This is a genomic window from Umezawaea sp. (genome assembly GCF_036375055.1).
Lineage (GTDB): Bacteria > Actinomycetota > Actinomycetes > Mycobacteriales > Pseudonocardiaceae > Umezawaea.
The window spans coordinates 1-44,930 of the sequence record NZ_DASUSQ010000170.1 but is presented as its reverse complement, the minus strand read 5'-3'; the positions used below and the strand labels follow the sequence as shown (position 1 = coordinate 44,930).

At 73.9% G+C, this 44,930-nt stretch carries 28 protein-coding genes and 1 pseudogene; 26 read left to right on the top strand and 3 right to left on the bottom strand.

Features of this window, described 5'->3' with window-relative positions:
- Positions 1-207, bottom strand: a 207-nt coding sequence (locus VFZ92_RS40075) for a hypothetical protein (protein WP_330882977.1), incomplete at its 3' end; no start/stop codon positions are given.
- Between the two features lie 62 nt (positions 208-269).
- Here VFZ92_RS40075 and VFZ92_RS40070 point away from each other — a divergent pair.
- The 13 genes and pseudogenes from VFZ92_RS40070 to VFZ92_RS40015 all read left to right on the top strand — a co-directional run bounded on the left by VFZ92_RS40070 (position 270) and on the right by VFZ92_RS40015 (position 19,587).
- A complete protein-coding gene (locus tag VFZ92_RS40070) occupies positions 270-908 on the top strand; it encodes a TNT domain-containing protein (protein WP_330882975.1) in 639 nt (212 codons plus the stop codon).
- A complete protein-coding gene (locus VFZ92_RS40065; RefSeq protein WP_330882973.1) occupies positions 905-1,159 on the top strand; it encodes a hypothetical protein in 255 nt (84 codons plus the stop codon). Before VFZ92_RS40070 ends, VFZ92_RS40065 begins: the two co-directional genes overlap by 4 nt.
- 64 nt (positions 1,160-1,223) lie before the next feature.
- The gene (locus VFZ92_RS42555) at positions 1,224-1,889 is read left to right on the top strand and encodes a leucine zipper domain-containing protein (RefSeq protein WP_414720116.1); all 666 of its coding nucleotides are present in this window, start codon (positions 1,224-1,226) and stop codon (positions 1,887-1,889) included.
- Between the two features lie 129 nt (positions 1,890-2,018).
- Positions 2,019-2,099: pseudogene (locus tag VFZ92_RS40060) on the top strand (integrase core domain-containing protein); the annotation flags it as partial.
- Positions 2,100-2,244: 145 nt separating this feature from the next.
- Positions 2,245-2,586, top strand: coding sequence for a transposase (locus tag VFZ92_RS40055; protein ID WP_414720115.1), 342 nt, complete (start codon positions 2,245-2,247; stop codon positions 2,584-2,586).
- Positions 2,587-2,656: 70 nt separating this feature from the next.
- Positions 2,657-3,058 (top strand): nuclear transport factor 2 family protein, encoded by a 402-nt coding sequence (locus VFZ92_RS40050; protein ID WP_330882971.1) that lies wholly within the window; start codon positions 2,657-2,659, stop codon positions 3,056-3,058.
- 1,312 nt (positions 3,059-4,370) lie between these two features.
- A complete protein-coding gene (locus tag VFZ92_RS40045) occupies positions 4,371-10,865 on the top strand; it encodes an SDR family NAD(P)-dependent oxidoreductase (RefSeq protein WP_330882969.1) in 6,495 nt (2,164 codons plus the stop codon).
- Positions 10,862-14,719 (top strand): beta-ketoacyl synthase N-terminal-like domain-containing protein, encoded by a 3,858-nt coding sequence (locus VFZ92_RS40040; protein ID WP_330882967.1) that lies wholly within the window; start codon positions 10,862-10,864, stop codon positions 14,717-14,719. Before VFZ92_RS40045 ends, VFZ92_RS40040 begins: the two co-directional genes overlap by 4 nt.
- A complete protein-coding gene (locus VFZ92_RS40035) occupies positions 14,712-15,002 on the top strand; it encodes an acyl carrier protein (protein ID WP_330882965.1) in 291 nt (96 codons plus the stop codon). Before VFZ92_RS40040 ends, VFZ92_RS40035 begins: the two co-directional genes overlap by 8 nt.
- Positions 14,995-15,771 (top strand): alpha/beta hydrolase, encoded by a 777-nt coding sequence (locus VFZ92_RS40030; RefSeq protein ID WP_330882963.1) that lies wholly within the window; start codon positions 14,995-14,997, stop codon positions 15,769-15,771. Before VFZ92_RS40035 ends, VFZ92_RS40030 begins: the two co-directional genes overlap by 8 nt.
- Positions 15,768-16,928 carry a glycosyltransferase gene (locus tag VFZ92_RS40025; RefSeq protein WP_330882961.1) on the top strand — a complete coding sequence of 387 codons (1,161 nt, stop codon included), beginning with the start codon at positions 15,768-15,770 and terminating at the stop codon, positions 16,926-16,928. The genes VFZ92_RS40030 and VFZ92_RS40025 overlap by 4 nt, the downstream gene beginning before the upstream one ends.
- A complete protein-coding gene (locus VFZ92_RS40020; protein ID WP_330882959.1) occupies positions 16,925-18,706 on the top strand; it encodes a class I SAM-dependent methyltransferase in 1,782 nt (593 codons plus the stop codon). Before VFZ92_RS40025 ends, VFZ92_RS40020 begins: the two co-directional genes overlap by 4 nt.
- On the top strand, positions 18,703-19,587 hold the full coding sequence (locus VFZ92_RS40015) for a hypothetical protein (RefSeq protein ID WP_330882957.1): 885 nt from the start codon (positions 18,703-18,705) through the stop codon (positions 19,585-19,587). Before VFZ92_RS40020 ends, VFZ92_RS40015 begins: the two co-directional genes overlap by 4 nt.
- Here VFZ92_RS40015 and VFZ92_RS40010 read toward each other — a convergent pair.
- Entirely contained in the window at positions 19,572-20,501 is a 930-nt protein-coding gene (locus VFZ92_RS40010) for a LysR family transcriptional regulator (RefSeq protein ID WP_330882955.1), read from the bottom strand. The two genes, VFZ92_RS40015 and VFZ92_RS40010, sit on opposite strands and share 16 nt — an antisense overlap.
- Positions 20,502-20,863: 362 nt before the next feature.
- Here VFZ92_RS40010 and VFZ92_RS40005 point away from each other — a divergent pair, with 362 nt between their 5' ends.
- From VFZ92_RS40005 to VFZ92_RS39945, 13 genes are all read left to right on the top strand, one after another.
- Complete coding sequence (locus VFZ92_RS40005) at positions 20,864-21,664, top strand: alpha/beta hydrolase (RefSeq protein ID WP_330882953.1); 801 nt, start codon at positions 20,864-20,866, stop codon at positions 21,662-21,664.
- A 162-nt stretch (positions 21,665-21,826) separates the two neighbouring features.
- Positions 21,827-24,235: a S8 family serine peptidase gene (locus tag VFZ92_RS40000; protein ID WP_330882951.1), complete on the top strand. Its 2,409-nt coding sequence runs from the start codon at positions 21,827-21,829 to the stop codon at positions 24,233-24,235.
- Positions 24,232-28,806 (top strand): DUF6603 domain-containing protein, encoded by a 4,575-nt coding sequence (locus VFZ92_RS39995; protein WP_330882949.1) that lies wholly within the window; start codon positions 24,232-24,234, stop codon positions 28,804-28,806. The genes VFZ92_RS40000 and VFZ92_RS39995 overlap by 4 nt, the downstream gene beginning before the upstream one ends.
- 22 nt (positions 28,807-28,828) lie before the next feature.
- Positions 28,829-29,971 carry a kelch repeat-containing protein gene (locus VFZ92_RS39990; protein WP_330882947.1) on the top strand — a complete coding sequence of 381 codons (1,143 nt, stop codon included), beginning with the start codon at positions 28,829-28,831 and terminating at the stop codon, positions 29,969-29,971.
- Positions 29,968-32,994 carry a hypothetical protein gene (locus VFZ92_RS39985; RefSeq protein ID WP_330882946.1) on the top strand — a complete coding sequence of 1,009 codons (3,027 nt, stop codon included), beginning with the start codon at positions 29,968-29,970 and terminating at the stop codon, positions 32,992-32,994. Before VFZ92_RS39990 ends, VFZ92_RS39985 begins: the two co-directional genes overlap by 4 nt.
- The gene (locus tag VFZ92_RS39980) at positions 32,975-37,741 is read left to right on the top strand and encodes a hypothetical protein (protein WP_330882944.1); all 4,767 of its coding nucleotides are present in this window, start codon (positions 32,975-32,977) and stop codon (positions 37,739-37,741) included. The genes VFZ92_RS39985 and VFZ92_RS39980 overlap by 20 nt, the downstream gene beginning before the upstream one ends.
- A complete protein-coding gene (locus VFZ92_RS39975) occupies positions 37,738-39,531 on the top strand; it encodes a hypothetical protein (RefSeq protein ID WP_330882943.1) in 1,794 nt (597 codons plus the stop codon). The genes VFZ92_RS39980 and VFZ92_RS39975 overlap by 4 nt, the downstream gene beginning before the upstream one ends.
- Before the next feature lie 815 nt (positions 39,532-40,346).
- Positions 40,347-40,613 (top strand): GlsB/YeaQ/YmgE family stress response membrane protein, encoded by a 267-nt coding sequence (locus VFZ92_RS39970; RefSeq protein WP_330882979.1) that lies wholly within the window; start codon positions 40,347-40,349, stop codon positions 40,611-40,613.
- 282 nt (positions 40,614-40,895) lie between these two features.
- A complete protein-coding gene (locus VFZ92_RS39965; protein ID WP_330882941.1) occupies positions 40,896-41,312 on the top strand; it encodes a hypothetical protein in 417 nt (138 codons plus the stop codon).
- A 3-nt stretch (positions 41,313-41,315) separates the two neighbouring features.
- Positions 41,316-41,990 (top strand): cation transporter, encoded by a 675-nt coding sequence (locus tag VFZ92_RS39960; RefSeq protein WP_330882939.1) that lies wholly within the window; start codon positions 41,316-41,318, stop codon positions 41,988-41,990.
- Entirely contained in the window at positions 41,987-42,274 is a 288-nt protein-coding gene (locus VFZ92_RS39955) for a hypothetical protein (RefSeq protein WP_330882937.1), read from the top strand. Before VFZ92_RS39960 ends, VFZ92_RS39955 begins: the two co-directional genes overlap by 4 nt.
- 422 nt (positions 42,275-42,696) lie before the next feature.
- The gene (locus tag VFZ92_RS39950; protein WP_330882935.1) at positions 42,697-43,626 is read left to right on the top strand and encodes an alpha/beta hydrolase; all 930 of its coding nucleotides are present in this window, start codon (positions 42,697-42,699) and stop codon (positions 43,624-43,626) included.
- 45 nt (positions 43,627-43,671) lie between these two features.
- Positions 43,672-43,809, top strand: a complete 138-nt coding sequence (locus tag VFZ92_RS39945) for a hypothetical protein (protein WP_330882933.1) — start codon at positions 43,672-43,674, stop codon at positions 43,807-43,809.
- 339 nt (positions 43,810-44,148) lie between these two features.
- Here VFZ92_RS39945 and VFZ92_RS39940 read toward each other — a convergent pair whose 3' ends face one another.
- On the bottom strand, positions 44,149-44,541 hold the full coding sequence (locus VFZ92_RS39940; RefSeq protein WP_330882931.1) for an ester cyclase: 393 nt from the start codon (positions 44,539-44,541) through the stop codon (positions 44,149-44,151).
- Positions 44,542-44,930: the final 389 nt, after the last annotated feature.

The following is a 44,930-nucleotide window of genomic DNA, read 5'->3' as shown; positions in this document are numbered from 1 at the left end:
GTCGCGCCACGACTGGATGTCGCGCCACGACTGGATGTCGCGCCACGACTGGATGTCGCGCCACCACTGGGTGCCGCGCCACCACTGGGTGCCGCGCCACCACCGGATGTCGCGCCACCACTGGGTGCCGCGCCACCACTGGGTGCCGCGCCACAACTGGATGTCGCACCACCACTGGATGTCGCACCACGCCGGGTGCCGCACCACCGGGCGATGTCGTGCACACGACGTGATTCGTTGCCAAAACCACTGTCCGCGAGGGGAAGCGCATGGCTTCGCACAACCGCGTGATCTCGTTCCTCGTCATGCTGGCCACGGCACTCGGCCTGGTCGCCGCCCCGGCCGCGCACGCCACACCGCGGGCGCCAATCGCGCAGGTGACGTGTGAGAAGCCGTTCTCCCTGGGCGACGAACGACTCGGACCGAGGGACCTGCCGCCGCCGTCCCACGTGGTCGGCCAGTTGCTGATCGGGTACAAGCGGTTCGGCGACGAGCCGAACCACCAGAAGTTCCTCAAGACGTACTGGAGCGGCGAGGGCTGGAAGTACCCGGAGAACGACGGTTTCGCCGGCGAGCCGACGGCCGTGCTGCTCAAGCCTGGCGAGTTCGTGGACCGCTTCGGCGGGCAGTCCGGCAGGTTCCTGGCGCCGACGGGAACGCCGTTCGCGCAGCGTTCCATACCGCCCCAGAGCCTCAACACCTGCGAGTACGAGGCGGGCGTCCGGATGCCGTTCGGCTACTACCGCTACCAGGTGGAGAAGGAGTTCGAGGTGCTCGGCGGGCCCGCGGCGAAGTGGTTCGGACAGTCAGGTGGGGGGACGCAGTACAAGGTCGTGTCGCCGAACCCGCCGGAGCGCCGCAACGTCGCCTGGCTGGTCCAGAACAGCTACCTCAGCGTCGTCGGGTGACCGAGGCCGCCGTGGACCGGGTCGCGCTGGCCGAGGCACTGGACCGCGCGGGCGTTCCGCGCGCGATGTACGAGATCGAGGGGGTGCGCGAATTCGGCGCAGTGCCGCCCACGGACTTCTACTTCCTGCGCGAGCGCGCCGGTCGGTGGCAGGTAGGCGTGTACGAACGCGGCGAGTACGACCCGTTCGAGGACTACGACACCGAAAGCGAGGCAACCGAAGCCTTCCACCATCGACTGATCGCGACCTAGCCGTTGTGACCGATGAGGTTGCGGACGGCGTGTCGAGTGGAACGAGCGAGGACCTCTGGGTGAAGTGGATGTGCCTGACGCACCCGATCCGCACAGAGGTCCTCGCCCGCACGGTATCGCCCGCACCACCGTCCACGCCCGCGGACTCGTCGTCACCCGCCACGCGGCAGGCTGGGCTTCCGCCCGCATCGCCGAACAACTCGGCATCTCCCGCATCGCCGAACAACTCGGCATCTCCCGCACCACCGTGCACAAATGGCTCACCCGCCACCGCCACGAAGGCGACGCCGGACTGCTCGACCGCACCTCACGTCCGCACCACAGCCCCCGACACACCACACCCGAGGTCGAGCAGCGCATCCCGACCACCCGCCGGCCGATACGTGGAGGCCCACCACACCTGGCCGGTCTGCTCGGCCTGCCCGCCTCCAGCCTCGGTCGGGCCCTACGCCGCCACGCCGTGCCCGCCCTGGCCGTCACGGACCCGATCACCGGCACACCGCTACGCCGCCGCCACACCGACATCCGCTGTGAACGCCCCCACCCGGCGACCTGCTGCACATCGACGTCAGGAAAGTGGGCCGGATACCCGCCGGCGGCGGCTGGCGCGTGCACAGCCGCAGGGAAGCGGTGCGTGGCCGGGGCCTCGGCTACGACCACCCGCACGTCGCGGTGGACGACCGGCCCCGCCTGGCCTACGTCGATGCCCTGCCCGACGAACAGAACGTGACCCGCGCGGGTTTCCCCTCCCGCGCTGTGCGGTGGTCTCACGACCGGCACGTGCGGGTGCCGCGGATTCCTGACCGACAACGCCGAGGTCTACCGCGTCGGCACGAACTGACGGGCGGTCCGCGTCGCGTTGGGCATCCGCCGCCGGTTCACCAAACCCGGCTGCCCGTGGACCAACGGCAAGGCCGAACGGTTCAACCGCACCCTGCACACCGCGTTCGCCGCACACCGCGTTCGCCCACACCCGTGCCCGGGCCGGCAACACCGACCTCCTGCCCGCCCTGCCCGCCTGGAGCCACGACCACAACACCCGACGAGCCCACAGCGCCCTCGGTGGCCGACCACCGATCAGCCGCATGGTCGCCTCTCAACTGGCACGTGTCGAGCCGCTGCTCCCGGTCGTCCACCACGACCCTCGTCACCCCGGTCGTCCTCGTCCGGACGACCGCACAGCGTTGCGCGGCATCCTGTTCGTGCCGCGACACGGCCATTCAGCGGGCATTCCTGCCCAGGAGCGGGGCTTCGGTTCCGGCATGACCTGTTGGCGACGGCCGCGGGACTGGAACGACGCCGGGGTGTGGCAACGCCTGCACGAACACCTGCTCGCCGCACTGAACGCCGCACATCACCCGCCTCCCGCGAGCGGCCACCGCCGCCGCGGGAGGTGCTTGGGACACAGGCCCACATCCGAGACGTGAGCCTGGCTTTAGACTGGCGGTGCGCAGGCATGTGCGAGCCCATCCCCAGACCTGACGGCAAAGGGAAAACATGACGATCGACCAGAACAAGACTTCCGTCAAAAAACTGGTCGAAGGCCTAGGAACGAACGGCAGTCCGGACGCCTTTGACCTTCTTCACGAGGACGCGGTGTGGACCGTCATGACTGACGCCGCCACTTTCCCGGTATCCGGTGACATGTCAAAGTCCGCGTTCATCGAGCACATGAAGAGGTTCCACGACTCGCTTCCCAGCGGTATCGGCATGTCGGTGACCAGTGTGATCGCAGATGAAGCCAACGCGTCGGTGGAGGCGACGTCGAGCGCGCTCCTCGCCAACGGGAAGAGCCTCAACCAGGTGTATCATTTCGCATTCGAATTGGTGGACGGCAAGATTGTCGCGGCACGCGAGTACATCGATACGGCCCGTGCCCTCTCCGCGTTTTCCGGGTGAGCGATCTGTTCGCGAGCCGGCGACCGCGACGGCCCCGCACCGAGGGGACGGCCTGGATCAGAGCCAATGACTGGGTGACGTCGTTGCGGTAGCCGCCGGTCGGCGACACCACCAGCGGAATGCCGTGCGCCTCGGTGATCAGGTGGTGCTTCGAGCCGGATCGGGCGCGGTCGACCTGGCTCGGTCCGGTTGTGGGCCGACCTCCATGGCCCGCAGGTGCGAGCCGTCGATCACCGCCCTCGACCAGTTCAGTGCGCTGGCGCCGTTCAACTCGGCGAGCAGGCGTTGTCACACCCCGGCCTCGTTCCAGTTCGGTAGCCGTCGCCAACAGGTCATGCCGGAACCGAAGCCCCGCTCCTGGGGCGGGAACTCCCGCTGAATGGCCGTGTCGCGGCACGAACAGGATGCCGCACACCGCGGTGCGGTCATCCGGACGAGGACCTGCCGGTCGATCGTCGGTGGCCGTCCACCCGTGGAGCCCTGGCGGATTCAACTGGTTGTCGCAACACCTCGATGACGGAGGTGTTGGATGGGATGGCCGAGGAAGCAGGTGCCGCAGGCGCCGAACGGGGCTCGACGTCAGCGGGCTGCGGATCGGGCGGTGCGGGCGCCGATGCGCTCACCCGGGCGGCCTTGTCGTCGGAGTAGCCGTGGAGGCGCTCCTTGGTGACGCCCGCGCGCGTCGCGATGCGCTCGACGGTGGTGCCGCGCGGCCAGTGCCCGCCAACGCCGCCTCACCCAGTCGTCGCTCGGGCTGTCCACGTCTCGCGCCACGGCCCCAGGATGCCGGAAGGCCAACGCCGACGGTGACGTGGAGCGTCCACTGTCGTCGCCGGTGGTACCCACGCTCGCGTTGGCGACGATCGGAACGGGGGAACCATGAGCGGCACCGCATCCGACCGGACCGCTCTCCTCGTCGGGGCGTCGCGCGGGCTCGGACCCGCGATGGCCGTCGAGAACGTGGCTCACGGTGGGCGGGTGGCCGTCACCGACCGGACGAGGGTTGCGCGACCTCTGGGAGCGACAAAACGGCAGTGTCGGCAGAACGGCCACTCGGACTAGTTCGGGCGGCCGTTCGGCCTGTCCGGTCGTGTCCGATCCACCGCCATACGTGAGAAGTCTTCACAAGGGTGTGGACGGGGCTGGCATTTGTGCGTACGGTGGCCGCTGAGTGACCGTACCGGGCAGTAGGAATGTTCTGGATCCGGAGCGGCAACTCGTTTCTCGCATGTGTCGCAAAGGTGAACTAGCTCAACTGAAGAATGCTGATTTCCTTTCTCGTCCAACCCTGCATGGTTGAGGAGGAGACCCAGTGAATGCCCTGTCCGAACGTGACCTCGTGCTCGGTGCGAGTCCGTTCGCCGAGCCGAACGCAGCCCTGGTGATCGCTGTCGGGCGGGCCGGTGGGCTGGGCGTGCTCGACCTCGGCCGCGACGCGTCCACGGCGAGCGCCGCGCTGGACCTGGTGGTCCGGCGGTTGCGGCGGCCCTTCGGCGTCCGGTTGGTCGAGCCGTGTCCCGTGCCGCTGCCCGCGCTGGTCGACACCGTTGTCGTGGATCTGAAAACCTTTGTGCCACAACGGGTTGATCTGGGTGAACGGCGTGTGCTGGCGGAGGTCACCTCGGTGGCCGAGGCTCGTGCCGCCGTCGAGTTCGGTGTGGATGGTGTGATCGCCAAGGGCTGCGAGTCCGGCGGACGGGTCGGTGGGTCGACCACGTTCGTCCTCCTCCAGCAGGTGCTCGCGGAGATCGACTCGCCGGTGTGGGCGGCCGGTGGGATCGGGCCGGACACCGCCGCCGCGGCGGTCGCGGGCGGTGCCGCCGGAGTGGTGCTGGACGGTCAGCTCGCTCTCGTCGCCGAGGTCGCCGAACGGCTTTCCGGAGAACTCGCCAGTGCCCTCGCCGCGATGGACGGCAGTGAAACCGCCGTTGTCGCAGGTCGGCGTGTACTCGTGCGCAGAGGATTGGCCGACAATGCGGTGGCTATCGGTCAGGACGGCGCTTTCGCGGAATCATTGCGGCACTCGTACGCGACCGCGGGTGGTGTTGTCGTGGGTATTCGCACCGCCATTCGGGGTAATCTCGCGCTGGCCGTCGAACACCCGTCGCTGCGGGAGAACGGGCCGCTGTGCCTGCGGGTTCCCGGCCTCCGGTACCCGGTGGCGCAGGGCCCGATGACCAGGGTGAGCGACCAGCCCGCGTTCGCCGAGGCGGTGGCCGAGGGCGGCGGTCTGCCGTTCCTCGCGCTCGCGCTGATGGACGGCGCGCAGACCGGGACCCTGCTCGACGAGACCGCGCTGCGGCTCGGCGACCGGCCGTGGGGCGTCGGCATCCTCGGGTTCGCCGACCCCGAGCTGCGCGCGGCGCAGCTCGCCGCCGTGCACCGGGTGAAGCCGCGCTGCGCGGTGGTCGCGGGCGGCACCCCGGCGCAGGCCAGGGAGCTGGAGGCGGCGGGGATCGAGGCGTTCCTGCACGTCCCGTCGCCCGCCCTGCTGAGCCGGTTCCTCGACGAGGGCGCCCGCAGGTTCGTGTTCGAGGGCTGGGAGTGCGGCGGCCACACCGGTCCCCGGTCGAGCTTCACGCTGTGGCAGCAGCAGATCGACGTGCTGCGGGCGCGCGAGTCGGTGCTCGGCGAGGTGAGCGTGCTGTTCGCGGGCGGCGTCCACGACGAGCGGTCGGCGGCGATGGTGTCCGCGCTGAGCGCGCCGCTGGCCGCGCGCGGGGCGGCCGTCGGTGTGCTGATGGGCACGGCGTACCTGTTCACCGAGGAGGCGGTGCGGCACGGCGCGATCCTGCCCGCCTTCCAGCAGGTCGCCGTGGAGTGCGCGGAGACCGCGCTGCTGGAGACCTCGCCGGGGCACAGCACCCGCTGCGCCAGGACGTCCTACGTGGACGCCTTCGAGCAGGAGCGCGAGCGGCTCGCCGAGCTGCCCCGGCAGGAGAAGTGGCAACGGCTGGAACGGCTGAACCTCGGCCGCCTGCGGATCGCCAGCCGCGGTCTGGTGCGCACCGAGTCCGGTCTGGTCGACGTGGACGCCGACGAGCAGCGGCGGTCGGGCATGTTCATGATCGGGCAGGTCGCCACGCTGCGCGCGCACCGCACCGACATCGCCACCCTGCACCGCCAGGTGACCTCCGGGGACCTGCTGGCCGACCGCTGCGCCGACTTCGCCGAGCCGGACGCGTCCCCCGCCGAGCCGCTCGACATCGCGATCGTCGGGATGGCCACGATCCTGCCCGGCGCGGAGGACGTCGCCGAGTACTGGTCGGCCGTGCTGGCCGGCACCGACGCGATCACCGACGTGCCGCCGGACCGCTGGGACCCCGACCGCCACGGCAGCCCGTACCGCCGGGGCGGTTTCCTGCCCCGCGTCGCGTTCGACCCGCTGGCCTACGGCATCCCGCCGACCTCCCTGACGTCCATCGAGCCCGCCCAGCTCCTCGCGCTGGAGGTGTCGGCGCGGGCGTTGGCCGACGCGGGGTACCGGACCCGCGTGTTCGACCGCGAGCGCACCTCGGTGATCTTCGGTGCCGAGGCGGGCGCCGACCTGGCCAACGCCTACACCGTGCGCTCCTCGTTGCCCGCGCTCTACGACGGCGCACCGCCCGCCGAACTCGACGAGTACCTTCCGACGCTGACCGAGGACTCCTTCCCCGGCGTGCTGGGCAACGTGATCGCCGGTCGCGTCGCCAACCGGCTCGACCTCGGCGGCGCCAACTACACGGTGGACGCCGCGTGCGCGTCCAGCCTCGCCGCGCTCGACGTGGCCTGCAAGGAGCTCGTCGGCGGCACCAGCGACATGGTCCTGTGCGGCGCGGTCGACCTGCACAACAGCGCGCACGACTACCGGATGTTCGCCTCGGTGCACGCGCTCTCGGCCACCGGCCGGTGCGCCACGTTCGACTCGTCCGCCGACGGCATCGCGCTGGGCGAGGGCGTCGCGTGCGTCGTGCTCAAGCGGCTGGCCGACGCGGAACGCGACGGCGACCGGGTCTACGCGGTGGTCAAGGGCATCGGCGCGTCCAGCGACGGCCGGTCGCTCGGCCTGACCGCACCGCGCGCCGAGGGACAGCGCCGTGCCCTGCGCCGGGCCTACCGGTCGGCCGGGGTGCCGGTGACCTCGGTCGGCCTGGTCGAGGCGCACGGCACCGGGACGGTCGTCGGCGACCGGACCGAACTCGCCGCGCTCACCGAGCTGTTCACCGAGGCAGGGGCCCCGGCGGGCAGCTGCACGATCGGCTCGGTGAAGTCGCAGATCGGGCACACCAAGTGCGCGGCGGGCCTGGCGGGCGTGATCAAGGCGGCACGGGCCGTGCACACCGGGGTGCGTCCCGGCACGCTGCACGTCACCGAACCCAACCGGTACTGGGACGCGGACACCAGCCCGTTCTCCTTCGGCAGGCGCACCTGGGCCGCGCCGCCCGCCGAGCGCACCGCCGGGGTCAGCGCCTTCGGGTTCGGCGGCACCAACTTCCACACCGTGCTGTCCGGCTACGACGGCGCGGACGAGCCCGCGCACGGCGTGCAGGTCTGGCCCGCCGAGCTGTTCGTGTTCCGCGGCCGGGACAGGGCCGCCGCGCAACGGGTGGCGGCCGAGGTGGCCCGGCTGGCCGCCGACCCGCGGACCCCGCTGCGCGACCTCGCCGCCGCGGCGGCCGCCGCGGCGCCGGGACAGCCGGTGCACGCGACGGCGGTGGTGGAGGACCGGGCCTCGCTCGCGGCGGCACTGGCCGACGTCCAGGCCTGGCGGGCCTCCGCCGCCGTTCGCCTGCGCTCGGAGGTCGGACCGCCGCCGAAGGTGGCCTTCCTGCACCCGGGGCAGGGCAGCCAACGGCCGGGCATGCTGCTCGACCTGTTCACCGCGTTCCCCCGGCTCCAGGCGACGCTGCGGCTCTCCGGCGGGCGGTACGAGGACGTGGTGTTCCCGCCCGCCGCGCTCACCCCCGCCGACGCCGAGCGGCAGCGCGCGGCCGTCACGGACACGCGGGTCGCCCAGCCCGCGCTGGGCATCGCCGGTCTCGCGCTCACCGAACTGCTCGGCACGCTCGGCGTCCGCCCGGACCTGGTGGGCGGCCACAGCTACGGCGAACTGGTCGCGCTCGCCTCCGCCGGGGTGCTCGACCCGCAGCAGCTCCTCGACCTCAGCGCGGCGCGCGCCGAGGCGATCACCGACGCGGTGGGGGAGGAGCCCGGCACGATGGCCGCGGTGTCGGCCGCGCTGGAGCAGGTCGAACCGCTGCTGCGCGGTCCGGTCGTGGTGGCCAACCACAACTCGACCCGCCAGGTGGTGATCGCCGGTCCGACCGGGGCCGTGCACGCGGCGATGGCCGACCTGTCCGCCGCGGGCCTGTCCGCGCGCGCGATCCCGGTCGCCGCCGCGTTCCACAGCCCGCTGATGGAGCCCGCGCGGCAGCGGTTCGCCGACGTGCTGGCCGCGCAGGAGTTCGCGGCACCGCGCATCCCCGTCTGGTCCACCGTGGACGGTCAGCCCCATGGGGCGGGGACGGTGAAGGAGAACCTGGCCGCGCAGCTCGCCGGGCGCGTCCGGTTCGTCGACCTGGTCGAGTCCATGTACGCCGCGGGAGCCAGGGTCTTCGTCGAGGCCGGACCCGGCGGCGTGCTCACCGGGTTCGTCCGGCAGGTCCTCGGCGACCGGCCGTTCGTCGCCGTGCGGTGCGACGCGGCCGGTCAGCACGGTGTCCGCACGCTGCTGCACGCCCTGGCGGAGCTGGCCGCCGCCGGGGTGCCGATCGACCCCGCACCGCTGTTCACCGGTCGGGCCGAGGCCGCGGTGGCGGTCCGACCGAAGCCGACCTGGTTCGTCGATGGAGGACTCGTGCGCGACAGCAACGGCCACGCGCTGCCGGGTGGACTGCGACCGGCCGGTGAGGCGCCGCGGCTGTCCGCGGTGACCGGACCGGCGATCAGCCGCGACGCCGTGGTCAAGGAGTTCCTGGACGGCATGCGCGAGGCGGTGTCCGCGCAGCGCGACGTGCTGCTGACCTACCTCGCTCCCGGCGGCGCCGTGCCCGCGCCGCAGGCACCGGTGGCCGTCCGTCCGGAGACCGGCAGGCCGGAGATCGCCGCCGCCCCCGAGCCGGTGGCGGCCGACACCCCGGCGAAGGACCTGGACATCGGCCAGGTCGTGCTGCGGACCATCAGCGCCCGCACCGGGTACCCGCCGGAGATGCTCGATCCGGGGCTGGACCTGGAGGCCGACCTGTCCATCGACTCGATCAAGCGCACCGAGATCATCGGTGAGCTGGCGGCCACGCTCGGCCTGACCGGCACCTCGGTCGACGACCTGGCGCGGATCAAGACCATCGAGGGCATCGTCGGCTGGTTCGGCGCCACCCCGGCGGCACCGCCGGCACCGGCGGCACCGTCCGGGCGGCCGGTGCGGCTGCTGCCGGAGGTCGTGCCCTGCGGCCGGGTCGAGCCGCCCGCCACGCTCGCCGGTCGCACGGTGCTGGTCGTCGACGACAACGGCGTCGGCCTGGAGCTGGCCGACCTGGTCGAACGGCACGGCGGCACACCGCGCACCGTGCCCGCGTTCCCCGACGACGTGTCCGGCGTGGACGTCGTGGTGCGGCTGGGCGCCCGGCTCCCGGAGGCCTACGAGGAGGTGCGGACGTGCCTGGTCGGCGGCGTCGGCGTCCTCGTGGTCACCGCGGCGGGCGGCGCGTTCGGCTTCGGCGAGTCCCCGGCCGAGCCACCACCCGGTCTCGCGGGCGCCGACCCGCTGCCGCCGGACATCGGTCTGCACGGCCTGGTCCGGACCGCCGCCCTGGAGTACCCGGACCTCCTCGTCCGGGCGGTGGACGTCAACCCGAAGGAGAGCCACCGGGTCATCGCCACCGCGCTGCTCGCCGAACTGTCCACGAAGGACGGTCCATCGGTGGTCGGGCACCTCGGTGGACGGCGGCACGCCGTGGAGCTGCGGCCGGTCGAGCTGGCGGGCGACCCCGCCGGACCCGGCCTGGACGCGGACGGCGTCGTGCTGCTCACCGGTGGTGCCAGGGGCATCACCGCGCTCACCGCCATCGCGCTCGCCGAGGCCACGGGCTGCCACATCGAGCTGATCGGCCGGACGCCCGCGCCGTCCCGGTCGGAGGACCCGCTCACCGCGACCGCGCCGGACGAGGCCGGTGTGCGGCGCGCGCTGGTCGAGAGCGGCGTGCGGGACCGCGACACCGTCGCCGCCCGAGCGCGCCAGGTGCTCGCCGAACGCGAGGTCCGGCAGACACTGGACCGCCTGCGCTCCACCGCGTCCTCGGTGCGCTACCACCAGTGCGACGTGCGGGACGCCGACGCCGTCCGCGCGGTGCTGGCCGACGTCACCGCGCGCCTCGGCCGCGTCGACGGGGTCGTGCACGGTGCCGGGGTGCTCGACGACCGGCTGATCGCCGACAAGACCGCGGAGTCGTTCGCGCGGGTCTACGACACGAAGGTCTCCGGAGCCCGGTCGCTCGCCGTGAACCTGCCGGACGACCTGTCGTTCCTGGTGCTGTTCGGCAGCGTCAGCGGTGTGCACGGCAACCGCGGCCAGGCGGACTACGCGGCGGCCAACGACGCGCTCGACCGGATGGCGCGGTTCTGGTCGGCGCAGACCGCGGCCCGCGTGGTCAGCGTCGACTGGGGGCCGTGGGCGGGCGCGGGCATGGTGTCGCCCGAGCTGGCCCAGGAGTACGCGCGCCGCGGCGTGCCGCTGATCGACCCCGGCCAGGGCGTCGCGGCCCTGCTGGGGGAACTCGCCCTCGGCCGCCGCGAGGACGTCCAGGTGGTCTACCGGTGCGAGGAGGGGTGAGCACCGACATCGCGATCGTCGGGCTCGGCGCGCTGTTCCCCGGCGCAGCCGACGCGCCGGCGTTCTGGCGCAACGTCGTCGGCTCGGTCGACGCGCTGACCACCATCCCGCCCGCCCGGTGGGACCCGGCGACCTACTACCGGCCGGACTCCGTGGCGAGCGACCGCTTCTACTGCCGTCGCGGCGGTTTCCTCGACGACCTGGCGACGTTCGACGCGGCCGGGTTCGGCATCATGCCGTCCACCGTGGGCGGCGCCGAGCCGGACCAGCTGCTCGCGCTGAGCACCGCGGCCGAGGCCATCGCGGACGCGGGCGGCGAGTCCGCGCTGCCGGACCGGGCCAGGACCGGCGTGGTGGTCGGGCGCGGCGGCTACCTCACGCCCGGCTGCGCCCGCCTCGACCAGCGCGTGCGGCTCGCCGACCAGGTGGTGTCGGTGGTCCGGGACCTGTTCCCCGGATTGGCCGAGTCGTCGCTGCACGGCGTCCGGGAGGCGGTCCGCGACCGGCTCGGTCCCGACCAGCCGGAGGCGTCCATCGGGCTGGTGCCGAACCTGGCGGCGTCCCGGATCGCGAACCGGTTCGACCTGCGCGGCCCGGCGTACACGGTGGACGCCGCGTGCGCGTCCGGACTGGTGGCCGTCGAGCAGGCGGTGCGCGAGCTGGCCTCGGGGCGCTGCGACGCGATGATCGCGGGTGCCGTGCACGTCTGCCACCACCCGACGCTGTGGAGCGTCTTCACGCAGCTGCGCGCGTTGAGCCCGACCGAGCGGATCCGGCCGTTCGACCGGTCCGCGGACGGCACGCTGCTGTCCGAGGGCGTCGGCATGGTCGTGCTGAAGCGGTGGGCGGACGCCCAGGAGGCGGGCGACCGCGTCTACGCGGTGATCCGCGGTGTCGGGACGGCCAGCGACGGCCGGGCCACCAGCCTGATGACGCCGAACCCGGACGGGCAGCTGCTGGCCGTGCGCCGGGCGTGGGACGACGCCGGGCTCGACCCCCGCGCGGACGGCGCGATCGGGCTGATCGAGGCCCACGGCACCGCCACCCCCGCCGGGGACGCCGCCGAGCTGGCCACGATGATCGGCGCGTTCGGCTCGGGCGGCAGCCCGATCGGCCTCGGCACGGTGAAGTCGATGATCGGCCACGCCATGCCCGCGGCCGGGATGGCGGGCCTGATCAAGGCCGCGCTGTCGGTGTACCACGCGACCCTGCCGCCGACGCTCGGCATCGACGAGCCGCACCCCGCCCTGGACGGCACCCGGTTCGAACCGCTGCGGGCGACCCGCGAGTGGGACTCGCCGGGTCCGCGCCGCGCGGTGGTCAACGCCTTCGGCTTCGGCGGCATCAACGCGCACGTCGTGCTGGAGGAACCGCGGCGCGCCACCGCGGTCCGGGCGCGACCCCGCACGCCGGTGCTGATGTTCGCCGCGGACACCGTGCGGGACCTCGAACACGACCTGGAGAACGGCCGGAACTCGACCGCGGACCGCGGCTGCCGACTGGCCGTCTGGAACCCCGACGCCCGCAAGCTCGCCCTCGCGAGGAAGGTCGTCGCACGGGGCCGCGCGTGGACCGGACGGCACGACATCTGGTTCGCCCCGAAGCCGGTGGTCTCCGCCCCGGACCAGGTCGCGTTCCTGTTCCCCGGATTCGAGCAGCGCGGCACCGGGGAACGGACGGGCGCCGACTCGGTGGTGGACCACGCCCTCGCGCTGATGCGGTCGGGCCGCCGCACCGCCCGCGAGCTGACCGCCCTCGGCATCGTGCCGGGGGCACTCGCCGGGCACAGCATGGGGGAGTGGACCGCGATGGTCGTCGCGGGGATCTACCCGACGATCGACGAGTTCGTCGACGCGCTCCGGCCCGGCACGATCGCGGTGGCCGACGTCGGCTACGCCGCGCTGGGCTGCTCGGCGCAGGTCGCCCTGGCCGCGCTGGACGACAGCGGCACGACCGAGGTCACCGTCAGCCACGACAACTGCCCGCACCAGTCGGTCATCTGCGGCCCGACCGACCAGCTCGCCGCCGCGGTGGAGCACCTGGGCGCACGCGGGGTCATGGCCCAGGTCATGCCGTTCCGCACCGGGTTCCACTCCCCGGCGCTCGCACCACACCTGGAGGCCGCCCGCGCCACCGTCGACGCCCTGCCCGTGCACGCGCCGAGCGTGCCGGTGTGGTCGGCGACCTCGCTGGCCCCGATGCCCGCCGACGCCGCGGCGATCCGCGACCTGGTGCTGCGGCACCTGGTCGAGCCCGTCCGCTTCCGGCCGCTGATCGACCGGATGCACGACGCGGGCGTGCGCGCGTTCGTCCAGGTAGGACCCGGCACGCTGACCGGCTTCGTCGAGGACACGCTCGGCGACCGCGAGCACCTGGCGGTCACCGCCGACACCGCCGACCGCGCGGCGGCGGCGCTGTGGGCGTTCGGGTGGAAGCAGGGGACCACCCGCGCCGGGGTGCGGCTGCCGCTCGGCGTGCCCGCCATCCGGCTGGACGCCCTTCCCGACCAGCTCCGGGTCCCGGCGGTCGACCCGGCGTCGCCGGTGGCCGCGTCGGTCACCGCGCTGCTGGCGCACACCAACGACGTGGCCCGGCAGGTCGCCGACGCGCTGGCCCCGGCCCGCCCCCGCGAGGTGGTGTTCCGCCGCGAGTTCTCCCTGCGCACCATGCCGGAACTCGTGGACCACTCGGTGTTCCCGCAGGCCGACGACTGGCCGGACCTGTCCGACGGGTTCCCGATCGTGCCCGCCACCGGCCTGCTGGAGGTGTTCGCCGACGCCGCGCGGCGCGTGGCGGACGGCACCGTGACCGGGTTCGAGGCGGTGCGGGCGAAGCGCTGGCTGTGCGTCCTGCCCGCCACCGACGCCGTGATCACCGCGAGGGTCGTCGACCCGAGCAGGGTGCACGTCCGGGTCGGCGACTTCGCCGAGGGCGTGGTCCGGGTGGGCCGCTACGCCGAAGCACGGGATCCGGTGACCACCGCGCTGGAGGGCGTGCGCCCCGCGCCGGTCAGCGCCGAGCAGCTCTACCGGGACGGCTGGATGTTCCACGGTCCCCGGTTCGCCGGTGTCGCGGAGATCGAGTCGTTGGCCGACAACGGGATCACCGGCACGCTGACGCCGCTGCCCGCGCCGGGAGCGCTGCTGGACAGCGCGGGCCAGCTCATCGGCCACTGGATGCAGGTGTGCCGCGACGTCGACCAGACCGTGCTGCCGACGGGCATCGGGGCCGTCGAGTTCCACGGCCCCCCGCCGACCGGCCCGGTCCGGTGCACGGCGTGGATCCGCGAGGTCACCGCGACCGAGATGCGAGCCGACGCGGAGCTGTGGTCCGACGGCGCGCCGTGGTGCCGGATCACCGGCTGGACCACGCGGCGCTTCACCACCGACGACCGCGTCTGGCGGGTCAAGCTCCGCCCCGGCACGGAAACGCTGGCGCGGCCGGAGGACGGCGGCTGGGTCACCGTCGCGGAGAACTGGCAGGACAGCGCGACCCGCGACCTGATCATGCGCCGCTACCTGTGCGCGGCCGAGCGCGAGCACTACCAGCGGCTGGACGTCCGCGCCCAGCGCCGGTGGCTGCTGCGGGTCATCGCGCTGAAGGACGCGGCCCGCCACTGGCTGTGGCACCGGGGTGTCGGCGCGATCCACCCCGCCGAGCTGACCGTCACCGCCGACGACCGGGTGCGCGGGGCCTTCGCGGTCCCGCCCGTCGTGGTGGCCGACGCGGTGGACCCGAACCGGCCGTCGAGCGCCGGTCGCGCGGCGGCGGTCGTCGGGGACGGCTCACTGGAGATCACCGAGTCCGGCGTGGTCACGTGGACGCCGAACCGAGGAGGAGGACGAGATGGCTGACGCCGTGCTGGACCAGCTGGTGAAGGTGATCGAGGACGTCGTGGGTCCCGACGTCCTGCTGGGGATCGAGGTCGACCGCGACACCACGTTCAGCGACGACCTCGGGCTGGAGAGCATCGAGTTCGTGGCGCTGGCCGACCGGCTCCGCGGGCACTACGGAGACCGGGTCGACCTGGTCGGGTTCCTGGCGGACATGGACATCGACGAGATCATGGCCATGTCCGTCGGCAGGCTCGTCGACCACATCGAGGCGAGCGTCGGGCTGGCCACCGGCCGTGGCTGACGTCCTGGCGCGCGGGACGCGCTTCCACGTCCAGCGGCTGGGTCCGACGACCGGTCCGACCGTGGTGTTCGTCCACGGCCTGGTCATGGACAACCTGTCCAGCTTCTACTACACGCTGGCCGCGCCACTGGCCGCGAAGGGCGTCGGCACGATCCTGTTCGACCTGCGCGGCCACGGGATGTCGGCCCGCCCGGACTCCGGCTACACCCCGCTGGACGGTGCGCGCGACCTCGTGGCCATCCTCGACGAGCTGGGTGTGCACGAGCCGGTCCACCTGCTGGGCAACAGCTACGGCGGGGTCGTCGCGATGCGCGCCGCCCTGCTCGCGCCGCACCGGGTGGCGGGCGTCGTGCTGGTGGAGGCGGCCTGCGGCGGCGCGGCGGGTGAACTCTGGTTCGAGGACATGGTGAACACGCTCAGCGTGGCCGCGCTCGGCCTGGAGTTCGACCGGACCCAGGAGCAGCTCACCGCGCTGGGGCAGCGCAAGATATCCCGGCTCGCGGGCAACGCGGGCGCGCTGCTCAACGGCACGACCCTGATCGACGACATCGGTTCTGGCCCACCACTGTCCGAAGAGGACCTGCGCGCCGTCTCCTGCCCGGTGCTCGGCGTGTTCGGCGCGGAGTCCGAGCTGATCGGCGCCGCCGCGGAACTCGCCGCGCACATCCCGGACTGCACGCTGCACGTCATCGCGGGCCTGGGCCACACGGTGCTGCGCGAAGCCACCGACGACCTGCTGGCCACCGTGCTCGACTGGCTGCCCGGATGAGCCGCTACCTGTTCGTCGTGCCGCCGCTGGTCGGTCACGTCAACCCCACCGTCGCGGTCGGCGGCGAGCTGGCGGACCGGGGGCACGAGGTCGCCTGGGTCGGTCACCCCGCGACGCTGCGGACGTTGCTGCCTGAAGGGGCGCTCGTCCTGCCCGCGCTGGACGACGAGCTGGAGCGGCGGATCCAGGACGCCCGCCGGCGGTGGCTGCGGCTGCGCGGCATGGCGGTGGTGAAGTTCTTCTGGGAGGACTTCGTGATCCCGCTCGCCCGCGCCATGGTGCCGGGTGTCGAGTCGGCGGTCCGCGGGTTCGCGCCGGACGTGCTCGTGGCCGACCAGCAGGCGCTGGCCGGGCCGCTGGTCGCCCACCGCACCGCGACGCCGTGGGTCACCTCGGCCAGCACGCCCGCCGAGCTGCTCCGCCCGCTCAAGTCCCTGCCCAAGGTGGAGGCGTGGGTCGACGCCCAGATCGAGGACCTGGTGCGCGAGTTCGTCGGGCGGCCCACCCCCGACATCCGCTTCTCCGAACGCCTGGTGCTCGTCTTCACCTCCTCCGCCCTGGTGGGTGACGGGTTTCCCGACCACTACGCGTTCACCGGACCGGCGCTGAGCCACCGGCCCGACCGCACCGACTTCCCGTGGGACTGGCTGGCGGACGGGCAGCGGCGGGTCCTGGTGTCGCTCGGCACCCTCAACGGCGCGGCGGGGCAGCGGTTCTTCGGCGAGGTCGCCGAGGCCGTCGCGGACCTGCGCGGCGTGCAGGTGGTGGTCGTCGGACCGCCGGACGCCCTGGCCGGGGCACCGGACCACGTGCTGCTCGCGGAACGGGTGCCGCAGCTGGAGCTGATGCCGCACCTGGACGCCGTGGTGTCGCACGGCGGCCACAACACGGTGTGCGAGGCGCTGGCGCACGGCCTGCCGCTGGTGGTCGCGCCGATCCGCGACGACCAGCCGCTGATCGCCGACCAGGTCGTGTCGGCGGGAGCCGGGATCCGGCTCACCTACGCCAGGGTGCGCGCGCCGGAGATCCGCGGCGCGCTGGAGGAGGTGCTGGACCGGCCCGGCTACGCCGAGGCGGCCCGGCGGGTGCAGCAGTCGTTCCAGGCAGCGGGCGGAGCGTCGACCGCGGCCGATCATCTGGAGGCGGTGGTGGCGTGATCCCGGTGACCCTCACGGCGTTGGTGGTGGTGTTCGTCGTCCTGGACGCGCTGCGGCTGCGCTCGCGGGCGGCGAGCCTGCGGGTGCTCGCGCGGGGTGGTGCGTCGAGCGAGCACGTGGAGTTCACGGCGGTCGGCGTCGACCTCCCCGCCGACGTCGGGCACGCCGACGACCTCGACCTGGTCGACCTGGTCCCGCCGGACCTGCCGGTGGTGGCCGCGCTGGACCTGCTCGGCGCGGTCGACCCCAAGACCTACCGGGCCGACCGGTGGACGCGCGGGATCAGCGCGTCCCAGGCGGTCCGCTGCCGTCGTGACGCCGTCGACGGCACGCTCGACGTCAGCGACCCGACGGAGTTCGTGGCGTTCGCCCGCCGGGTCAAGGACCACGAGGGCGCCGCCGTCGACCTGGCCGTCGCACCGGGCCTGGTGGCGGGCCCGTACGACCTGACGACGCGGGCCGCTCGCCTGCGGCAGCTCGGCAAGAGGCCCGCGCTGTGGGTGGCCGGGTCGGTGATCGGCTACCTCGCGGTCGTGGGCGCCGTGCTCCTGACGCCGTGGGGACTGGTGGCGGTCGTCGCCTACTGCGCCCACCCGGTGCTGGTCTTCGCCGGAACACCGCTGCGCCCCGTGGACCTCGTGGTCGCCGCGCTGCTCCGACCGGTGCGCACGCCCTACCTGTGGGCACGCACCCCTGGCAGCCGCTGGCGTTCCACCCAGGAGCGGGAGCGCGACGAGTACGTGAGGGCCGCCGCCCCGGACTACCAGGCGGAGATCGCGCTCGGGGTGGAGCGGTTCCTCGAACCCCGCCGCGACACCTGCCCGTCCTGCGGCTCGGCCTCGCACGTGGAGTGGGTGCGCGGCAAGGACCTGGTGCAGCTCAAACCCGGCGAGTTCACCATGGACCGCTGCGTCGACTGCGGCCACGTCTGGCAGAACCCGCGGCTCACCGAGGCCGGTCTGGACTTCTACTACCGCGACTTCTACGACGGGTCCGGGGCGGGCGCGGCCGACGCGGTGTTCTCCGGCAAGGCCGAGCCCTACCACGACCGGGCCCGCATGGTGCGGCCGTTCACGACGCCCCGGCGCTGGCTGGACGTCGGGTCCGGACACGCCCACTTCTGCCGCGGCGCCAAGGAGATCCTGCCGGAGACCCGCTTCGACGGCCTGGACCAGGGCGCCGCGATCGAGGACGCGGCCCGGCTCGGCTGGATCGACACCGCGTACCGGGGCAACTTCAAGGACTTCGCGGGAGAGCTGCGCGACCGGTACGACGTGATCAGCATGCACCACTACCTGGAGCACACCCGCGACCCGTGGGACGAGCTGGACCTCGCCGCGGACCTGCTGCCCGACGGCGGCTACCTGCTGATCGAGCTGCCCGACCCGGAGTGGCGCCTGGGCAGGCTGTTCGGCCGCTACTGGATGCCGTGGTTCCAGCCGCAGCACCAGCACATGATGCCGATCGCCAACCTGAGGCGGGCACTGGTCGACCGCGGCCTCACCCCCGTCGCCGAGGAACGCGGGGAAGCCCACTCCAGCACCGACTTCGTGGTGTCGGGCTTCCTGCTCCTCGCCTCGCTCGCACCCCGGTCGCCGTCGCCGTGGCGACCCCGGAAGGCCCGGTTCGCCGCCGTGCGCGGCGCGGCGGTGTGGACCGCGGGCATCCCGCTGCTGCTCGTCGCCGGGCTGCTGGACCGGACCGTCAACCGGACCCTGTCCCGTCGCACCGACCGCGGCAACGCCTACCGCGTCCTGGCCCGCAAGGAACAGCCGTGACCGACATCGCCGACCGCCCCGAGGTGGCACCGGAACTCAGGCTGGTCCCGCACACCTTCCGGCAGGTGTTCGGCCGCCCGGCCGAGGGCGTCTGGTACGCGCCGGGAACGGTGACCCTGATGGCGGGGCACCCCCGGTCGCTCGCGGTCTGCGCCCGCTGGGGCGCGATCGTGGCGGGGGAGCGGCGGGACGACGGCGTGCTGGAACTGGCGTCGATCAACCGCCCGGCCGAGCCGGTCCCGCCGCGGGCGGCGGACGCCGTGCCGCCGTGGGCGGAACCGATCGCCGCGGTGGCCGAGAAGATCGGCGTCGGCGGTGGCGCCACCCTGCTGTGCAGCGTGGACCTGCCGCGCGGCTCCGGGCTGGCCGCGGCGACCGCGCTGGCGTGCGCGGCGGCGTTGGCGCTGCGGGACCTGCACCGGCCGGACCTGTCCACCGAGGACCTGATCGGGCTGGTGGCCGGTTCGGAGGCCGCGTTCCTCGGTCGGGCGGGCCGGGCGGTCGGTCACGACGGCGTGGTGGTGCCGTTCGACCTGGCGGCGGCGGGGCGGCGGCTGCTGGTGGTCGACACCCGGATCCGCCGCGGTCCTCCGCACCCGCTGGCGCACGCCACCGGCCTGGACGGCGACCTCGGTCGGGCGTTGACGGGGTACCACCGGGCGCGGCACCGCGACCCGGAGCAGGACGCCGTGGTCGAGGCGGCGCTGGCCGCGGGAGCGCACGGTGCCAGCGCGCTCGTGGACGAACCCGGCCGCCCCGTCGTGGTCCTGGCGGACGCGTCCGCGGTGCGCCCGATCCGGGCCGCGATCACCGCCGCGTGCTCGCTCGCACCGCGGTACGTCACCGTGCTGCCCACGGGAGGCGCCTACCGGGTGGGGTAGGCCCGCAGCGTTCCCGCGGAGCGGTGGAAGTCCTCCACGAGCGGGTTGTCGTCGCGGGAACGGGTCGCGGCGACGACCCGGCAGGGCTCGATCCCCTCGACGGCGACGGTGACGACGTCGTCCCGCGCGGTCAGGCGCCGGTCGTTCGCCGCCACGAGGGCGACGGCCCGCCCGTCGGCGACGACGTCCAGCTTGTCCTCGACGGTGTCGGCCACCAGCGGGGCCAGGGTGGCGGCGCGGTGGTCCGGGCGCGGTTCGAGCCGCCAGAAGTCGATCCACGGCGAGGGCGCTCCGGAGCAGGCGACCACGGGCTCGTCGGCGAAGTCGTCCGGGGTGACGGTGTCCTTGCCCGCCAGGCGGTGGGAGGCGGGCAGGACCAGCACCCGCGGCTCGTCGTAGAGGACGGTGAGGGTCAGGTCGTCGGTGGGGATCGGGAGGGGCGTGCGGGTGACCAGCGCGTCGACCCGGCCCTCGGGCAGGGCGCGGGTGTCCTGCCAGCCCAGGCGGCGGGTGCGGACGTGCGCGTCGGGGAGGCGGCGGCGCAGGTCCCTGACCACGGGGGTGATGACGAGGTCCTCGACGTGGCCGATGGTGATCGCGCGGGGCGACGCGGCGTCGCGCGCGGCGTCCACCGCCAGGGTGGCGTGGTGCAGCAGGGTCTGCGCGCGGGGGAGGAACGCCTCGCCCGCGGCGGTGAGCCTGCTGCCCTGGGTCGTGCGCTCCAGCAGGCGCACGCCGAGGGTGTTCTCCAGCCGCTGGATCTGGCGGCTCAGCGACGGCTGGGCGATGTGCAGGGCCGCCGCGGCACGGGCGTAGTTGAGGTGCTCCGCGACGGCGGTGAAGTAGCGGACCAGCCTCAGGTCCAGGTCGTGCGGAGGACGTGGCGCGGTGGGCTGGACCTCGCCGCCGGACATGATCTCAGCCTACCCGTGATGTCGCTGCCGCATGACGGGGTGCGGAACGGGTCTTGGACGGCAGCGGCGCGGCGCGGTTGGCTCAGGACCGTGTCCATCGACCACCGCTCGCGGACCGCTCCGCCCACCGGGGCGAGTTCCGGCACCGGCGCCGCCTTCGCCACGGCCCCGGCCCCGTTCGCCGACGCGGATCCGGAGCCCCCGGCCCCGGAGATCGCCGTCGGCGTCGCGGCACCGGTCCAGCTCACCGCGGCGTTCGCGGCGCGGGCGCGCCGTGGTGGTGGAGCGCGTGTTCGACCCGGACCGACGGACTTCCTCGTCAGCACTCGCATCGACCGAACTCCCACGGACGGACAACTCCCATGACCATCGTTCTCGTGCACGGCGTCCCCGTCACCTCCGCGGTGTGGACGCCGCTGCTCACCGAGTTGGCCGAGTCGGGTCACGATGACGTGGCCCTCCTCTCCCCTCCCGGCTTCGGCGCCCCGCTGCCCCCGGATTTCGGTGCCACGATCGACGACTACCGGAACTGGCTCGTCGAGGAGCTGTCCCGGTTCGACGCACCCGTGGACCTCGTCGGCCAGTCCATGGGAGGCGGTCACGTCCTGGAGGTCGCGATGACCCGCCCGGACCTGGTGCGCAGTTGGGTCAGCGACGTCATCGGCGGCTTCGAGCCGGACTACTCCTGGCACCCGGTGGCGCGGACCTGGCAAACGCCGGGCGAGGGAGAGCGGTCCCTCGAGGAGCTGTTCGCCGGGGACACCGCCGACCGGGCCGCGCGCATGGTCGACTGGGGGATCCCCGAGCCCGTGGCGGGCGAGGTGGCTCTCGCGCAGGGCCCGGACATGGCGAGGGCCATCCTCGCGCTGTACCGGTCCGCGGCACCACCGACGCTGAGCGAACGCGGCCGCGACCTCCCCTCTGCCGCCGCTCGGCCCGGTCTGGTCCCGATCCCGACCGAGGACCTCACCGTCGGCAGTGTGGCCAGTCGCCATCGCGCCGCCGACCGTGCGGGCGCTCGCGCCGTGGAACTCGACGGAATCGGTCACTGGTGGATGCTGGAAGACCCCGTCCGGGCGGCACGGGTGCTGGCCGAGTTCTGGAGCGGACTGCAGCGGGGGTTCCCGGCGCCGATCGACGACCACGGACGCGACCCCCGGTGATCACGGAGGCGCCCGTGTTTCGTCGCCCGGCGGAACTCCGCACTCGGGCGGGGAACGCCACGCCGCGGGCTACTCCACCGCCGTCCGATCAGCGGTAGGTGGCGCGGTGGCGGAGTTCTAGTGTGTTTTGCCAGGGATTCGCAGGCACAGGGGACGAGTGCGATGAAACTGGAACCCTCCTTGCAGCACGCGGTGGCGGTGTGGCGCACCGAACTCGGCCACGCGGCGGAGGGCGTGCGCCCCCGGCTCGCCGGACCGGGGGCCGAGAGCAGGCGCGTCACGGTGCTCGTGCGCTACTCGGGTGACGTCGAGGCGTTGCGGCGAGCCGGACTGGACACCGGCTACGACAGCGGCGGTGTGGTCTCCGGGATCATCGCGCTGGCGGACCTGGACCGGCTGGACGCCGTGCCGGGGGTCGAGTCCGTCTCGCTGGTGAAGCCGCCGCGGCCGAGCCTGGACGACACGGTCGAGGAGATGCGGGTGCCGTGGAAGGTGCCGCCGACGACGCCGTGGCCGGGGCGGGGCGCGGGTGTGATCGTCGCGGTGATCGACACCGGGATCGACGTCTTCCACGAGTCCTTCCGCAACACCGACGCGGACAAGACCACCCGCATCCTGGAGCTGTGGGACCAGGGGGCGAAGCCGACGGACGGCGGACTGCCACCGCCCGCGGGCTTCCAGCAGATCGGTCGGCTCTACCAGCCGCAGCACATCAACGCCGCGCTGAAGTCCGGCCAGCCGTTCGCCAGCGTCGACGAGGACGGCCACGGCACGCACGTCGCGGGCATCGCCGCCGGCGACGGCAGCCAGGACGACCGGTGCAGCTCTCCCGGCACGTACACCGGGGTGGCGCCGGAGGCGGACCTGGTCGTGGTGAAGGCGATCGCCTCGTCGTCGTCGAACGTGCCGGACGCCATGAGGTGGTGCGCCCAGGCGGGCGGGAGGCACGCGGTGGGCAACCCGCCGGTGGCGCGGCCCGTGGTGGTCAACTGCAGCTTCGGCTTCAGCACCGGGCCGCACGACGGCACCGACGCGCTGGACTGGGTCATCGACGACGTCCTGCGGCCCACGGCCGTCCCACCGCCCCCGCCGCCTCCGGGGGTCGCCTTCGTGGTGGCCGCGGGCAACTCGGGCGTGCACGAGATCCACGAGAGCGGCACTGTCCCGGCCGGCGGACCGGGAGGAACCGCCACCGTGCGCTTCCGCGTCCCGGAGAACTCGCTCAAGGTGGACCTGCTCGACATCTGGTACACCGGTGCGGCGTCGCTGAACATCGAGCTGATCGCGCCGGTCAGCGCCTCCTTCCCCGGCACGGTCACGACCGGCGTCATCGCGCCCGTCCCGGTTCCGCCCGCGGGCACGCCGCCCAGGACGTTCACGATCGGCCGGATGACCCTGACGGTCACGTCGCTGGCCGTCCAGCACGGCAACGGCAAGAAGCAGATCGAGGTCACGATCGCCGTTCCGGCGGACACGGCGGTCCGGGAGGGCGAGTGGCGGTTCACGTTGACCAACACGACCTCGACCCCGGCCGTCTGGGACGCGTGGTTCGAGATCGAGCACGGCGACGCCTTCCCGACGTTCCGCCTGGAGTCGGAGCCGGACCGCGTCGAGAGCAGGCGCGTCAACACGATCAACTCGCCCGGCACCTCGCGCAACGCGATCACCGTGGCCAGCTACGCCGACGGCGGCGGTGAGCTGGCCGACTCCTCCTCCAGGGGGTTGCCGACCCAGGCCGTCACCCCGCCGGGCGAGATCAAGCCGACGGTCGCGGCACCCGGTGTCGCGGTCGCGGCCCCGCGCAGCAGGCTCGACAAGGACAGCAACTCCTCCTGCTGCGACCAGCTGGTGCTCGACTCGTTCGGCACCAGCATGGCGTCGCCGCACGTGGCCGGGCTGGTGGCGCTGATGTTCCAGAAGAACCGGAACCTGACCTTCGTGGACGTCCGGGAGAAGCTCCAGAAGTCGTGCCGCGTCGACGGGATCCCGGCCGCCGAGGTCCCACCCGTGATCGCGCCCGGCATCAAGGGCAACCACCTGTGGGGCTCCGGCAAGGTCGACGCCGCGGCGGCCCTGAACCTGGTCACGGCCGCCGCCGCCTCCGCCGCCTCCGGTGGTGGTGGCGGCGCACCGCCGCTCGCGTTCGCCCCCGACGAGATCGGCCTGACGCCGCACACCCTCCGCTCCCGCGTCGCCGACCTGCACCGGCGGTTCGGCCCGAGACCGGGGGTGCAGCTGTTCGCCTCGCTGGTGAGCGAGCACGTGGACGAGGTGCTGCGCCTGGTCAACACCAACCGCCGGGTGCTGGTGGCGTGGCGGCGGCTCGGGGGACCGCAGGTGGTGCGCCGCCTGCTGCACGGTCCCGCCGTGAACGGCGCGCTGCTGCCCGAGGCGGTCGACGGCCTCGACGTCCACGAGCTGGTCACGGGGTTCCTCGCGGTGCTCGACCGGTTCGCGGGGCCGCGGCTGCGCGCGGACCTGGTCCGGTTCGCCGACTTCGTCCGGCTGTGGCCCGGTGGCAGCCTGGACCGCCTCGACGAGGCCGCGCTCGACCACGGGGCGGGCCGGTGAGCGCGGGCACCCTGGAGCTGCTGGCCAGGGAGATCGGCACGGCCCTGCTGCCGCTGGAGCAGAACCTGGCCGCGGCCGAGCGCGACGCGTTCTTCGCCGGGCTCGGGTTCCGGCTGCCGGGCGGGCTCGGCGCGGCGGGCGACGCCCTCGCCACCGTCACCAGGCAGGTCGGGGCCGCGGCGCCGATCGTCGCGCGGCTCACGCAGGCCATCACCGCGGGCGACGACGGCGCGATCGTCGCGGAGGGACTCGCGCTGGTCCGCGGGCTCGCCGAGACCTTCACCGCGCTCGACGGCCTGGCGCCGGCGCTGAGCGCCGCCGTGACCGGCTCCACCGGCCTCACCCCCGCCCAGCGCACCCGGCTGCTGGCCGAGGCGGCGCTGATGCCCCAGCGGCTCGTCGAGTTCGCGGTGATCTCCTACGTCGAGGGCAAGGGCCGCGCGGCCGTCGAACTGCTCACGCTCCTCGGCGTCGTCGAGGACGGCCCGGTGAACGACCCGGACGACCCGGACGCGGTCCCCGGACGCCGCAGGCGCCTGCACCTCGACCGCTTCCTCACCGTCCTGACCGACCCGGCGCGGTGGCTGCGCGACACGGTCGGCTTCGGCGCGGACGGGTTCGACGGCGCGCTGCTGTGGCCGCGCGTCTCCGCCCTGCTCGCCGGGCGCGGCGCGGAGTCCGTGCTCCTCACGCCGCCCGGTGGGCCACCGGTGCTGGAGGCCTACTTCCTGCGGTTGAGCGTCGACCCGACCACGAGCCCACCGGCGGTCACCGCACGGCTGCGGGTGCCCGCGCGGCGGGACGTCGCGCTGACCATCCCGCTCGGTTCGCTGTGGACGCTGACCCTCGCGGTGGCGTCGCGGTTCGAGGCGGGGCTGGACGCCCGCGTCCGGCCCCCGTTCGACGTGGAGCTGACCCCGCCGACCGGCTCGCTGGAGCTGGACGTGACCGCGGGCGCGCGCGCCGAGCGGGGCGGCGCGCCCATCGTGCTGATCGGCACGACCGGTTCCTCGCGCCTGGAGGTCGGCCGGTTCGCCGTCGCCGTCGGGGTGCGGGCGTCCGCCGACCCCGGTGGCGGCGTCACCGCCGAGCCCTCCGCACGGGTGGAGCTGTCCGGCGGGCACGTGCTGATCGACCTCGCGGGCGCGGACGGGTTCATCGGCACGGTCGCGGGCGGCGCGAAGATCGAGTCGGCCTTCGAGGTCACCGGGACCTGGGCGCCGTCGACGGGGCTGCGCCTGGAGGGCAGCGGCGGACTCGACCTGGAACTGCCGCTGCACGTGGAGCTGGGGCCGATCGAGATCACCGCGCTGCACCTCGGTGTCGGGTTCGCCGCGGACGGCACGGTGCCGATCGAGGTCTCCGGCGGTTTCACCGCCGCGCTCGGCCCGATCAGCGCGGCGGTCGAGCGGGTCGGCCTGGTCGCCGACCTGTCCTTCCCCGACGGCGGCGGCAACCTCGGCGTGGCCGACCTCGCGTTCCGGTTCAAGCCGCCGACCGGTGTCGGGCTGGCCGTGGACGCCGGGATCGTCACGGGCGGCGGTTTCCTGTCCTACGACGAGGCGCGCGGCGAGTACGCGGGCGCGCTGGAGCTGGAGTTCGCGGGGTTCGTCGACGTCAAGGCGATCGGGCTGATCACCACCAGGATGCCGGACGGCAGCCGGGGGTTCTCGCTGCTGATCGTGCTCACCGCAGAGTTCGGCCAGGCGGGCATCCAGCTCGGGTTCGGGTTCAGGCTCCTCGGCGTCGGCGGGATCCTCGGCCTCAACCGCAGGATGGACCTCGACGCGCTGGTCGAGGGCGTCGTCACCGGGTCGATCCAGTCGGTCCTGTTCCCGCGCGACGTGGTGGCCAACGCGCCGCGCATCCTCAGCGACCTGCGCACGTTCTTCCCACCGGACGAGGGCACGTTCCTCGTCGGCCCGATGGCCAGGATCGGCTGGGGCACGCCGACGCTGGTCAGCGTCTCGCTCGGGGTGGTCGTCGAGATCCCGCCGGGCAACATCGCCGTCCTCGGCCTGCTCGAATGCCTCCTGCCCAGCGAGGACGTCGCGCTGCTGGTGCTGCGGGTCAGCTTCGTCGGCGCGCTGGAGGTCGACCGGTCCAGGCTGTGGTTCTTCGCGCGGCTGTTCGACTCCCGCGTCCTCACCATGACCATCGAGGGCGGGATGGGGCTGCTCGTGGCGTGGGGGGACAGCCCCGACCTCGTGCTGTCCGTCGGCGGCTTCCACCCCGCCTACACCCCGCCGCCGCTGCCGTTCCCGGTGCCGCCGCGCATCTCCGTGGACATCCTGAACTCGCCGGGACAGCTGATCCGGGTGTCCGGCTACTTCGCCGTCACCAGCAACACCGTCCAGTTCGGAGCGAAGGCCGAGCTGCGGCTCGGCTTCGGCGGCTTCGGCGTCGAGGGCCACCTCGGCTTCGACGCGCTGTTCCGGTTCTCGCCCTTCTCGTTCGTCGTCCGCGTGTCCGCCGGGGTGTCGCTCAAGGCGTTCGGCATCGGGCTGTTCGGCATCGACCTGGACTTCACCCTGGAGGGTCCCGCGCCGTGGCGGGCGCACGGTCGCGGGTCGATCTCCCTGCTGTTCTTCGAGATCTCCGCCGACTTCGACATCACCTGGGGCGAGGAGCGCACCACCACGCTGCCGCCGGTCGCGGTGCTCGCGCTGCTGGAGGCCGAGATCCGCAAGGTCGAGGGCTGGCGGACCCGGCTGCCCTCGGGCGGGTTCACCCCGATGGTCACGCTGCGACGGCTCCCGCCCGGCGACGACCTCGTCCTGCACCCGCTCGGCACGCTGGTCGTGCGGCAGCGGGCCATCCCGCTCGGCGTCCGGATCGACCGGGTCGGCGCGCAGCGCCCGAGCGACGGCAAGCGCTTCACCGTCGAACCCGCGCAGAACAGCGGGCTGGTGCGGAGCTCGGTCACCGACGACGAGTTCGCCATGGCCCAGTACCAGGACATGGACGACGCGGCGAAGCTGTCGCGCCCGGCCTACGAGACCCAGGACGCGGGGCTGGAGCTGGTCGCCGCGGGCGGCGCCATCGCCTCGCCCCGCGTGGTGCGCCGCAGCGCCCGCTACGAGCTGCACGTCATCGACAGCGAGGCCCCGTCCGAACCCGACGCCGCGCGCGCCGCGACCGTGCGGCGCTCCCCGCGCCTGTACTCCCCGCCGCCCGCGGTGTTCGGGCAGCTCCTGGCGGGCAGCAGCACGGCTCGGTCGCCGCTGTCGCGGCGGGAGGCCCGGCAGCGGCAGCCGTTCCCCGCCGCCGAGACCGTGCGGGTGGCGGGCAGCCGGTACGTCGTGGCCCACCTGCGCAACAACCACCAGGCGTTCCCGCCCGCCACCGCGAGCGCCACGACGTCGAGCTTCCGCAGCGCTGCGGCGGCCGAGGACGCCGTGGCCGACTGGGTCCGCGCGGACCCGTCCCTGGCCGGGCGGCTGCACGTCCTGCGCCAGTCCGAGGTGCTCGGCGGTGTGCTCGCCGAACCGGGTGCCTGGTCGGCCGCGGGCACGCCGCCGATCGCGGTCGCGGAGGCCGACGCGGTCCGCCTGACCTCCGGAGGGGTGCTCGTCGCGGGCGGTGCGGACGCCGCCGGGGCACCGGTGGCCGCGGTGGCGGTGTTCGACCCGGTCGCGCGCACCTGGGCCGCCGGGACCGCGGCACTGGCCACGGCCCGCCGCAGGCACACCACGACCCGGCTCGGTGACGGTCGGGTCGTCGTCACGGGCGGTGTCGGCACCGCGGGCGGGGTGCTGGCCGGGGTCGAGGTGTTCGACCCGGTGACGGGCACGTGGTCGGCTCCGGCGACCGGGCTCGCCACCGCCCGGTCCGGGCACCGCGCCGTGCTCGTGGGCAAGGAGCTGCTGGTGGCGGGTGGCACGAGCGCCAGGGGCGCCGCGCTCGCGTCCGCCGAACTGCTCGACCCGGCCACGCTGGCCCGGACCGCCGTCGGGTCGATGGCGCAGGCGCGGACCGGGCACGCGGCGGTCGTGCTCGGCACCGGGAAGGTCCTCGTCGTCGGTGGCGCCGTGCCGACCGGTGAGGGGGAGCGCGCGCTCGCGTCCTGCGAGCTGTACGACCCCGCGACGGGGACGTGGACCCCGACCGGCGACCTCGCCGTGCCGCGCAAGGGCCACCAGGCGACGCTCCTGCCCGACGGCCGGGTGCTGGTCACCGGCGGCGACGCCGTCCCGGCCGTCCCGTACCGCGTCGACAGCCTGGCCGCGGCCGAGGTGCACGACCCGAAGACCGGCGCGTGGACGCGGGTCGACGACCTGCCGGGCGGTGGCCGCAGCGGGCACCGGTGCGTCCGCACGCCCCGTGGTGCCGTCGTCGTCGGCGGTGTCGGCGGGCCGCGGGCGACGGCCGGGTTCCGCGACGTCGTGGCGTTCGACCCCGCCACCGGCTCGTGGACCAGGACCGGCGCGCTGGCCACCGGCCGGTGGGACTTCCCGGCAGTGGACCTCGCGGACGGCCGCGTGCTCGTCGTGGGCGGTCGCGCGCTGGCCGGGCCCGCCGCGCCGGGCCCGGCCCAGCTCGCCCCGACCGCGGAGACCTACCTGCCATGACCAGAGTCGGAGGGACCAGACCATGACCACCGGCATCCTCGCGACCGAGACGTGGTCGGCCGCCCCGGACCACGCCGTGGCCGCGTGCTGGCGCGGTCAGCACGACCACGCCGTCGTCCTCGCCGCGGGCGCGAAGGTCCTCGTCGCGGGCGGCGCGGACGCCGCGGGCGCGGGCCTGCGGCAGAGCGCGGTGTACGACGTCGCCCTGAACACCTGGTCGCCGACCGCCCAGCTCGGCACCGCCCGGCAGCTGCACGCGCTCGCGGTCCTGCCGGACGGCGCGGTGCTGGCCACCGGGGGGACCAGCACCGCGGCGGGCACCCCGCTGACCACGGCCGAGGTCTTCGACCCCGCGTCGAACACCTGGCAGGCGACCGCGCACGACCTGGTGACGGGCCGGTTCGGGCACAGCGCGACCACGCTGTCCACCGGACGCGTCCTCGTCGCGGGCGGCAGCGGGCCGCGCGCCGGTGGCGGGGTGGTGGCGCTGCGCTCCGCCGAGCTGTTCAACCCCGCCGACGGCACCTGGGAGGCGGTCGGGCACGACATGGCCGACGCCCGCACCGGCCACACCGCGATCCCGTTGCAGAACGGGCAGAAGGTGCTGGTCTGCGGGGGCAGCGTGCCCGTCGGCGCGGGCGGCGAGGCGGACCTGGCGTTCTGCGAGCTGTACGACACGGCGACCGGGACGTGGACGCCGACCGGGAGCATGGCCCACGCGCGCGCCGCCCACTCCGCCACCGCGCTCACGGCCACCACGGTCCTGGTCGCGGGTGGCCGCGCGCCGGGCGCGACCGGGGACGGGTTCGACCCCTTCGCCCGCGCCACCGCCGAGGTCTACGACCTGGCCACGGGCACGTGGCACGCCGTGGCCGCGATGCCCGCCGGACGGGCGTTCCACCGCGCGGTCGCGCTGGGGCCGGGCACGGTGCTCGTGGTCGGCGGCGCCGACCACGTCGACAACGAGACCGGCTACCGGGGCGCACTGCGGTTCTCGGCGGGCGCGTGGACCCCGTACGCGGGACTGGCCGAGGGCCGGTGGGCGTTCGCCGCGGCCTCGTCGGGCTCGAAGGTGCTCGTCGCGGGCGGCGTCACCCGCACCGGCCTCGCCGCCGCCGCGGGCCCCGTCGAACTCACCGCGACCGCCGAACGGAGCGGCACGTGACCGACGGCGCCTACTCCTTCCTGCCCTGGCTGCGGACCGGACTCACCACCAGGATCACCGGCGAGCCGGGAACCGGCCGCGCGACCGTCCCGGTCCAGCTGGAGCTGGTCGGCGACGCGCTGACCGCGGGCGCCCCCGCGCCCCGGACGCTGGTCCAGCAGCCGGTGCAGCTCTACGGCCCCGGCGACGTCGTCGGGATCGACCCCAGGGCCATCTCACGGGTGGAACCGCTGCCGTTCACCACCAACTTCGAACCCAACTACCTGGCGCACGTGGAGTTCTACGACGAGGACTTCGCCTGGCGCTACAGCCCGGCCGCGCCGAACGCCGCCACCAGGAGGCTCACCCCGTGGCTCGCGCTGGTCGTGCTCGCGGAGGGCGACGAGTCGGGGCCCGCCGAGTTCGAGGACGGCGGGGCGGGCGACGGGCCGCTGCCGTTCATCACCGTCACCGCCCCGACCGCGCTCCAGCCTCCCGGTGACCTCGGCGCGTTCGTCCACGTCCACGTCAACGGCTCGCTGGCGGGCAGGCTCGACGTGGACGACACGACCCCCGGCGGCATGGGAGGCGTGCTGTCGACGCTGGCCACCGTGCTGCGGAACTCGCCGGACAGCGCCTGCTCGCGGCTGCTGTGCCCCCGGCACCTCAAGCCCACCACCACCTACCACGCGTTCGTGGTGCCCGCGTTCGAGACCGGCAGGCGCGCCGGGCTCGGCATCGAGCCGGGGCAGATCGCGGCGACCACCCCGAGCTGGGGCGTGCCGGGGATGCCCTCGCCGGGCAGGCTCCCGTACTACCACCGCTGGCAGTTCGCCACGAGCCCGGCGGGCGACTTCGAGTTCCTGGTCCGGCTGCTCAAGCCGATCGAGGCGGGGGAGCCGATCGGCCTGCGCGACGTGGACGCGCACCGCTCGCCCGGTTTCGGCCTGCCCGGTCTCACCACACCCACCCAGCCCGACGGCGTGCTGCGCCTCGGCGGCGCGCTCCAACTGCCCGACTCCGACAAGGTCGTCGACGAGTTCGAGAACTGGGACGACTACTACGGGCAGCAGCCCCCGGCCGATCCGCCCGCACCGCCCTACCCGAACCAGTGGCAGCGCGCGCTGGCCGGGCTGATCAACCTCGCCGAGGCCTACCAGCACCAGACGGCCGCCGCCGCGAACACCGCGCTGGCGCCGCGGATCCCCGACCTCGCGGGGCAGGTCGACCCGGTGATCACCCCGCCGCTGTACGGGCGGTGGCACGCCCTCACGCCGAAGCTGCTGAGCACACCGGAGGGCACCCCGCTGCCCGACGCCGAGGTCCACAACTGGGTGCACCGGCTCAACCTCGACCCGCGCTTCCGGATCGCCGCGCACCTCGGCACCAAGGTGGTCCAGGCGCGGCAGGAGGAGCTGATGGCCGCGGCCTGGGAGCAGCTCGGCGAGACGCGGCGGGCCAACGCGTGGATCAGGACCGCCCAGCTGGCCAGGGAGGTCGGCGAGGTCCTGCACGGCAAGCACATCGCACGGCAGACCGGGGCGGTCGGGACGGCGGGCGCGGAGCCGCTCCCCTCCGGCCGGGCGCTGACGATCACCGCCCCCGCCCACCCCAAGGTGCTCGACCGCCCCGGCGCCGCGGCGGCGGAGGCGGGCGAGGTGTTCGCCGTCGGCTTCAAGGTGTCGCGCAGCCGGGTCGCGACGGCCCCCGTGTCGCCCACGATGCGCCGCCTCACCCGACCGGGCGGCAGGCTCATGAGGACGCTGGCCACCTCGCTGGACACGCTCGTCGCCCGCATCGACGAGCAGCAGGTCGCCGCCGCGCCGCCGCTGGAGACCCCGCCCGGACTCGTCCTGCCCGCCCGGCGGGCCGACGCGGCCGTCCTCGACGACCGGCCGCGGCTCGACGTCGCGGACACCACCACCGCCGTGGTCGCCGGTCTGGACGCGAACACGACGGTCGTCGACAGCATCGTCGCGGCGGTGAACCTGCCCGCGCGGCTGGCGCCGAAGGACGGCGAGCTGACCGAGGTGATGGCCTACCCGAGGTTCGACGTGCCGATGTACACCGAGCTGCTGAGGATGTCGACCGACACCTTCGTGCCCAACCTCGGGCTGCTCCCGCCGAACTCCATCACCCTGCTGGAGCCCAACACCAGGTTCATCGAGTCCTACCTGGTCGGCCTCAACCACGAGATGGCCCGCGAACTGCTCTGGCGGGAGTACCCGACCGACCAGCGCGGCACGCCGTTCCGCCAGTTCTGGGACCCGCGCACCGCACCGGCCCGGCCGAACGAGACGGCGGACCAGCGGCGCGAACGGCTCTACGACATCCCGCCGATCCACGAGTGGGGCACCACCTCCCGGCTCGGCGAGAACCCCAACCCGAGGCCGAGACCCGGTGATCCGCCGCGCGCGGTCACGCTCGTGCTGGTGATCCGGGGTGAGCTGCTGCGCAAGTACCCGACCGCGGCCGTGTACGCGCACAAGGCCGTGTGGCCGGACAGGAAGGGGCAGCCCGGTGTCCCGGACAAGACCGGTGAGCGGACGCTCGCGGCGCTGCCGCCGAACGAGGCCCCACCGAGGAAGCTGGTCCGGCTGCCGATCTACGAGGCCAAGGCCGACCCCGACGTCTACCTGCTCGGCTTCGACCTGAGCGCCGACGAGGCCCGCGGCACGGGCGGCGACCTGGGCTGGTTCTTCGTGCTGGAGGAACGGCCCGGCGACCCGAGGTTCGGGCTCGACGAGGACCGGCCGGGCGCGCAGGCACCGGTCGAGGTGTGGAACGACCTGTCCTGGGGCCGCGTCGACCCGGCGGGCACCGGTTTCATCCGGTTCGACGGGGGCGTCACCGTCGGGCTGGAGGACTTCAACCACGACGAGGACGACCAGGAGAAGACCGAGCAGCGCGCCGACGACGTGCGGGTCGCGCCGTGGTCGCCGGACGTCAGCGCCGCGGACGCCGCCTACATCCTCTTCCAGGCCCCGGTGCTGGTGGCCGTCCACGCGCAGGAGATGTTGCCGGATGCCCCCGCTCAGCCTTGACTTCCCGGTGCTGCTGGGCCCGGTCAGGATCGAGACCCGCTTCACCCAGACCGAGCTGCTGGTCCGGGTGTTCCCCGACGAGTGGTCGGTGACCAAGCTGGAGCCGAGGCCGACGCGGGCGGAGCTGGCCGCGCTGGACGCCTACTGGGCCGCGCTCTGGGCCTCCGGCGGCTCGGCGGTGGGGGAGCGGGCCGCGTGGCACGAGCTGGTCGCCCGGATCCCCACCGGACGCGCCGGGTGGCTGCTGCGGAACCGCACACCCGCCAACCCGACCGAACGCCCGCTCGGCGTGCCCGCGGGCACGGCGGTGCTCGTGGTCGTGAGCCCGCAACCGGTCGCCGCGAACGACCGGCAGCCCACGACCGCCTACTGGACGGCCGTGTGGGGGGCGCACGGCGACCGGGCGGAGCTGCGCGCCGCCGAGGTCGCGCTGCTCGCGGCGGTCGGCCAGAACCAGACGAGGGCGAACGCGATCAAGGCCCGCCGTCCGTCCGGGGTGGACGCCGCGCCGAACGCTCCCGGCGATGCCGTCGTGGTGGCGTTCCTCGTGCTGCCCACGCCGGACGCGGGCCAGGTCGCGCCGCTGTCCTGGACCGCGGCGGCCACCGCCGCCCTGCTGCCCGACCGGTTCACCGTGACCGGGTACGTCGGCGGGACTGCCGTGTTCTCCAAGACCGGACAGCCGGTTCGCCAGGGCCTGGCCGTGAGCCCGGACCCGAACGAGCCGTCCGCGACCCAGCTCAGGATCGACGAGACCACCGGCGCGCTGGTCGTGCCGCCCGCGCTGCGCTGGCTGACCGACTTCGACGAGGCCGTCGCCGCGGGCGTGGGCCTGCGGATCCCGTTGCAGGACGCCTTCCGCGACCGCGTCGACCGGCTCGTCGTGCTCGGCCTGCGGGAACAGGCGACGCCGACGCAGACCGCGACCGCGTTCGGCGCCCTGCTCGCCGACCAGTCGCACAGCTCGGCCGGGCTCAGCCTGCTGCCGCAGGGCACGCCGACCAACAACTCCGAGGAGCGGTCCGCCGGGCAGGACCCGGTGACCGAGGCCGACACGGCGCTGTCCACGGCGGCCGGGTTCGCCGCCGCGGCGACCGACTGGACGACCAAGACCGACGGCCAGTGGCTCGCCGAACTGCTCGGGCTCGACCCGGCCGTGCTGGCGGGCGTGCCGAACGCGGAGGGCACCGACCGGCGGGACGCGCGGGCCGCGCACACCGCGCTGTGGCCTGCCACCACGGGCTACTTCCTGCCGTCGCTGCTGACCGCCGGTCAGGCCGAGCAGACCCGGCAGTTCTTCCTCACCCACGTCTCCGGGCGGGGCCCGCTGCCCTCGCTGCGCATCGGCCGCCAGCCCTACGGCATCCTGCCGACGACGGTGTTCTCCCGGCTCGCGTTCCCCGCCGCGGCGACGCACCGGACCGCCCTCGACCAGGCGCTGAAGACGGCGGCGCAGCAGTGGAGCGCGGCGCTCCCGCACGTCGCCGACCTCGACGAGCCCGGCCCCGACCGGCACCAGACCCTGCTGGACATCCTGGCGCTGCACCCGACCTCGGTCGAATACCACGTGCTGGGCGACCCTGGCCACCCGCTGACCACACCCGTGGTCGACGACCGGCCGCTGTCCGAAGTGGACCGGATCCGGCCGTACACCGCGGACGGCCGCGACTACCTGACCTGGCTCGCCGAGAGCGACCCGGCCGCGGTCGCGGGCGAGCACGGCTTCGCCGACGACGTGCCGCCCTCGACGCTGCTCTACCGGCTCGCGCGGCGGGCGGTCCTGCTGACGCCGTCACCGGAACTGGACCAGGCGTTGACGATCCTGGCCGGGCTGCCCACCGCGAAGCTGGAGCGGGTCTTCGCCGAGCACCTCGACTGCGTCTCCCACCGCCTGGACGCGTGGCGGCTCGGGCTGGCCACCGAACGGCTGGCCGAGCTGCGGTACGGCCCCGACGGCACCGGCCAACCGGTGCGGGGCCTGCACCTGGGCGCCTACGGGTGGCTGGAGCACGTCACCAGGAACACCGACCCGGTGGACCTGGTCACCGTGCCCGCCGACCTCACGTCGGTGTTCGGCACCGCCCCGATCCCGCACGACCGGGGCAACGCCGGGTACGTCCACACCCCGTCACCCGCCCACGCGCGCACCGCCGCCGTGCTGCGGGCCGGGTACCTCGCGAACGCCGACCCCGCGAAGGCGACCGTGTTCGCGGTGAACCTCAGCTCGGAGCGCGTCCGGCTCGCCCTCACCATCGCGGACGGGATGCGCCAGGGCCAGTCGCTCGGCGCGCTGCTCGGCTACCGCTTCGAGCGGGGGCTGCACGACCGCGACGCCGGGTTGGACCGGTTCATCGCCGGGCTCCGGCTGAGGTTCCCGTTGCGCGCCAACAAGATCGAGGACACCGCGATCCCACCGGACGATCCGGGGGCGCCGACGAGCATCGAGCAGGTCGAGGCCCGCAACGTGGTCGACGGGCTCGCGCTGCTGCGGCGCGCCAACGAGCTGCGGGCCGCCGCTCCGCCGGGCGCCGAGCACCCGGACGACTACCCGTTCGGGTTCACCGACCTGCCACCGGCGACCGCGTCCCAGGTCGTCCACCTGCGGGCCGAGGTGGACGCGCTGCGCGACGCGGTGGACGCGGTCGCGGACGTCGCGGTCGCCGAAGGCGCGCACCAGGCGTTGCAGGGCAACACCGAACGCGCGTCGGCGGCGCTCGACGCCTACGCCAGGGAGGGGCTGCCGCCCGCGCCGTCGGTGGTGGAGACCCCGCGCGGCGGGACCACCCTCACCCACCGGCTGGCGGTGCAGTTCAAGTCCGGTGTCGACCCCGACGACGACGACCCGCCGCGGGCGCAGGCCGAGCCCGCCGTCGACGACTGGCTGCCGTCCGTGCTGCCGAAACCGTCGAGCGTGGCGGCGCTGGTCACCTGGCGGGACGAGGACGGTGACCTGCGCGGTCGCACCGTCACCCAGGCGGAGACGGGTCTGGCGCCGATCGACCTGCTGTGGGCGCTGCGCCCGGCCGACCAGGCCGCGATGACCGACCTGGACGACCGGATCCTCGGCGTCGTCATCGAGGCCGAGAAACCGAGGCCGGACCTCGAACTGCACATCGAGTACACCACCCGCGTCGACAAGAAGGTCACCTTCTTCGAGGTCTCGCCGCTGGTGGCGGCGGTGCGCACGCTGCTGACCACCGCCAGGCCGCTGCGCCAGAGCGACCTCGTGCCCGCCGCGGGCCCCGCCGCCGTGAACCGCGCCGCCGACGACGCCGTGTCGCTGTCGAGGAAGCGGCCTGCCACCGTGCTGGCGTCGATGGTCGACCTGATCGACGACGTGACCGACTACGTCGGCGACCTCGGCCCGCTCTACCCGGACGGCGCGCCGCCCGAGCGGACCCCGATCCTCAGCGGGATCGACGCGTTCCTGACCCGGTACGCGAAGCTGGCGGTGACCGCGAGCGGGTTCGGCGTGGTCCGCAGCGGCTGGAGCGAGCTGGCGCTGTGGCGGCGCGGGGTGTTCGCCGACGTCCTGGCGGCCGTGGCGGCGCTGGCGGCCCGGATGGCGACCGCGCTCGCCGCCGCCAACGCCCTGCTGGACCAGTACGAGAACCTCCCGAACCCGACGCCGAACCCGCAGCGGTTCGCCCTGCTGGAGCAGGCCGAGCGGCTGCTCACCACCCGGCCGAAGCGCAGGGACGACACCCCGGCGAAGATGCGCACGCGGGTCCGCACCCTGCGGAACTCCTTCAGCGGCACCGTGGACGGGCTCAAGCAGCTGGCGGGCACGAACCGGAAGGCGCTGAGCGACCTGCTCAAGGACGTCGTCGCGGCGCTGCCGCCCGCCGAGTTCGACCCGCGGGGCCTCGACCCGACCCCGTTCCAGGACCGCGTCGTGGCCTTCGGCGGGGAACTGCTGGCACGGGCGGGCAAGCTCGGGGACGAGCTGACCGCGCGGCGCGCCGCGGCGAGCACGGCGCTCCAGCTGCACGACCAGACCCCGCCGGGACCGGCCAGGGTCCGCGCGGCCACCGACGCGCTCAAGGCGCTGCTCGGCGAGGACGTCCTGTGCGTGCCCGAGTTCACCCCGCCGGCACCGGTCATCCAGCAGTGGCGCAAGGCACGGGCCGACAGCGGCGACCTCGTCGCGCACCTCAAGCCCGCGCGGGACTTCCCGGTCGACGACTGGCTGCACGGGATGGCGCGGGTGCGGGAGGCGCCGAGGCTGTGGGAGCAGGTGGTCCTGCTCTCCGACGCGCTGCTCGGACCGAGCGGGCTGTTCGGCACCGGCGGGTTCGACCGGGACGCACCCGAGCTGTCGCCGATCCAGCTCCCGTTCGTGCAGAACGACCACTGGCTGGGCCTGGAGTTCGCACAGGACTCCGCGCTGCCCGACCAGCTCGACGAGGACCGGCTGCTGTTCACCGCGCACTACGCGACCGGGCTCGGCGGCGACCAGCAGTGCGGGCTGCTGCTGGACGAGTGGACCGAGGTGATCCCCGCCGAACGCGAGACCACCGGGGTCGCCGTGCACCACGACGGACCGGATTCCGAGCCGCCGCAGGCGATGCTGCTGGTCGTGCCGCCGGTCCGGGTGGCGGGCGGGCAGTGGGCGGCGGCCGACCTGGTGGACGCGGTCACGGAGACGTTCGAGATGGCGAAGACCCGTGCGGTCGAACCGGCGCACCTCATGGCGGCGGCGCTCGCGCACCTGCTGCCGGCGACGTACTGGAGGGCCGACCGATGACCGATCCCGGCGCCGAGGTGCTGGACCAGCTCGTGGGGCGTCCACGCGCCACCGAGTTCACCCGCGCCCTGCGCGCGGAGGTCCGGGACCCGCTGTGGCTGCTCACCCGGCAGTGGCAGCTCGGCGAGTTCCGCGGCACCGACGGCGGTTCCCCGGTGACCGCCACGTACTCGGTCGCGCGGACGCGGCCCAGCCGGTTCCGGCCGTTCGGCGGCCCGCCGGAGGACCTGCCGACCAACCGTCCACTGGAGACGGTCGCGGAACGGCGGCGGCTCACCTTCGCCCACGGCACCGAGAAGATCGCCTTCGACCTGCGGCTCGCGATCGGCCACCGCTGGTTCAAGCTGCTCGACCAGCTGGGGCTGCTCGGCCACGTGCGCAAGTACGAGGAGCAGTACGCCGCGAAGTACCCGATCGCGCTGCCCACCGCGGCCGACGTCACGCAGCGCGCCAACCCGGCGGTGTGGGCCACCCTGCAGGCGGTCGCCGGTCGCCGCATGGACGGCTACGAGCTGTACCTGCACGTGAAGGGCGGTGGGGAGGCCGACGACGGCATCGACACCATCCGGCTGCTGCACCACGCCCCGCTGGTCAACGCGGGCAAGCGGCTGGTCGCCTGGTTCGACGCGCTGATCGACCAGCCGACGGGCGTCACGCAGGCCGACCCGGACGGTGACGCCACGTGGGACCCGCGCAGGCTGGAGCACCGGTTCTCGGTGGCCGCGTCGATGCCCGGCGGCGCCGAGAAGACCCTCACCGCGCGGGAGTACCCCGGCGGTCAGCTCGACTGGCACGCGTTCTCCGTCGACCCCGGCCCCCCGCTCGGCGGCGCGGAGCCACCGGAGCCCGCGCTGGCGCGGACGGTGTTCCCGGCGCCGGTCCGCTACTCCGGGATGCCGCTGCCGCGCTGGTGGGCGCTGGAGGACGGGAGGACCAACTTCGCCGCCGTCCGCCCGGACAGCACCGACCTTGCGCGGCTGGTGTTCCTGGAGTTCGCGCTGGTGTTCAGCAACGACTGGTACCAGCTCCCGTGCGACCTCCCGGCGGGCACGGTCGCGCGGATCCGCGGCCTGGTCGTGACCGACGTGTTCGGCCACCGGCAGTGGGTCACCCCGGCCGGTGCCGGGTTCGACGAGGACTGGCAGCGCTGGTCGATGTTCACCCTCGACACCATCGGCGGCGGCGACGTGCCCGCCGACACCGACCTGTTCCTGCCGCCGAGCGTGCCGAAGGTGGCCGAGGGCCCGCCGCTGGAGGAGGTCCTGCTGATCCGCGACGAGAACGCGAACCTGGTGTGGGGCGTCGAGCGGACCGTCCAGCTGCCCACCGGCCAACCGCACCGCGGTGCCGAGGCCGCCGCGGAAGTCTTGGCCCACCGCCGCCGGACCACCGCGCAGCCCGTCCCGGACCCGCCCCGCGCCGCCCTGTCCTACGCCGCGATGAACACCATCCCCGAGCACTGGATCCCGTTCATCCCCGTGCACGTCCCCGGCGACAACCGCGAGGTGCAGCTCCAGCGCGCGGCGATGCCCAGCGCGGTCGACGGCCACCCGGTCCGCCCGAGGACCACGCTGCTGCGCGAGGGTTTCGACCGCGGGCAGCAGTACTTCGTCAACGAGGAGGAGGTGCCGCAGGCGGGCACCCGCCTGTCCGTCGCCTACAACCGCACCCGCTGGCACGACGGCCGCCCCGTGGTCTGGCTCTCCGCCCACCGCGGCGCGGGCAGGGGGGAGGGGTCGAGCGGCCTCGTCTTCGACCTGCTCACCAGCACACCGCCGCCCGCCGACTGACCGGGGCGGGCGGCCTTCGTCGTTCGGCGGCTGGAGGACACCCGGTTCGGGCAGAATGGGCGCCCGTCGAGGACTGGGGTGGGATGAGACGCGCGTGGGCCGTGTCGGCCGCGGTGCTCGCGGTGTCGACGTACGCCTGCCTGTCCGTGGCCGCTGCGCTGCCCCTGTCGATCTGGGCCGGCGCGTCGGACGCCCGGTCCGAGCGGAGCGCGCCGCGGTTCGTCCTCGTGCGCCTGCTCGTCCACTTCGTCGACCTGTCCCCGCTCGACGCCTACTTCCGCGCGCTGCGCGGGTGGGAGTGGTTGCCGCGACTCGTGCTGCTGGTGGCGCTGGTGTCCGGGGTGTACCTGGCCACGCGGGCGGTGGGCTGGGCGCGGGTCGTGGTGGCGCAGGCGGGAGCCGTGCTGGTGGCAGCGGTGCGTGGTGCCGCGGGCGTGCGGGGCCGCATCCGGTACGGGCGACGGGTTCCCGCCGCGGGACGGTCGCGCACTCCGGCCTCCGTGTGTCCAGGGGTTGGATCACTGTACCGAGCCGGTCGCGTCGGTTTCGGCGGATTCGAGCGTCGTCCGGCGCGACCGCAGGACGACGAGCTCCGCGGGGCGCACCGCGGCCAGACCGGCCAGTCGGCCGTCGCGGCCGTCGTCGTGGTGCCGTCGCACCGGACGAAGCAGACCGGATCGGGAGCGCGAACCCGTGTGAGGTGGATCCACCGCCGTCGCGGTGTTTGGAAGTCGCCCCGCGCGGGCATCTCTCCGTCGAGCAACGTGAAGCGACGGAAGAGCCGGTCGCCACCGCCAGACGAAGGAGATTTCACCGTGGGTATCTTGGGTTGGATCGTGCTCGGCCTCATCGCAGGCGCCATCGCGAAGGCCATCATGCCCGGCAAGGACCCCGGCGGCATCATCATCACCATGCTGATCGGCATCGTGGGCGCCATCATCGGCGGTTTCGTGGGCAAGGCGCTGTTCGGCACCGACATCAGCACGTTCTTCGACCTCAGCACGTGGTTGCTGGCCATCCTGGGCTCGCTGATCCTGCTGGGCATCTACCGGCTGGTGACGGGCAGGCGCGCGCACGCCTGACCCGAACCCCCGCGAAACCCCCGGCGATCACCGATCGCCGGGGGTTTCGCCGTTCGCCAGGGGCGGGAGAGGTCTCAAGGGGACAACGCGGTCGACGTCGTCCGGTCGGGTGTCGCAGCGGCGTTTTCCGGGTACCACCGCCGGAATGAGCGCATGGCGTCGGGGTTCGGTACGGGTGGCGGTCTTGGTGGTGCTGGTCGGGTTGTCGGTCGCGGGGTGTCAATGGCCACGGGACGCGGCAGGCACGCTGGACCGGGTGCGCGGTGGTGCGGTGCGGGTCGGGTGGGCGGGTTCGACACGGACTCCCCGTGGCAGGAGGACGCGGCGCTGACCGTCGACCACCTCACCACCGACGCGGTGGTGGCCGTGCCCGCCGGGACGACCACCGACGTCACGGGGCTGTCGGTGCTGGTCCGGGAAGGCAGCGCGGACGAGGCGCTGCTGGCGGACGAGGGCGCGAAGCCCTGGCCCGTCAGCGGGATCGCGCGGCGGCCGAACGGTCCGGCGGTGGTTCCCGACTGGCTCGTGGACGCCGCGGGACTCGTCGACAGCGGAGTCCACCTCTCGACCGCCGACCACGTCATGGCGGTCCCGCTCGGCGAGAACGGCTGGCAGACCACCGTCGAGGGGTTCCTCCTGTCGCTCGACCAGGACGAGGTCCGACGACTGCTGCTCGACGCCGACCGAGCGGAGGGGTGAGCGGTGGCCGCCGTCTACGGCCGCTACGAACCGCCCGCCGACAAGGCCGACCTGCACCGCCGCGCCGTCCGGCTGGAGTGGTGGACGATCGGGTTCTTCGTCGCCGCCATCACCCTGCTCGCGGTCACCCTCGGCCAGTCGCAGGCGATGGAGGCCGCCTGGGTCGAGGACATCCTCGCCCTCACCCCGCCGGTCGCGTTCCTCATCGCCAACCGCTACCGCAACCGGGCGCCGAGCCCGGAACACCCCTACGGCCACCACCGGTCGGTCGCCATCGCCTTCCTGGCCTCCGCCCTGTCGCTGCTGGTCCTCGGCGGCTACGTCCTCGTGGACTCCGTGATCCGGCTCGTGGAGGGCGAACGTCCACCGATCGGTCTGGTGGAGGTGTTCGACGTGACGGTGTGGCTGGGCTGGCCGATGATCGCGGTCCTGCTGCTGACCATGGTGCCCGCCATCCTGCTCGGCCGCGCCAAGATCGGCCTCGCCGAGGAGCTGCACGACAAGGTCCTCTACGCCGACGCCGAGATGAACCGCGCGCCGACTGGCTCACCGCGGCCGCCGCCGTCCTCGGCATCCTGGGCATCGGCGCGGGCCTGTGGTGGGCCGACGCCGTCGCGGCGATCTTCATCTCCGCGGACATCGTCCGCGACGGCCTGCGCACCACCCGCACCGCCGTGACCGACCTGATGGACCGCAGGCCCCGCACCGTGGTCGACGGCGAACCGCACCCGCTGCCCGGCAGGCTCACCGACCTCGCCCGCAGCCAACCCTGGGTGGACGACGCGTGGATCAGGCTCCGCGAGGAGGGCCACGTCTTCGTCGGCGAGATGCTCGTCGTGCCAGGGCCCGGCACGGACGACCTTCCCAAGAGGCTCGAAGAACTCGGCGAACTGCTCAGGGACACCGACTGGCGCATGCACGACCTCGTCGTCGCCCCGGTGCACCGCATCGACCACGCGTAGCGTTCGAGTGTGGTTGTCAGCTCAATAACTTCAGTGTTGACCGAAATCAACCAGGGTCAGCCCGCTGTCCGTCCCGCACGACGAGGAGAGGACCGGCTCATCGCCGCGCTCCACGGCGGCGGTGGGGCTGGCACCAGGGCGGACCGGCTGGTCGGCCGGATCGTCGAGCGGTCGGGTGGCTCCTACGGTCCTGGGCGTGGTCGAAAACTGCATCCCCTTGCGCCGCAAGGCGATTGCCCTCACCTCCGCCGTGCTCCTGGCCGCCTCGCTCGCGGCGTGCGCGACGCCTGCCGCCACGAGCGGCCCGGCGCCGAGCACGCCCGCGTCCGCCGATCCCCGGACGCTCAGGGTGGTGCACGCCGAGCACGAACTGGTCTTCCACGTCGTGGACGGCGCGCTGCCTGCCCTGGTGCTGGACGCGGGTGGCGGGCTGGACTCCGTCGTACTGGAAGGACCTGGCGCCGCGGCTGGCGAAGACCACCGGTTCGAAGGTCATCACCCACGACCGGGCGGGCGAGGGGGAGAGCGACGAGGTGTCGGGGCCGTGGCGGGTGGAGAACGCGGTGTCGGACCTGGAAGCCGGGCTGGAGGAGTCGGGGGTGACCAAGGACGTCGTGCTGGTCTCGCACTCGATCGCGGGCGAGGTCGCCACCAACTTCGTCGTCAAGAACCCCGGCTGGGTGTCCGGCGCCGTGCTGGTCGACGCGAACGTGCCCGACTTCTTCACCGACGGGGTGCTGACGGCGTTCGAGCCGGTCGTCGAGGCGCGGCGCGCCGCACTGCTGGAGCAGGAGTCGACCAAGGAGAACCGCCGGCTGCTCGCCGTCCTGGTCGACTACGCCCCCGTCCACCGCGTCTTCCGCGAGCTGTCCTGGCCGGAGGACGTGCCGGTGACGGTGGTCGTCGCGTCCGAGACCCCGTTCGTCGACCTCCCCGAGGCGGCGGCGATGTGGCGGGACGGCCAGGCCCGGTTCGCGCGGGGCGGACCGAACCGGAAGCACGTGGTGGCCGAGAACACCTCGCACGAGGGGATCGTGACCGAGCGCCCGGACGTCATCACCGGCGCGGTCGAGGACGTGGTGGAGACCGTGCGCCAGCCGCGGTGCGGATCACTCAGCCCGGCGAACGCGGCCCGCACGTCGTCCACGAAGGGGCCCGGCTGTTCCCAGGCCGCGAGGTGGCCGCCGGCCTGCGTCTGTCCGAAGTGGACCGGGTTGGTGCGGCGGCGTTCGGTCCAGCGCCGGGACTCGCGCACGACGTCGAGCGCCGTCATCGTGACGCCGGTCGGCAGGGTCAGCGGGGCGTCCGGGGTGGACGGCGGGCGCCACCCCTCGCGGACCAGCTCCCAGTAGAAGCGGGCCGCGGTCGCCGCCGAGCCGGGCAGCCAGTGCGGCGCGATGGTGTCCAGCAGCTCCTCGACGGGGAAGGTCGCCTCCGCGTCGCCCTGGGCCTGGAAGACGGTGTGGATCCACGCGGCGAGCCTGACCGGTGAGCAGCCGACGGTCTGCGGCTGGGTGCTCCGCTGGACCGCGTAGGTGGACCGGTGGTGCCCGGTAGCGCTCGCCGTCGGCGAGGGCGGCGCGTTCGGCGGGGTCCGCCGCCGCGACCTCGTCCGGCGTGGGCTCGAACACCAGCGGGGTGAGGTGGATGCCGACCAGGCCCGGGGTCCCGCGCCGGGCGAGTTCCTCGGTGACCGCGCTGCCAGGGTCTCCTCCCTGCGCGCCCCACCGCCCGTGGCCGAGGCGGGCCGTGAGGGTCCCCCACGCCGCGCTCGGTGCTGCTGGCCCTGGCCGCGGTGGTGGCGTGGGGGCGGTTCGGGCCGCACGCCTCCTGACCCAGGGGGCCGGACCCGGTGGTCCGGCCTCCGGGGCCGGTCACGCGGCCAGTTGGCGGACGAGGCCTGCCGAGTCGTGCAGGTTCGTCATCTTCGTGAAACGACCGTCGCCGACGGTGTAGATGGCGTACTCGACGATCTCGAACGACGCCCCGGAGGGCGGTACGCCGAGCCACTCCTGGACGGGGGTCCCGGTGTTGATCGCGCGCACGGCGATGCGGTCGCGGTCGATCAGCAGTTCCTGGACGTCCCAGTGGATGTCGGGAACGGCGTCGACGATGCCCTTCAGGACCGCGACGACGGCATCGCGCCTGCCGGGGACGCCGTCGAGCATGACCTCGTCGTCGATGAACTCCTCCATGCCGTCCAGGTCGTGGTTGTTGAGCGCCTCGACGTAGCGCAGGTACCAGCTGCGCAGATCACGGTCGGTCACGGGACTGCCCTTCGCTCGACGCTTGTGCACCGATCGGTGCTGAATTGTCACGGTACTTCGGTACCGATCGGTGTACAAGGGGGTGGCGCGGCCGGGGACCTTCGACGCCGACGGGAGCTGGAGGACCTTCGACGGGTCGCCGACGCCGCCCTGCGGAGCCGCCCACCTGTCCGAGGCGGTCACCGGACTCGTCCCCTAGCGAGTCCTCTGAGGACGGTGGACGGTGCGCGGAGGCACCGGTGCGCGGAGGCATACTGGGCGCATGGCGCATGGTGATCTCGGGCTGTTGCACGAACTGCGTGCCCTGTCCCTCATGCTGGAGGAGCGGAACGTGACGCGGGCCACCGACCGGTTCCACCTGAGCCAGTCGTCGATGAGCCGGACGTTGC

Excerpts from the sequence above, each read along its gene's own strand:
- VFZ92_RS40070 (WP_330882975.1), top strand. The coding sequence starts at position 270 with ATGGCTTCGCACAACCGCGTGATCTCGTTCCTCGTCATGCTGGCCACG.
- VFZ92_RS40055 (WP_414720115.1), top strand. The coding sequence starts at position 2,245 with ATGGTCGCCTCTCAACTGGCACGTGTCGAGCCGCTGCTCCCGGTCGTC.
- VFZ92_RS40050 (WP_330882971.1), top strand. The coding sequence starts at position 2,657 with ATGACGATCGACCAGAACAAGACTTCCGTCAAAAAACTGGTCGAAGGC.
- VFZ92_RS40035 (WP_330882965.1), top strand. The coding sequence starts at position 14,712 with ATGGCTGACGCCGTGCTGGACCAGCTGGTGAAGGTGATCGAGGACGTC.
- VFZ92_RS40025 (WP_330882961.1), top strand. The coding sequence starts at position 15,768 with ATGAGCCGCTACCTGTTCGTCGTGCCGCCGCTGGTCGGTCACGTCAAC.
- VFZ92_RS40010 (WP_330882955.1), bottom strand. The coding sequence starts at position 20,501 with ATGTCCGGCGGCGAGGTCCAGCCCACCGCGCCACGTCCTCCGCACGAC.
- VFZ92_RS40005 (WP_330882953.1), top strand. The coding sequence starts at position 20,864 with ATGACCATCGTTCTCGTGCACGGCGTCCCCGTCACCTCCGCGGTGTGG.
- VFZ92_RS40000 (WP_330882951.1), top strand. The coding sequence starts at position 21,827 with ATGAAACTGGAACCCTCCTTGCAGCACGCGGTGGCGGTGTGGCGCACC.
- VFZ92_RS39990 (WP_330882947.1), top strand. The coding sequence starts at position 28,829 with ATGACCACCGGCATCCTCGCGACCGAGACGTGGTCGGCCGCCCCGGAC.
- VFZ92_RS39980 (WP_330882944.1), top strand. The coding sequence starts at position 32,975 with ATGCCCCCGCTCAGCCTTGACTTCCCGGTGCTGCTGGGCCCGGTCAGG.
- VFZ92_RS39975 (WP_330882943.1), top strand. The coding sequence starts at position 37,738 with ATGACCGATCCCGGCGCCGAGGTGCTGGACCAGCTCGTGGGGCGTCCA.
- VFZ92_RS39945 (WP_330882933.1), top strand. The coding sequence starts at position 43,672 with ATGGTGTCCAGCAGCTCCTCGACGGGGAAGGTCGCCTCCGCGTCGCCC.